The 44,906-nt window shown below is 48.1% G+C and carries 46 protein-coding genes; 5 read left to right on the top strand and 41 right to left on the bottom strand.

All coding sequences use genetic code 11. From position 1 onward, the window contains the following. Positions 1–92: 92 nt before the first annotated feature. The 21 genes from JUF13_RS11945 to JUF13_RS11845 all read right to left on the bottom strand — a co-directional run bounded on the left by JUF13_RS11945 (position 93) and on the right by JUF13_RS11845 (position 19,505). Positions 93–395 carry a glycine cleavage system H family protein gene (locus JUF13_RS11945; protein WP_203639857.1) on the bottom strand — a complete coding sequence of 101 codons (303 nt, stop codon included), beginning with the start codon at positions 393–395 and terminating at the stop codon, positions 93–95. Between the two features lie 15 nt (positions 396–410). Next, positions 411–1,616 carry an FtsW/RodA/SpoVE family cell cycle protein gene (locus JUF13_RS11940; protein WP_203639856.1) on the bottom strand — a complete coding sequence of 402 codons (1,206 nt, stop codon included), beginning with the start codon at positions 1,614–1,616 and terminating at the stop codon, positions 411–413. A gap of 96 nt (positions 1,617–1,712) precedes the next feature. Continuing rightward, complete coding sequence (locus JUF13_RS11935) at positions 1,713–1,937, bottom strand: DUF2969 domain-containing protein (RefSeq protein WP_125766032.1); 225 nt, start codon at positions 1,935–1,937, stop codon at positions 1,713–1,715. Positions 1,938–1,949: 12 nt separating this feature from the next. Beyond that, positions 1,950–2,252 carry a membrane protein insertion efficiency factor YidD gene (gene yidD, locus JUF13_RS11930; protein ID WP_203639855.1) on the bottom strand — a complete coding sequence of 101 codons (303 nt, stop codon included), beginning with the start codon at positions 2,250–2,252 and terminating at the stop codon, positions 1,950–1,952. A gap of 28 nt (positions 2,253–2,280) precedes the next feature. Next, entirely contained in the window at positions 2,281–3,285 is a 1,005-nt protein-coding gene (locus JUF13_RS11925; RefSeq protein ID WP_203639854.1) for a rod shape-determining protein, read from the bottom strand. Between the two features lie 182 nt (positions 3,286–3,467). Continuing rightward, positions 3,468–4,775 carry a UDP-N-acetylglucosamine 1-carboxyvinyltransferase gene (murA, locus tag JUF13_RS11920; RefSeq protein ID WP_125766035.1) on the bottom strand — a complete coding sequence of 436 codons (1,308 nt, stop codon included), beginning with the start codon at positions 4,773–4,775 and terminating at the stop codon, positions 3,468–3,470. Between the two features lie 27 nt (positions 4,776–4,802). Then, positions 4,803–5,033, bottom strand: coding sequence for a DUF1146 family protein (locus tag JUF13_RS11915; RefSeq protein ID WP_125766036.1), 231 nt, complete (start codon positions 5,031–5,033; stop codon positions 4,803–4,805). Between the two features lie 1,094 nt (positions 5,034–6,127). Next, complete coding sequence (locus JUF13_RS11910) at positions 6,128–6,547, bottom strand: F0F1 ATP synthase subunit epsilon (RefSeq protein ID WP_125766037.1); 420 nt, start codon at positions 6,545–6,547, stop codon at positions 6,128–6,130. Positions 6,548–6,560: 13 nt separating this feature from the next. Further along, a complete protein-coding gene (atpD, locus tag JUF13_RS11905) occupies positions 6,561–7,976 on the bottom strand; it encodes a F0F1 ATP synthase subunit beta (RefSeq protein ID WP_125766038.1) in 1,416 nt (471 codons plus the stop codon). 22 nt (positions 7,977–7,998) lie between these two features. Continuing rightward, positions 7,999–8,898: a F0F1 ATP synthase subunit gamma gene (locus JUF13_RS11900; protein ID WP_203639853.1), complete on the bottom strand. Its 900-nt coding sequence runs from the start codon at positions 8,896–8,898 to the stop codon at positions 7,999–8,001. 29 nt (positions 8,899–8,927) lie between these two features. Next, positions 8,928–10,457, bottom strand: a complete 1,530-nt coding sequence (atpA, locus tag JUF13_RS11895; protein WP_203639852.1) for a F0F1 ATP synthase subunit alpha — start codon at positions 10,455–10,457, stop codon at positions 8,928–8,930. A gap of 30 nt (positions 10,458–10,487) precedes the next feature. Then, positions 10,488–11,030, bottom strand: coding sequence for an ATP synthase F1 subunit delta (gene atpH, locus JUF13_RS11890; protein ID WP_203639851.1), 543 nt, complete (start codon positions 11,028–11,030; stop codon positions 10,488–10,490). Continuing rightward, a complete protein-coding gene (atpF, locus tag JUF13_RS11885; protein ID WP_125766042.1) occupies positions 11,020–11,535 on the bottom strand; it encodes a F0F1 ATP synthase subunit B in 516 nt (171 codons plus the stop codon). The genes atpH and atpF overlap by 11 nt, the downstream gene beginning before the upstream one ends. Before the next feature lie 65 nt (positions 11,536–11,600). Further along, positions 11,601–11,813 carry a F0F1 ATP synthase subunit C gene (gene atpE / locus JUF13_RS11880; protein ID WP_125575374.1) on the bottom strand — a complete coding sequence of 71 codons (213 nt, stop codon included), beginning with the start codon at positions 11,811–11,813 and terminating at the stop codon, positions 11,601–11,603. 32 nt (positions 11,814–11,845) lie between these two features. After that, positions 11,846–12,565: a F0F1 ATP synthase subunit A gene (gene atpB, locus JUF13_RS11875; RefSeq protein WP_125766043.1), complete on the bottom strand. Its 720-nt coding sequence runs from the start codon at positions 12,563–12,565 to the stop codon at positions 11,846–11,848. Between the two features lie 902 nt (positions 12,566–13,467). Continuing rightward, positions 13,468–14,103, bottom strand: a complete 636-nt coding sequence (gene upp / locus JUF13_RS11870) for a uracil phosphoribosyltransferase (protein WP_203639850.1) — start codon at positions 14,101–14,103, stop codon at positions 13,468–13,470. Between the two features lie 96 nt (positions 14,104–14,199). Continuing rightward, positions 14,200–15,441, bottom strand: a complete 1,242-nt coding sequence (gene glyA / locus JUF13_RS11865; RefSeq protein ID WP_203639849.1) for a serine hydroxymethyltransferase — start codon at positions 15,439–15,441, stop codon at positions 14,200–14,202. 289 nt (positions 15,442–15,730) lie between these two features. Further along, the gene (locus JUF13_RS11860) at positions 15,731–16,747 is read right to left on the bottom strand and encodes an L-threonylcarbamoyladenylate synthase (RefSeq protein ID WP_203639848.1); all 1,017 of its coding nucleotides are present in this window, start codon (positions 16,745–16,747) and stop codon (positions 15,731–15,733) included. A 27-nt stretch (positions 16,748–16,774) separates the two neighbouring features. Continuing rightward, a complete protein-coding gene (gene prmC / locus JUF13_RS11855) occupies positions 16,775–17,614 on the bottom strand; it encodes a peptide chain release factor N(5)-glutamine methyltransferase (RefSeq protein WP_203639847.1) in 840 nt (279 codons plus the stop codon). Continuing rightward, positions 17,607–18,692: a peptide chain release factor 1 gene (gene prfA / locus JUF13_RS11850; protein WP_203639846.1), complete on the bottom strand. Its 1,086-nt coding sequence runs from the start codon at positions 18,690–18,692 to the stop codon at positions 17,607–17,609. The genes prmC and prfA overlap by 8 nt, the downstream gene beginning before the upstream one ends. A gap of 216 nt (positions 18,693–18,908) precedes the next feature. Continuing rightward, positions 18,909–19,505: a thymidine kinase gene (locus tag JUF13_RS11845; protein WP_125766049.1), complete on the bottom strand. Its 597-nt coding sequence runs from the start codon at positions 19,503–19,505 to the stop codon at positions 18,909–18,911. Positions 19,506–20,540: 1,035 nt separating this feature from the next. Between JUF13_RS11845 and JUF13_RS11840 the strand changes: the two genes are divergently transcribed. Both JUF13_RS11840 and JUF13_RS11835 read left to right on the top strand, forming a co-directional pair. Further along, complete coding sequence (locus JUF13_RS11840) at positions 20,541–21,890, top strand: Mur ligase family protein (protein ID WP_203639845.1); 1,350 nt, start codon at positions 20,541–20,543, stop codon at positions 21,888–21,890. Next, positions 21,887–22,591: a type 1 glutamine amidotransferase gene (locus JUF13_RS11835; RefSeq protein WP_203639844.1), complete on the top strand. Its 705-nt coding sequence runs from the start codon at positions 21,887–21,889 to the stop codon at positions 22,589–22,591. Before JUF13_RS11840 ends, JUF13_RS11835 begins: the two co-directional genes overlap by 4 nt. A 367-nt stretch (positions 22,592–22,958) precedes the next feature. Here JUF13_RS11835 and JUF13_RS11830 read toward each other — a convergent pair whose 3' ends face one another. The 3 genes from JUF13_RS11830 to JUF13_RS11820 all read right to left on the bottom strand — a co-directional run bounded on the left by JUF13_RS11830 (position 22,959) and on the right by JUF13_RS11820 (position 28,234). After that, positions 22,959–23,999, bottom strand: coding sequence for a serine hydrolase domain-containing protein (locus JUF13_RS11830; RefSeq protein ID WP_203639843.1), 1,041 nt, complete (start codon positions 23,997–23,999; stop codon positions 22,959–22,961). Between the two features lie 667 nt (positions 24,000–24,666). Continuing rightward, positions 24,667–26,508, bottom strand: a complete 1,842-nt coding sequence (locus JUF13_RS11825) for an ABC transporter ATP-binding protein (RefSeq protein WP_203639842.1) — start codon at positions 26,506–26,508, stop codon at positions 24,667–24,669. After that, positions 26,501–28,234 carry an ABC transporter ATP-binding protein gene (locus tag JUF13_RS11820; RefSeq protein WP_203639841.1) on the bottom strand — a complete coding sequence of 578 codons (1,734 nt, stop codon included), beginning with the start codon at positions 28,232–28,234 and terminating at the stop codon, positions 26,501–26,503. Before JUF13_RS11820 ends, JUF13_RS11825 begins: the two co-directional genes overlap by 8 nt. Positions 28,235–28,652: 418 nt before the next feature. Between JUF13_RS11820 and JUF13_RS11815 the strand changes: the two genes are divergently transcribed. Continuing rightward, positions 28,653–28,982 (top strand): hypothetical protein, encoded by a 330-nt coding sequence (locus JUF13_RS11815; protein ID WP_125766197.1) that lies wholly within the window; start codon positions 28,653–28,655, stop codon positions 28,980–28,982. A 742-nt stretch (positions 28,983–29,724) separates the two neighbouring features. Here JUF13_RS11815 and JUF13_RS11810 read toward each other — a convergent pair. After that, positions 29,725–29,931 (bottom strand): hypothetical protein, encoded by a 207-nt coding sequence (locus tag JUF13_RS11810; protein ID WP_125766198.1) that lies wholly within the window; start codon positions 29,929–29,931, stop codon positions 29,725–29,727. Positions 29,932–30,096: 165 nt separating this feature from the next. Continuing rightward, entirely contained in the window at positions 30,097–31,221 is a 1,125-nt protein-coding gene (locus JUF13_RS11805) for a GGDEF domain-containing protein (RefSeq protein WP_203639840.1), read from the bottom strand. 288 nt (positions 31,222–31,509) lie between these two features. On the opposite strand from JUF13_RS11805, the gene JUF13_RS11800 reads away from it, so the two are divergent. Both JUF13_RS11800 and JUF13_RS11795 read left to right on the top strand, forming a co-directional pair. Next, on the top strand, positions 31,510–32,172 hold the full coding sequence (locus tag JUF13_RS11800; RefSeq protein ID WP_203639839.1) for an EAL domain-containing protein: 663 nt from the start codon (positions 31,510–31,512) through the stop codon (positions 32,170–32,172). Between the two features lie 210 nt (positions 32,173–32,382). Further along, entirely contained in the window at positions 32,383–32,706 is a 324-nt protein-coding gene (locus JUF13_RS11795) for a hypothetical protein (RefSeq protein ID WP_203639838.1), read from the top strand. A gap of 761 nt (positions 32,707–33,467) precedes the next feature. Here the strand turns inward: JUF13_RS11795 and JUF13_RS11790 are convergent. The 15 genes from JUF13_RS11790 to JUF13_RS11720 all read right to left on the bottom strand — a co-directional run bounded on the left by JUF13_RS11790 (position 33,468) and on the right by JUF13_RS11720 (position 44,612). Beyond that, positions 33,468–33,668 carry a cold-shock protein gene (locus tag JUF13_RS11790; protein WP_042522391.1) on the bottom strand — a complete coding sequence of 67 codons (201 nt, stop codon included), beginning with the start codon at positions 33,666–33,668 and terminating at the stop codon, positions 33,468–33,470. A gap of 118 nt (positions 33,669–33,786) precedes the next feature. Next, entirely contained in the window at positions 33,787–34,158 is a 372-nt protein-coding gene (locus tag JUF13_RS11785) for a hypothetical protein (RefSeq protein WP_180932585.1), read from the bottom strand. Between the two features lie 172 nt (positions 34,159–34,330). Further along, positions 34,331–34,600 (bottom strand): head-tail connector protein, encoded by a 270-nt coding sequence (locus JUF13_RS11780; RefSeq protein WP_203639837.1) that lies wholly within the window; start codon positions 34,598–34,600, stop codon positions 34,331–34,333. Between the two features lie 14 nt (positions 34,601–34,614). Then, entirely contained in the window at positions 34,615–34,989 is a 375-nt protein-coding gene (locus JUF13_RS11775; RefSeq protein ID WP_203639836.1) for a DUF1304 domain-containing protein, read from the bottom strand. A 99-nt stretch (positions 34,990–35,088) separates the two neighbouring features. Then, a complete protein-coding gene (locus JUF13_RS11770) occupies positions 35,089–36,624 on the bottom strand; it encodes a phage major capsid protein (RefSeq protein ID WP_203639835.1) in 1,536 nt (511 codons plus the stop codon). Continuing rightward, the gene (locus JUF13_RS11765; protein ID WP_203639834.1) at positions 36,621–37,721 is read right to left on the bottom strand and encodes a phage portal protein; all 1,101 of its coding nucleotides are present in this window, start codon (positions 37,719–37,721) and stop codon (positions 36,621–36,623) included. Before JUF13_RS11765 ends, JUF13_RS11770 begins: the two co-directional genes overlap by 4 nt. After that, the gene (locus JUF13_RS11760; RefSeq protein WP_060463192.1) at positions 37,718–37,915 is read right to left on the bottom strand and encodes a hypothetical protein; all 198 of its coding nucleotides are present in this window, start codon (positions 37,913–37,915) and stop codon (positions 37,718–37,720) included. The genes JUF13_RS11765 and JUF13_RS11760 overlap by 4 nt, the downstream gene beginning before the upstream one ends. Next, a complete protein-coding gene (locus JUF13_RS11755) occupies positions 37,875–39,572 on the bottom strand; it encodes a terminase large subunit (RefSeq protein ID WP_203639832.1) in 1,698 nt (565 codons plus the stop codon). Before JUF13_RS11755 ends, JUF13_RS11760 begins: the two co-directional genes overlap by 41 nt. Continuing rightward, entirely contained in the window at positions 39,569–40,042 is a 474-nt protein-coding gene (locus JUF13_RS11750; protein ID WP_182150549.1) for a phage terminase small subunit P27 family, read from the bottom strand. Before JUF13_RS11750 ends, JUF13_RS11755 begins: the two co-directional genes overlap by 4 nt. A 751-nt stretch (positions 40,043–40,793) precedes the next feature. Next, positions 40,794–41,183 (bottom strand): HNH endonuclease signature motif containing protein, encoded by a 390-nt coding sequence (locus JUF13_RS11745; protein WP_203639831.1) that lies wholly within the window; start codon positions 41,181–41,183, stop codon positions 40,794–40,796. Positions 41,184–41,241: 58 nt separating this feature from the next. Then, positions 41,242–41,559 carry a phage head closure protein gene (locus tag JUF13_RS11740; RefSeq protein ID WP_268890203.1) on the bottom strand — a complete coding sequence of 106 codons (318 nt, stop codon included), beginning with the start codon at positions 41,557–41,559 and terminating at the stop codon, positions 41,242–41,244. Between the two features lie 10 nt (positions 41,560–41,569). Beyond that, positions 41,570–41,761 carry a hypothetical protein gene (locus JUF13_RS11735; RefSeq protein WP_203639829.1) on the bottom strand — a complete coding sequence of 64 codons (192 nt, stop codon included), beginning with the start codon at positions 41,759–41,761 and terminating at the stop codon, positions 41,570–41,572. A gap of 15 nt (positions 41,762–41,776) precedes the next feature. Continuing rightward, positions 41,777–42,256 (bottom strand): hypothetical protein, encoded by a 480-nt coding sequence (locus tag JUF13_RS11730; RefSeq protein ID WP_203639828.1) that lies wholly within the window; start codon positions 42,254–42,256, stop codon positions 41,777–41,779. 161 nt (positions 42,257–42,417) lie between these two features. Continuing rightward, a complete protein-coding gene (locus JUF13_RS11725; protein WP_203639827.1) occupies positions 42,418–43,812 on the bottom strand; it encodes a virulence-associated E family protein in 1,395 nt (464 codons plus the stop codon). Next, a complete protein-coding gene (locus JUF13_RS11720; RefSeq protein WP_203639826.1) occupies positions 43,812–44,612 on the bottom strand; it encodes a bifunctional DNA primase/polymerase in 801 nt (266 codons plus the stop codon). The genes JUF13_RS11725 and JUF13_RS11720 overlap by 1 nt, the downstream gene beginning before the upstream one ends. Between the last annotated feature and the right edge of the window lie 294 nt (positions 44,613–44,906).

Here is a 44,906-nt window from a genome sequence, read left to right as displayed (position 1 = left end):
GGAAATAAGGCACGAAACCAAAGTTCGGTTTCGTGCCTTATTTTTGTTCTACAGAGGCTAGTTATGTCACAGCCTCTGGTATTCAGCGAGGATTAGTCTTCTTGAACGTCGACAAACCAAGCTGCATCAGTATCGCTACCGTTTAAAGCATCGAAATCGTTGGCCAAAGCATCGTTAACGGCCGTCACCTTACCGGAAACGGGACTAGGAATGTCAGAAACCGCCTTGTCAGCTTCAACGCTCAACAGGTTTTCACCCTTCTTAACGTCGTCGCCAACATCTGGTAACTTGGCAAACTTGATCGTGCCTAATTCGTCTTGACCCTCGGTGGTTAAACCGATCCGAGTGCCGTCGTTAACTGCTTTCGTCCAGAAGTACTTTACCATTTCACTCATGAAAATAATCTCCTTCTACTTAAACGATTCGTTACGACTAAACATGTAACTCTTATAATGATAACGCATTGACATGATTAAGCCAATACCTATGAGGTTCCCGATCAACGCGGATCCCCCTTGGCTGACGAATGGCAATGGAATACCGGTCAGTGGTAACAGCCCGATGCTCATCCCAATGTTTTCAAACACGTGGAACAGGATCATCATGATGACCCCGGTCGAGATGTAAGCGTAGAACACGTTTTTGGTATCGAACGTGACCCGAATCATTTGGTAGATCAACAGGAAGTAGAGGAAAATTAAGATACAACCGCCGATGAACCCGAAGTTTTCCCCAATCACTGAGAAAATCATATCGGATTCACGCACGGGCACGTACACGTGTGACACGTTGAAGCCCGTCCCGGTAAGGCCCCCGGAACCGATGGCCTTCATACTCTGCCACAACTGATACCCGTTATTGGAGGTATCTTGTGAGGGATGCAACCAGGTGTCGACCCGAGAGAATTGGTAGGCCTGGAAACCGACCTTTTCCAAAATCTTCCGCCCACCATCGGTTGTGACCAGCGCTAACGCGGTCCCCCCGACAACGGCAATCGCGCCAAAGGCTGGAGCAATGATTTTCCAAGTGATTCCGGAAACCAGGATGACCCCACCCACAATGGCGAAGAACACCAGCATGGTCCCAAAGTCATTTTGCAATTTCAACAGTAAGGCCACTGGCAATGTCCAGAGAATCAGCTTGCCAATCAGGACCCAGTCGGTACGCACCGTGTGAATCGGGTTGGCATTGTTGTGCTCCGTCACGACCCGTGCCAGCATCAAAATGAACGCTGGCTTCATGACTTCGGAGGGCTGGAAGGTCAGCGACCCAATCGCAAACCAACTCCGGGCACCCGTGTTGATGTAGTAAGCCCGACTGTAGAAGACCAACACCGCCAGCAGCAGGAAAATTCCCAAGCCGTATAAGAGAGGCGCTACTTTCCACAGTTGCTCCGAATCAAATTGCATGATGATAATGATGGCGACCGACCCAATCACGTACCAAGCCAATTGGGACACCACCGCAGAGGTAATACTGGTGGCGCTACTATCGTGGGTCGCCGCTACGTAGATCGAAGCGACACCGATCAACGCCAACATGAGGACACAGAAGATAATGCCCCAGTCGATACGTGATTCCGTCTCGCCCCGTTTTTCTGTCGCATTCTTTGCCACAATGATTGCTCCTTAATTCAAACTAGGTTTTGATTTCAATTATAAAGGCCGAAGTGAAATTCGACGTTTCACTCCGGCCAACTTTACCAAAATTTATTAACCGCGGTGCAGGTGGTAGTCCTTTAATAGCAACTCGACACCCTCATCGACGGATTTAACGCGGTAAACGTCCCCGTCGTTCAGTTGGGCTTCTAGCCGGTCTTCCACTGGGGTTACCGTGCCGATAGTCTCGTCGCCAATCTTCAGCACGGACATGGTGCCACCGTCTGGGAGCTTTTGCTCATCAATGGTTACCTGTACAGATTTTTCTCGTTTGCTCATGCCAACTCTCCTTTATTTGCTGAGGGATTCTGGGTGTTCCTCATCTAACTTCATGGCTTGGCGGTAGGCTTTTTCAGCCGCCACATTGCGTTTCAGCGTGAAATGGTCCGGCACCGGATCGACGCCACCCCGTACGAACGGATGACAGCGTAAAATTCGGGCAATGCCCATCAGACCGCCCTTCAGCGCGCCGTGTTTGGCCAAGGCCTGCAACATATAATTCGAACACGTCGGGTAATACCGACAGCTCGGCGGAAACAGCGGTGAAATCCACCGTTGGTAACCGCGCACGAGCCAAGTTAGAATGTGGCGCAACGCCAGGCCCCCTTTGCTTTAAGCGTAATTAGTTATTTTCTTTAGCCGTCTTGGTGTCCATGTGTTCCAGGAGCACACCAGCACCCTTGGCCACGTTATCCAGTGGGTCTTCGGAAATGATGACGGGAACCGTCAATCGTTCGGAGAAGAGCTTGTCGATGCCGTCTAACAAGGCACCCCCACCAGTCAACATGATACCGCGGTCGATGATGTCAGCAGCCAATTCTGGGGGTGTCGTTTCCAACACGGCCATGGCAGCGGACACGATTTGTTCGATTGAATCATGAATCGCGATTTCCACTTCGGCGGCGTTAATGGTCGTCGTGGTTGGCATCCCACTCACGGAGTCTCGGCCACGAACTTCCATGGTCTTTTCTTCGTTACCGGGTTCTGGATAAGCTGTCCCAATCTTGATCTTGATGGTTTCAGCGGTCCGCTCCCCAATAATCAGGTTGTGGTTATGCTTCAGGTAGTTCACGATTTCCGTGTTCATCCGGTCACCAGCGACCCGAATGGAGCGGCTAGCTACGATGTCACCCAGGGAAAGGATGGCAATATCACTGGTCCCACCACCCATGTCGATCACCATGTTACCGCTAGGCTTGAAGATATCCATGCCGGCACCCAAGGCCGCCACTTTAGGTTCTTCTTCCAAATAAACCTTGGCACCACCGGATTTTTCGGCAGCCTGAATGATGGCCTTCCGTTCAATCTCGGTAATGTTGGTTGGGGCACAGATCATGATGTTAGGCTTGGATAAGAAGCCCTTTACACTTAATTTATTGATGAAATAGGAGAGCATGGCTTCGGTAATGTCGAAATCAGAAATGACCCCATCCTTCAACGGACGAATCGCCCGGATATTACCAGGTGTCCGACCCACCATCCGGTAGGCTTCGGAGCCCACTGCTAATACCTTGTCAGTCTTCGTGTCGATTGCTACGACTGATGGTTCATTTAATACGATTCCTTTGCCGACCACGTAGATTAAAACGTTCGCCGTACCTAGGTCAATGCCAATGTCTTTCGCCATACTTATGCGTCCTCCTGAATTTTAATGCCAATTTTCAACATTTCATTATACCATAAACCGCGTGAACTCTAAACGGTTTCTCAAAATATCACGGGTGTTCCCCGTCCCCTGGCCGTTAAAAAACTGACGACCTAGCTTCAAGGATAACAAAAGGGTGGCATCACTGCCACCCCTGATAATTGCTAGTTATTCACGTGCGAGTTCTTTAAGACCACCGCGTCAGTGTCATCGACAGTGACCCGCTTGACCTCAGCACCCAACGCCGTCAACTTCTTGTGGAAGTCGTAGTAACCCCGGTCCAGGTACTTCAGGTTCGTGACCTGCGTGTACCCGTCGGCAACTAAACCGGCCAGGACTAAGGCTGCGGCCGCCCGTAAATCAGTGGCCGCCACTTCGGCGCCGTTGAAATCGGTTGGCCCGTGCATCACAACGGTCCGCCCATTCACTTGGTAATTAGCGTTCATCCGCCGTAACTCTTCCAGGTGCATAAAACGGTTTTCAAAGACCGTTTCAGTCATCGTACTCGTGCCTTCAGCGGCCAACTGCAAGATGGTCATCTGCGGTTGCATATCCGTTGGAAAGCCCGGGTAAGGCAAGGTCTTGACGTCCGTTGGTTGGAGCTTATCTGGCCCAATAACCCGAATACCAGCGGGTTCTTCAGTCACTTGCACACCCATTTCTTGTAATTTAGAAATCAAAGGCTTGTTATGTTCCACGATACCGTCTTGAATCAAGACGTTCCCGTGTGTTAACGCAGCACCCACCATGAACGTGCCGGCTTCGATGCGGTCCTGAACCACACTGTGTTCGGTCCCATGCATCTTCTTAACGCCGTCGATCCGTAACGTTTCGGTCCCGGCACCACGGACGTGCGCACCCATCTTGTTCAGGATGTTAGCAAGGTCCACGATTTCCGGTTCACGGGCAACGTTATCGATCACAGTCGTGCCTTCAGCCAAGCAGGCCGCCATCAGAATGTTCTGCGTGGCACCTACACTTGGGAAATCTAAGTAGATATGCGTTCCCTTGAGGTGGTCGGCAAAGGCTTCAACGTACCCATCGTGTTGTTCGATGCGGGCACCCAGCGCCTCCATGCCTTTCAAATGCAGATCGATTGGTCGGGTCCCAATGGCACAGCCACCAGGCAGCGCCACTTTGGCATGACCCAAGCGGGCCAACAGTGGCCCCATCACAACGATTGATGCCCGCATCTTGGAGACGTATTCAAACGGCGCCTCACTAGAAACTTGCTTCGTTGCATCAATCGTGACTTCTCGTTTGGCTTCATCAAAATCGACGCCTAAATTCAAGAAGCGTAAGACTTTATTCATCGTATAGACATCAGACAAAACCGGAACATTTGCTAAATGAGTGCGTCCATCTTCGGCCAGAATAGATGCTGCCAGGATTGGCAATACAGCATTCTTGGCCCCTTCAATGTGGACCACACCAGTTAAGCGGTTCCCACCATGAACGATAATTTTTTCCATGGGATACCTCCAGAGATTTTTATGGGTCTACCGTAACAGATAGCCCAGGTTACGAACGTTATCGATGAAGTCCAAAAAGAATGAGCTACACCCGAAGCCAATGGCAACGGACAGCATCACGATCAAGACCCGTGACTGCCGAGGATAGAACGTCATTAATCGTTCAATGTGTAACGCAGAGATTGCCCAAAATGCAATCCCAATAAAAAACAAATGACTAATGATCGTTAAGATTCCCTGTAACCCAATGAGTGACATTCCCTCAATCCCTTCTAAACATTCTCACTAACTATAGCATAAATTTTCGGACTTGTCCCCGAGATTCCTATAAAATCGGCGTTTGTAATATTACAATTTTTTTATTTGACCAATTAAACTGAACAAACTATTGGTTAAATCATCGGATAAACCGTTAAACCGCCAATTTACTTTGCCAACTGAAAACGCGTCTAGCCACGCCGTACATACCTTAAACCACTTGTGATTTGCACAACCTTTCACAACAAAATCAATCCCGAAATAACTTGGTGAAGGCCCACAGCTAAAACCGAAAAAGTGTCGACCAAAAAGCTGCCTGCAATTTTCATTGGCTAGTCGTTGAAAATTGACGCTCATGCCCAAAATAAGACCAATTAGCACAGGTATCACCCATTTTTTCTTGTGCTACCAATTTTACTTCGCGACTGAAAACGAATTTTCAGGTAAACACAGAATCCCGCCAGAAAGTCCCCGCCTTTCTCGGCTATGGCGTCTCACCCCTACTAATCATCAGGCAATCAAAGATTAATTATTCTCCACGCAGACAAAATATAAAATCATCATGGGAGGAAAATTGACAACCATCCAGCACCAGCAAATCTGAAATCACCCACTCAGTGTTAGTAAACCCAGCACACAAAAGACTAATCCAACGACCATTTTCTTTGACGGACTATGCACAATCAAACCAACATTAGGAACACTAAACAACAGTCGTAACTTTCTCTCCCACGACGACAACTAAACCATGAACTAACCGTGACGATTTTTCCTACACCATGTGAGCGACCAGAGGCGGCTCAAGGTACTCAGCTGTGTCGATGGCATTAGCCGAGGTTTCTCACTCAGCTTAGGGCATGGGACGACCTGGGGAACTTGCGCCCTTTGCGAGGTTTCCAGGCGAGATGGAAGACCGCCCCTCAGGCTGGAATCGTGCCCCACAGCAGAGCACCTTGAAGCTGCCGCCGGGAGCGCAGTCGTGCCCCACAGCAGCGGTAGCGAAGATTGCCGCCGGGAGCGCAAACCAAAGCGCAAAAAAAAAACGGCCATCGCCAAGGGCGATGGACCGTTCAAACAAGAATTTGTTTAAGAGTTTAGTGCTTAGCGACGTTGATCCGGTTAACAGCTCGACGCAATGCTACTTCAGCCCGTGCAAGGGAGTCAGCATCATGCGCGGCGTGGGCCTTTTCAATCGTTGCTTGAGCACGTTTACGAGCACTTTCAGCCCGATTGACGTCAATATCGTCTTGACGTTCCGCACTGTCTGCAACAATGGTCGCCACGTTGTCAGAGAATTCCAAGAAACCACCGTTAACGGCAATTTTATCTTCGTTTTCACCTAACTTGATCCGCGTCTCATCGACTTCCAAAGAAGCGATGAGCGGCACGTGGTTATACATAATCCCAAGTTCACCAATCGTGGTCTTCACAACTAATAAGTCGCTCTTACCTTCGTAAACTTGGCCATCAGGGGTAACGATACTAACAGATAACACTGATTGATTATCAGCCAATTAGAATCCCTCCCTAATTGTTGGCAACGGCGTCATTCATTTGCTTAGCCTTGGCCACAGCATCTTCGATAGGACCACAGTTCCGGAAAGCATCTTCTGGAAGGTCGTCGTACTTACCATCGAGGATATCCTTGAAACTCCGGATCGTGTCATCGAGCTTGACGTACTTCCCTTCCATACCCGTAAACTGTGAAGCCACGGAGAATGGTTGTGACAGGAAGAATTGAATCCGCCGAGCACGGTTAACAATCGTTTGTTCTTCATCGGATAATTCATCCATCCCTAAGATAGAGATGATATCTTGCAATTCATGGTACCGTTGCAAGACATGTTGAACTTCCGTCGCCACGTCGTAGTGCGCTTGGCCGATGATTTCAGGGGCCAAAGCAGTTGACGTTGAAGCCAATGGGTCCACGGCTGGGTAAATCCCTTGTTGGGTCAAAGACCGTTCCAAGTTGGTCGTAGCATCCAAATGGGCGAAAGTCGTGGCAGGAGCAGGGTCGGTATAGTCATCGGCAGGCACGTAAACGGCTTGGATAGAGGTGATAGACCCCTTCTTCGTCGACGTGATCCGTTCCTGTAACTGACCCATTTCAGTAGCCAACGTTGGTTGGTAACCAACGGCTGAAGGAATCCGACCCAAGAGGGCAGAAACTTCAGAACCGGCTTGCGTGAACCGGAAAATGTTATCGATGAACAACAGAACGTCTTGGCCCTTAACATCACGGAAGTATTCCGCAATCGTTAAACCAGTCAAGGCAACCCGCATCCGGGCACCAGGAGGTTCGTTCATTTGACCATAGACCATGGCCGTTTGCTTCAGAACCCCGGAGCCTTTCATTTCCCAGTACATATCGTTACCTTCACGGGTCCGTTCACCAACACCGGTGAAGACGGAAATCCCGTTATGGCCTTGGGCAATGTTATGAATTAATTCTTGAATTAAAACGGTCTTACCAACACCGGCACCACCGAACAACCCAATCTTCCCACCACGAACGTAAGGTTCGAGCAAGTCGATAACTTTGATACCCGTTTCCAGGATTTCAGTTGAAGGGTTTAATTCGTCATACTTAGGTGCATCACGGTGAATTGGCATCCGTTCTGCGTCTGGTCCAAATTCGGCACCGCCGTCAATTGGATTTCCGAGAACGTTGAACACCCGACCCAGTGTGTCGTCACCGACAGGAACAGAAATAGAAGCACCAGTGTTTTCTACTTCCAGTCCCCGACGAAGACCATCGGTACCGTCCATGGCAATGGTCCGCATAACCCCGTCACCTAATTCCAAGGCAACTTCGGTTACAAGGACACTACCATCATCTTTTTTGATGTTTAGGGCAGTGTTGATGTCAGGTAATTCATCATTCAACGGGAATTCAACGTCGACAACAGGTCCGATAACTTGAACAATTTTACCAGCACTCATTATTCGTTAATTCCTCCCGTCATTAATTATTTAAGGCTTCCTGACCACCGGTAATTTCGGTGATTTCAGTCGTGATCTGTGCTTGACGTGCACGGTTGTAGTGCAGTTGCAGCGTCGCGATTAAATCATCGGCATTATCAGTAGCAGACTGCATCGCATTGGTACTTGATGCATGTTCGGCCGTCTTTGCGTCCAAGATCGCACCATAAACCAAGCTTTCCGCGTATTGCGGTAACACAACTTGGAGCACAGCTTCATCAGAAGGCTCCGTGTCGTATTCAGCCGTTAAGGGCGATGCTTGCGTATCGTTTGCCGCATCAGTCGTCATTGTTTCCTTGTCGACTGGCAACATCTTCTCAGCCCGGAAACGAGATGAGATTCGGTTAACAAAATGGTTGTAGCACACGAAGAGTTCATCGAACACTTCGTTGTTAAACATCGTGGTTACGGTCTTCACAATTTCCCGAACTTCATTGAATTCAGGCACATCGCTGACCCCACGATATTCATAGGCCACGTTAACGCCCCGGTGCCGATAGAAATCAGCACCCGTACCGCCGACGGCTAAAATCATGTAGTCGTCTTGATTAGGCGTCCGTTCTTTAATGAACGCATTGGCATCCCGTAAGACGCTGCTATTGTAGCTTCCCACCATACCACGATCGGAGGTGATCACCAAATATGCGGTTTTCTTTACTGGACGGTTCGACTGTAGGCTACTTGAGGAATTATCCAACAGATGAGACTGCGAAAGATGCATGACGACAGCCTTAACCTTAGAAACATAGTCTTGGTAGCCGACTGCTTGTTTCTGAATCTTATTTAACTTCGCCGTCGAAACCATGTGCATCGCCGCCGTAATTTGACGGGTCGCTTTCGTGGAATTAATTCGACGTTGAACGTCATGAATTGATTCAGCCATTATTTCTCACCATCCTTCCTTCAAGTATCTTAATTAGCCGAGTCGTCGGCCTTGGCAGTTGGTTGGAAAGTCGTATCGAATTCAGCAATGGCCTTTTCCAGGGAGTCGCCTTCTGGCAAGTTCCCAGTCGTGGTAATTGTGTCTTCGAGATCTTGATGGCTGGCGTCCATGTAATCAAACAACTCGTTTTGGTAACGTAAAACGTCCTCAACTTCGAGCTTGTCCAAATGACCATGTGTCAAAGCAAACAAGATAATAACTTCCTTAGCAACAGGAACGGATTCGTGTAAGCCTTGCTTTAAGACTTCAACGGTCCGGGCCCCACGTGCTAACCGCGCTTGGGTAGCGGCATCCAAATCAGAACCGAATTGTGCGAAGGATTCCAGTTCACGGTAGGCAGATAAGTCCAACCGTAAAGTCCCGGCAACCTTCTTCATCGCTTTGATTTGAGCGTCCCCACCAACCCGGGAAACAGAAGTCCCGGCATCCATGGCTGGCCGAACACCTGAATAGAAGGAATCACTGTTCAGGAAGATTTGACCATCGGTGATGGAAATAACGTTGGTTGGAATGTAAGCAGAAACGTCACCGGCCTTGGTTTCAATGACAGGTAAGGCCGTCATTGAACCGCCACCAAGTTTATCGTTTAACTTAGCTGCCCGTTCCAATAAACGAGAGTGGGTGTAGAAAATGTCACCAGGGTAAGCTTCACGACCTGGCGCACGCCGCAGAATCAGAGAAAGTTCACGGTAAGCATCGGCTTGCTTGGTTAAATCATCATAGACGATCAACACATGCTTGCCGTTGTTCATGAACTCTTCACCCATAGCTGCACCGGCATATGGTGCCACGTACAGCATTGGGGCTGGTTCAGATGGTGCAGCGGTTACGACGATGGTGTAGTCCATGGCGCCAAATTTCTCCAGCGTAGCCACTTGTGCACGAACCGTCGAAGCCTTCTGACCAATAGCGACATAAATACAAATCATGTCTTGGCCCTTTTGGTTAATGATCGTGTCGATAGCGATGGAGGACTTCCCAGTCTTCCGGTCACCAATGATCAATTCCCGTTGGCCACGTCCAATTGGAACTAAGGCATCAATGGCCTTGATCCCGGTTTGCAGAGGTTCGCTAACCCCTTGCCGGTCCATAACCCCTGGTGCTTTATGTTCAATTGGTCGGGTCTTATCCGTGGAAATGTCCCCTTTACCGTCAATTGGTTGACCTAATGGGTTAACAACCCGGCCAATCAGTTGATCGCCAACGGGAACTTCCATGATTCGGCCAGTCCGCTTAACCGTATCGCCTTCAGTGATTCCAGTGAAATCACCCAAGATAACAATACCAACGTCACTGGCTTCGAGGTTTTGGACCATTCCATAAACCCCGTTGTCAAACAACAGTAACTCACCTTGCAAAGCGTTGTTCAGACCGTGGGCCCGAGCGACACCATCACCAACGTAAGTAACCGTACCAGTTTCTTCAACTGAGATTTCATCCTTATAGCTTTCTAATTGTTGTTTAATTAGAGCACTGATTTCCTCAGCTTTAATGCTCATGAAAGTTTCACCTCTTTATCACCGAATTCGTTATGCTAGCAGTTGCTGCCGTAAACGATTAATTTTAGTTCGTAAGCTACCGTCAAGAACCGTATCAGCAGATTTAATCACGACGCCACCAATAACGGCGGGATCAATCTTACTGCTCAAGATCACCTTGTCAGCCCCTACGCGCTTGGCGTAGACGGATTGAATCTGTGACTTCTGATCAGCCGTTAATTCGACTGCCGTCGTCACTTCAGCATAGACCGTGTTGTGGGCCTCATCATACAGCTTTTGGAAAGCGTCGATGATATCGACTAAGTTTTCCATCCGACCATAGTCGTAAGCCATCTGAATCAGGTTCTTGATGTACGGTGAAGCCTGGTCCAACAATGGTTGAATCAAGGCTTGACGTTCAGCAACCTGCAGGCTAGCGTCTGAGAGCATCGTGCTCAACTGTGGGTTGTCCTGGAAGATACGCCGAAGTTCTTCGATCTCTGTGTAGCCTGACTCCAGTTGGTCTTTTTCGGACAACAATTCAAATAATGCTTTGGAGTAGCGCTTTGCTACCGTTGCCCTATTAAGACTCATGTTGCTTCCCCAACCCTTCGATATAAGAATCAATTAATGCCTTTTGGTCGTCACCTTTTAATTCTCGTTGAATGATCTTGGAAGCAATCTCAATAGATAAATCCGCCACATCGTTCCGGGCATTGGACAAAGCGTCTTGACGCTCTTGTTCGATATCCTTTTGGGCATTTTGCTTCATTGTTTGAACATCCGCTTGCGCAGCCGTGACAATTTGTTCGCGTTGTTGTTGACCATTGGTCTTCGCATCGTTTACAATCGTTTGCGCCTCTGAACGAGAATTTGCTAAGGCTGCTTGGCGTTGTTGTACCAAGTCAGCGGCATCGTTACGGGATTGTTCAGCTGAGTCAATATCATTACTGATCTTGTCAGCCCGATCCTGCATCATCTTCGTCACTGGACCCCAAGCAAAAATCTTAATGATCCACATCAAAAGTAAGAACGTAACAATGTAGAAAAGTGAATCTCCAAAATAAAGCGCCTGACCAATCACTAAATGTGAGAGCATCTATTGACACCTCCTTTTGCTATCAGATAATTACAATTTTTACCGGTTGTTCGTTGTGATTGTGACTACTTGTTCATAACCATCAAAGCAACAACGAAGGAAATGATAGGCATGGCTTCAACCAGCCCAACACCAATAAACATGTTCGTCCGTAATTGACCTGATAATTCTGGTTGACGAACCATACCTTCAAGCATCTTTGAAATAACGATACCGTCACCGATACCACCACCAACGGCGGCACCAAACATAGCAATACCAGCTGCAATAGCTCCCATAATCTGTGTTTCCTCCTTAAATTAGATAAAACTTATTCCTCGACTTCAAGCTTTTGAGAAATATAAACTGATGACAACGTAACGAAGACGAACGCTTGGATAGCCCCTAAGAAAGCAGAGAACCCTTGCCAAGCCATTTCAATTGGTACCGCAACCACCATCGTTGCAATACCGTGTGAAGCTGCCAGATCCCAGATTACCCCTAATAGCATTTCACCAGAGAAGATAACCCCGAAAATACGGAGACCCAACGTCAGGAAGTTCGTGAATTCCTCAAAAATACTGATAGGAAGCCAGAACACGAAAGGTTTCAGGTAGTTTGTGAAGTGTCGCTTGTATCCTAATTTCCAAACACCTGCGAATTGCGCAACCATCATGGTCATCAACGAGAACGTCAATGTCGCAATTGGGTCAGACGTTGGACTACGAACGATTGTCGCACCCCCACGCGTTGCCACTTGGATGAATAATCCCAATTCGTTAGACAGGAAGAGGAAGAAGAATAACGTGAATCCCCACAAGCCAAACTTACCGACATCGTCGGCTGGAATGGACCCCTTCAAAATTCCATTGGTAAAATCAATCAACCATTCCAAGAAGTTTTGCCCTTTGGATGGCTTCATGGCCAATTTTCTAGAACAGAAAAAAACAACTGCAACGATCAGCGCAAAAACAATAAGGCCGGATACAACGTTGGCAGTGCTAAATGTCAGCCCCAAAAATTGGAAGGTCGAAACTGGATCACCATTCACCGAATATCACCTCTTTTCCACACTATATGAACGCATTTCCTCAGCTAAATCCCTCGACAAAGCCGGGTATCTCGCAAGAAACGCGGAATAGTGAACGAAGCGAGCGCTCCATTCAAATACACTGGAAATGATACCACCAATTCAGATAAAAGACAAAACAATTTTTCATACTCTGAACATTCATGTGAAATGAGCTGGAGTTCAGACTATAAAAGGATTGATATCGGTTTCACCGTGTAGTTGCGTGCGCACTCGCCAAGATAAAAAAATTTCTGGTTAGACCATTTTTCGCCCACAACTATTTACCAATCAGTCGCTTCAGCGGACCGACTGGATCTAGTCGTTAAATGACTCACCAAATAAACAATTTTATCACCGTTCTACTATATATGAAGGCTCAACTTGTCGCTGAGCCTTCACAAACTGATGGACATCGTGTTCAGAGCAGTTGTGGGGCTTAACTGACGCTTTTAACCAGTTTCTTCCATAATGGTAGGTGTTACGGGTGAAATCGCTTAGTGACGTTCTAAGGGCTATTGGCGTGTGGGCTGTTGACGCTTATTTTAGACTGCTTATTTTCTGAGATGGACCCGTCTTGCTGTAGCCAGTGAAACGTGGCCTACATGCTGGGGACTTACCCTAGCTAAAAAATAGTTCAAGATAGTTCACTTACGACTGCTTTAGAGCGTTAATCTAGTTCTCCACGCTTACTATCCTCGACCCTGGCCTCTTCCGAAACGTGCTACACGAGCCAGACGCCTGCGCTTAACCCAGCTAAGAAAATAACCCAAGCCCAGGGTTATTCTCTTAGCTACGTTAATGCTCAGCGTCTAAGCGGCTCGTTCCGCACTCTTTTCAAACAAATAAGAGACTCAGCCCAAAAGGCCGAATCTCTTTGACGTTTACTTCGTTCCAAACAGGCGGTCACCGGCATCGCCGAGACCTGGGACAATATAGCCATCTTCGTTCAGGTGATCATCCAACGCTGCAGCATAGATATCAACGTCTGGGTGAGCTTCACGTAAGGCTTTGACCCCTTCTGGTGCGGAAACTAAGCACACGAACTTCATGTTCTTAGGATCGGCGCCACGCTTTTCCAATGCTTCAATTGCCATCATGGCTGAGCCACCAGTTGCTAACATCGGATCAACGATGAAGATTTGCCGTTGATTGATGTCAGAAGGCATCTTGAAGAAGTATTCATGAGGCTGCAGGGTGTCTTCGTCACGGTACATCCCGATGTGACCAACCTTAGCAGCTGGAATCAATTCCAAAATTCCATCAACCATACCGATACCGGCACGTAAGATTGGAACAATGGCAACTTTCTTTCCTGAAAGTTCCTTGGCAGTCATCTTGCCCATTGGTGTCTCGATTTCTTTATCCTTCAATGGCATGTCGCGTGACACTTCGTACGCCATTAAGGTCGAGATCTCGTTGACAACCTCCCGAAAGCTGCGGGTACCGCAGTCCTTGTTCCGGATAATTGTCAGTTTGTGTTGAATCAACGGGTGGTCAAGTACTTGAAACTTTCCCATGAATGAGCGCTCCTTTATGATTTCTTACAATTGTACCATGGATTTCCGCTACCAAAACGCCTAATTTGTAATGAAAACGTTTTTATTGCAATTTTTTTAGTCTAAAACTGATAACGGGTGGGCACTGGTCAATGCGTGAACTTTTTCGCGCACATCCTGCAGGCTGGCTTCATCGTCTGGATGTAAAACCGTCTGGACAATCAAACGGGCCACCTCGCGGCATTCGTCGGCGTTAAACCCACGGGTCGTCACGGCTGGCGTCCCTAACCGAATGCCAGAAGTCTTGAACGGACTGAGTTTTTCGTTAGGAATGGCTTCCTTGTTGGTGGTGATCATGACACTATCCAACAATTCTTGGGCCTGCTTCCCATTCAGCGTGGTTGCTGAGAGGTCCAGGGTCATCAAATGGTTGTCCGTCCCCCCAGAAACAACGCGCACGGTTGGAGCCTTGCTGAACTCATCGGCCATGGCATGGGCATTTTCGATGATTTGCTTGCCGTAATCGGTAAAGTCTGGTTGGAGGTCTTCAAAGAACGCCGCGGCCTTCCCGGCAATCACGTGTTCCAGTGGACCACCCTGAGTTCCAGGGAAAACGGCGGAATTGATGCGCTTGGCATTTTCGGCTTGAGACAAGATCAGTCCCCCACGAGGGCCACGTAAGGTCTTGTGCGTCGTGGTCGTCACCACATCGGCAATCCCCACGGGACTTGGGTGCAGGCCAGCGGCGACTAACCCGGCAATGTGGGCCATATCAACTATCAGGTAAGCGCCGACTTCATCCGCAATTTCACGGAAGGCGTTCCAGTCAATGATGCGGGAATAAGCTGAGGCCCCGGCCACAATCATCTGTGGCTTGACCTCCTTGGCTAGGTCACGAATCATATCGTAGTCCAGGAGTTCGGTCTCTGGATTGAGGGCATAACTATAGGCGTTGTAAATCTTTCCAGAGAAGTTGACCTTGGCGCCGTGCGTCAAGTGGCCCCCGGCATCCAGGCCCATCCCCAGAATGGTGTCGCCAGGCTTTAGGAAGGCCGCATAGACGGCTTGGTTGGCCTGGGAACCAGAATGTGGCTGCACGTTAGCGTATTCGGCATTAAACAACTTCTTCGCACGGTCAATGGCTAATTGTTCGACAACATCGATGTACTGCGTGCCACCGTAGTAACGCTTGCCCGGATAACCTTCGGCGTACTTGTTGGTCAACACGGAACCTTGCGCCGTCCGGACGGCCTCACTCACGATGTTTTCGGAAGCAATCAACTCAATGGTATCTTCTTGACGTTCTTCTTCCTTCGCAATGGCGCCCCATAATTCTGGATCTTTTTCTTTAAAATTCAATGGCGTTCCCTCCTGAACTGTGATTATTTTTATTCTACCAAACTTTGACCGCCAGCGGGACTACTTCGCACTATTTATTATTTTATAACGCGTCGTTCTGCCCACTGGCAAGCGTGACCTGACTAACGACCTCATTTGCCCGCAACGCCCCACTCATCAGCGTAAGCTCTCCCCGCTCAGGAAACAACTACGCGCTCCTGGTTTTGATAGCCGCCCAACTAACTTAGAAAAGTGCACAAAAAAGGCTCGAAACGTTTACCGCGTCTCGAGCCAAGCTATTAATCAAAATTTATTTTTCAAAGTGTTGTTGCCCGGCCGACTTGTTCAACCGGTTCATGTAGGCCGCACCCAATCCTTCGGCCGCGAAGCCTTGGGCCAAGATGCCGGTCACGGGTGATTCCAAATCGTAGTGCCGCAGTCCCGCAAACAAGCGGTGGCTGGCACTGGCCATGTCGGCGCCCAACGAAAAGGCCTCGGTGTTGGCTGGTAACGTTTCGTTGGCCAACGTGTGGTCAAGGGCCATAACGCCAATCGTCCCTGTCTGTTGTGCGGCCCAGGCCAAAGCAGCTGGCCAATCGGCTTCGTCATCCACGATGGTGACCTGTGCGTTTGGCGCGTAATGCTTGTACTTCATCCCTGGGGCCTTGGGAATCTCACCCTTGCCGACCTTGTGATGGTTGGATTGCACCGTCCCGATGACGGCTTCCAACTGTTCCTCGGTCACACCACCCGGCCGCAAAATGGTTGGAATGTCCGTAGACATGTCCAGCACGGTCGATTCAACCCCGACCTTGGTTGGGCCGTCGTCGAGGATGCCGGCAATCTTACCATTCAAGTCGTGGTAGACGTGCTTGGCTAAGGTTGGACTGGGCTTGCCTGACGTGTTGGCAGAGGGTCCCACCAACGGCACGCCGGCGGACTTGATCAGGTCTAGCGTGACCTGGTTCGCAGGATTCCGAAAGGCGGCCGTATTCAAGCCACCCGTAACGGCCTTGGACAAGGCCCCGGGTTGGAGCTTAAAGATCAACGTCAGTGGACCGGGCCAAAAGGCTTTGATCAAGGCCTCAGCCTTATCTGACAGTGGTTCGGCGTATTTTTTGACCGTGTCTTCACCGGTCACGTGCACGATCAGGGGGTTGTCACTCGGACGTCCCTTGGCGATGTAAACCTGCTTAACCGCTGCCTCATTGGTGGCATCGGCTCCTAGACCATAGACGGTTTCCGTGGGGAAGGCCACTAGTTGTCCTGCCCGAATTGCGGCCGCGGCCTCATCAATTTCGTTTGGTTGAAAAATCTTTGTTTCCATACTGATTTCTACGCTCCCATCCTAAATTCACAATTGCACGCGCACCATCCGGTCATGACCGTTGATATCCGCCTTAATGGTTACCGTGGCTTGCGGGTAGGCCGCCGTGAAGATTGCCTTGACGGCCGGTCCCTGTTGATAGCCAATCTCTGCGAACAACTGGCCGTGAGGCACCAAAAAGTCCCCGATACTAGCCGCAAATCGCCGGTAAAAGGCCAAGCCGTGGTCCGCCGCAAATAACGCCCCTTGGGGTTCAAAGCGTTTCACGGACTCATCCATTTCTGGTAATTCCGTGTGGTCGATGTAGGGCGGGTTTGACACGATGACGTCAAACCGTTGCCCACTGACCGGCGCTAACAGGTCGCCCACCGCAAACGTTACGGGGGTGGCCAGCGCCTGCGCATTGGCCCGGGCAACTTCGACCGCCGCGGCGGAAATGTCCGTCGCCGTCACGGTCCAGTCGGGCTGCTCGGCCTTTAGTGACACTGCAATGGCGCCGCTGCCGGTGCCCACATCTAACAGACTAATGGGTGTCGTCACGGATGCTAAAATCCATTCGACCAGCTCCTCCGTCTCCTGGCGGGGAATCAGTGTGGCCGCAGTCACCTGAAACTCCCGGCCAAAGAACGGTGCGTGGCCTAACACGTACTGGGCTGGTTCACCCGCACACACGCGGTCCACCTGCGCCTGATACATCGCTAGGAACGCTGGAGTGGCCGATTCACGATAGTGTTGGACCAGTTCGGTAAAGGACCAGCCTTGCCCCTCTTGTAGTAAATACTGGGCAACGCTGGTCGCTTGGCCGGCCGCCGCTAACTGTTGCTCGGCAGCCCGTAACGCCATCAAAATGGTGGTCGTTTTAGCCATTATTCTTTAAATTTTCAAGCTTGGCAGCCTGATCGGACAGAATCAGGGCATCAATGATGTCATCCAATTCCCCGTTCATCACGCGGTCTAACTTGTTTAACGTCAAGCCAATCCGGTGATCAGTTACCCGGTTTTGGGGGTAATTGTAGGTCCGGATCCGTTCGGAACGATCCCCGGTCCCCACGGCTGACTTCCGTTCGGCGTTGTAGGCGTCTTCTTCTTGGGTCTTGTAGTAATCGTAGACCCGAGCCCGTAAGATGGTCATGGCCTTGGCTCGGTTTTGTTGTTGTGACCGTTCGTCTTGCATGGCAACCACGATACCAGTTGGCAAGTGGGTCATCCGCACGGCGGAAGAGGTCTTGTTAATGTGTTGGCCACCGGCACCAGATGACCGGTACACGTCGGTCCGAATATCCTTCGGGTCGATATCGATGTCCACGTCTTCTTCTTCAGGCATGACCCCGACCGTGGCGGTACTGGTGTGGACCCGACCAGCAGATTCCGTGGCGGGTACCCGTTGAACTCGGTGCGCACCGTTTTCATACTTCAGCTTGGAATAAACCTTGTCACCGGTGATCATCAAAACGATTTCCTTGAACCCACCAACTTCAGTGGCGTTCTCGTCAACGATTTCAATCTTCCAGCCCTGGCGTTCGGCGTACTTGGAGTACATGCTGAAAAGGTCGGCCGCAAATAAACTGGCTTCGTCCCCACCAGCGGCCCCGTGGATTTCCATGATGATGTTCTTGTCATCGTTAGGGTCCTTAGGCAACAGTAAGACTTTGATGTCGTCTTCCAGTTGTTCCTTTTGCGTGGTCAGGTCCTTCAATTCTTCCTTGACCATGGCATCCATGTCATCGTCGAGCTTTTCGCGTAACATTTCATCGTCATCGGCGATTTGTTGGGTCACGTCTTGGTATTGGTGGTACTTGTCCACCGTTTCCCGCAGTTCCCCTTCTTCTTTGGAAAGCTTCATAAATTTTTGCGTATCGGCAATGACTTCAGGGTCACTGATCAATTCGTTCAGCTCGTCGTAGCGGTCGGCCACGGCTTGGAGCTTGTCAAACATTTCATCCATTCGATATTAACCTCGTTTCAAATTAGCGTGCGCGTTTAATTGGTGCTGTTGACAGGTTGTTTTAAAAGGCTATTGTTGCCTTACCAATGTCATGTGAGAAACTCACATCGACCAACACCATTTCATTTTAAATTAATTTACCGGTCACTTCTCGACCAGAACTTACAGTGTACCATAGCTAGCGGTCACTGTAACGGGTTAGTGCCGACCAGGCCGCTACTTTGGCCGAGACTTCCCAATCTGATCCAATGGCGGATTAAAGTAGTGGCGCCGGCAAACGGGGTAATAGGCCTCGTTGCCACCGATTTGGACCTGTTCGCCCTCGTAGACCGGCTTGTTGTCGTGGAATCGCAAGTTCATGATGGCCTTCTTGGTACAGAACCAGCAGATGGTCTTCATTTCCTCAATCTTGTCCGCGTACAGCAAGAGGTACTTAGAGCCCTCAAACAGTTCGTTGCGGAAATCATTTTTCAGTCCAAACGTCATCACGGGAATGTGCAGCTCATCCACGACCTTGGCCAATTGGAACACGTGGTCCTTGGTCATGAACTGAGCCTCGTCGATCAGCACGCAGTCCGCCTGAGCATCCAAGCGTTGGATTTCATCGTACAGGTTCATGTCTTTATAAATTGGGTGCGCCGTGCGCTTTAACCCAATGCGGCTAGCAACTTGGCCCACCCCGTCACGCGTGTCCAAACCGCTGGTCATAATGATGACCCGCTTGCCTTGTTCCTCATAGTTATGGGCGACCTTCAAGATTTCAATGGTCTTCCCGCTATTCATTGCGCCGTACCGAAAAAATAGCTGCGCCACGTTACTCCCACCTTTTTGACAGTTTCTATCTATTATAGCCGATTCCTCTAGAAAATTAAACAGTCGTTGTCAACGCCTCCGGGATGATGAAAATGGGACCGGAACGCGGTGGGCGGACACCCAGAGCCAAAGAACGGTCTCTGGGATGCTTTGAGCCGGAGCCCACGTCTCAAAGACACCAATCCCCTAACCGGTAAAGCCCACCGCTAAGGGGATTCCCACGGCTGGGCCCATTTTCCTCATCCCTCCGGCTAACGTTAGTTTATTTTCTAGGGGACGTCCCACCCTTTGTCATTCACCGTTCCCGACGGCGGATTCAAAGCACCCTGCTGTGAAGCCGGTTCCAGCCTGTGAAGCGGTCTTCCAGCTCGACTTTGAGCCCCCAGACCGGTCTCAAAGGTCGTCCCGTGCTCTAGGTTGGGAAAGCCCCCCCAACCAAGACCACCGACACAGCTGTCCGCTTTGATCCGCCTCTGGTCACTAAGACTGACCACGAATTAAACCATCCACTCGGGGCGACACGCTGTTTAAATTTACGTAAGGTTACTCCCTCACATTCTAGTGTCACACGCAAGTAACAAGTCCTACCAGAATGTGACCAGCACACCCAGCACTCGAGTTGACCGCTCTCAACTAACTTAGTGTCGACCCACAACCTAGAGCCGGAGGAAGCCAGGGCGGAGACGGCTGTGTCGGTGGCGTTAGACCGAGTGGGCTTTCTCGGCCTTACACCACGGGTCGACTTTGAAACCTCGCGACCCTCAGCGAGGTTTCAAAGCGAGGTGGAGGACCGCTCCTCAGGCCGGAACCGTGCCCCACAGCAGGCGCAGCCCTGGAAGCCGCAGGCGGCAAATCACCAGCAACCCCAATCACTAAACCAACAAAAACTGAGCGGCTAACCTCAAGTGTTCCTTGCGTTTTGGGAAAGATGGGGCGTTGGACTCCCCTAAACGCCTAAAAAATGCTAAAATTAAGGCTTGAATATTCAGGAAACCGACATTAAAAAAATCTTGTCGCGATTAAGGAGCGAATTGCATGTCATTCAGAAGCGGCGTTGCCACCTTCGCGGGGAAATCCTCTTACTGGTTTCTCCACACGTTTCTACACGGGGGAAGTTCCCTCCCCGGAAAAATTACGTTAAAGCTCGACCCCAACATTTTACGCACGTTAGGCGCCAAGTATGACGTTATTGTCATCACGGGAACTAACGGGAAGACGTTAACGACGGCGTTGACCGTCTCCGTTTTGCACGAAAAGTATCCGTCTATTCTGACGAACCCCACCGGGTCCAACATGGAACAAGGAATCGTCACGACCTTCTTAAACGCCAAGAACCCCAAGACTGGCCGGCCTTTAGCCGTGCTGGAAGTCGACGAGGCGAACGTCATCAAGGTCACGCAATATATTGAGCCTAAAGCCTTTGTCTTCACCAATATTTTCCGGGACCAAATGGACCGCTACGGTGAAATTTACACCACCTACCAAAAGATTTTGGATGGCGTGGCGCTGGCACCGAACGCAACCATTATTGCCAACGGCGATTCTCCCATTTTTCATTCCAAGGAGTTACCGAACCCGATTGAATATTACGGTTTCGATGACCAGCCCGACACCGACATGAAGGCCAAGCCCAACACGGATGGCGTGCTGTGCCCCAATTGTGAGCACATCTTGCACTACCACTCCCTGACCTACAGTAACCAAGGCAAGTATTTCTGCCCGAACTGTGGATTCTCCCGGCCAGAGCTGACCTACCGCCTGACCAAGTTGGGGGAACAAACGCCGACCTCTTCTAAATTTGAAATCGACGGTCACCCCTTCAAGATTCAAGTCGGTGGGACCTATAACATCTACAACGCGCTGGCCGCCTACGCTGTGGGCCGCTTCATGGGCGTCACCCCCATTCAAATCAGCAATGCGTTCAACGCCAACCAACAGGTCTTCGGCCGCCAAGAGGTCATCGACGTCGATGGCAAGCGGGTCACGATTATCCTGGTTAAAAACCCCGTGGGGCTGGACCAAGTGCTCCACATGATTGGCACCGACACGCATCCGTTTTCCCTAGTTGGCTTGTTAAATGCCAACTACGCCGATGGCATCGACACCAGTTGGATCTGGGACGGCGACTTTGAACAGCTGGCCGACCGCGACATTCCGACGGTGATTACCGGTGGTGAGCGCTACAAGGACATCACGTTCCGGCTGAAGGTCGCGGGTATTCCTGACGACCGGCACATTGTGGAACCGAATTTGGAAAAAGTGGTCGATGAGATTAAGAAGGTCTCGACCGACCGTGTCTACGTGTTGGCGACCTACACCGCCATGCTGCAAATGCGCAAGATTTTGGCCGATAAAGGCTACGTCAAGGAGGGACTCGGACTATGAGCTACGAACTAAACGTCGCCCACCTGTACGGCGACCTGATGAACACTTACGGTGACGTCGGGAACATTCTGGCGTTGAACTACTATGCCAAGCAAATGGACGTTAGCTTAAACGTTAAGGTCGTCAGCCTGGAAGAAGACTTCAAGTCGGCCGACTACGACCTCGCCTTCTTCGGCGGTGGCCAAGACTTTGAGCAGACCATCGTTTCGCAAGATATCCAAACGAAAAAGGCTGAGCTGACGAAATTTATCGAATCAGACGGTCCCCTGTTGGCCATCTGTGGCGGGTTCCAGCTGCTCGGCCACTACTACATCGGCGCTGACGGCGAAAAGCTGCCCGGTATCGGGGCGCTGGACCACTACACGTTGGCTCAGGACCACAACCGGTTCATTGGCAACATCGTCATCAAGAACCAGGAAACTGGCGAGACCTACCACGGCTTCGAAAACCACCAAGGGTTAACCTATCTGGGGAAGGACGAGCGCCCACTGGGTAACGTCGTCTCCGGTAAGGGAAACAACGGTGAGGACGGCACGGAAGGCGCGATTTACAAGAACGTTTATTGCTCCTACTTCCATGGCCCGATTCTGACCCGGAACGGCGACATTGCTAAGCACCTGCTGGTCGCAGCGTTGCAACGGAAATATCCGGACGCTGACTTCAGTCAACAGGAAGCCTTACCAATTCCCGCAACTTTCTAACTGACTAAATAAAGCGTCCCACTAACATCTATGCAATCTGGATGTTGGTGGGACGCTATTTTTGTGGTTTAGTTCCGGACTCTATCTTGCAGAGTAGTCTCGGCTAATCCAGTTAAAACTGCCAACCACAATCAACGATACGACTAGCCTGAGTGACCAGAGGTGGATCAAGGTTTCCTGCTGTGTCGATGTTCTTGACTGAATTGCCCTTCCTCAGCCTAGAACATGGGCCGACCTGAGAGCCTTGCGTTCTTAAGCAAGGCTCCCAGGCGAGGTGGAAGACCGCCTCTCAGGCTGGAACCGTGCCCCACAGCAGGGAACCTTGAATCCACCGCCGGGAACGGATAAATCCTTCCGACATTTTCATTTAACGGCTAAAATCATGGGCGTTGTAACGGCTCTTCTCCGCCAAATACGTGCCAATTACCGCGTTGCGTTGGTCCAGGTACGGTTCGTTGGGCGCCACCGGATGGACCCGATTCGTCAGGAAAACCATGGCTTGTTTGGCCGCCTGGTCGATGACCAAATACGTTCCCGTGAAACCCGAATGCCAAATCACGCGGTGCGGTGTCGGCCATTGCGCTGCGGTCAGCGCCCAGCCTAAGGAACGACCGGCACGACCGTTGGGTGTCAGGTCATGGGCTAAATGGTTAACCAGTAGTGGTGGCAAGACCGCGGCGACCTTTTCCGGCTGAAAATAGGCCTGACAGAACCGGGCCAAATCATCCACCGTACTGAATAAGCCCGCCGACCCGCATCGCCGCTGCAACACGTAACCCTTGGGGTCGTGAACCTCACCGCGCACGAGTCCCCGTCCAACCGTTTGGGCCGTGGGAATGCAGGCCAACGGGTTGGCCGGTGTGAACGTGCTGTGGACCATGCCTAAAGGCGTCAGCACCCGACGTTGCGCGACCACCTGAATCGGGTCGCCGAGAATTTTTTCAACGATCCAGCCCAGAAAAATATAGTTCACGTCCGCGTACACCATCTTCCGATTAAAGGTGGGCCCAACGTGCAGCCCCAACAATCCGACCGTCAATTCTGGTGCGGCCAACTGATTTCGGTTAGGAATGTAGCCGGTGATACCCGAGGTGTGCGTCAACAGGTGTTGAATCGTGACCCGCGTATCCTGCCACTCGGGGAGATAGTCACTGACCCGGTCCACCAAACGTAGCCGGCCCTCCGCCAACAGTTGTAAAACCACGCTCAGGGTGCCAACCACTTTGGTCAACGAAGCCACGTCGTACAGCATGCCCGGCCGCAGTGGCTCGGGAGCGGGCACCAGCGCGGCTTGCCCGTACTGCCCCGTTTCCACCCGGTCGCCGTCAATCAGCGCAAAGCTGACCCCTGGCACCACTTTCTCCTGAACCAGCCGCTGTAGGGCCGCCTTCGTTTGCGTATACGTCATGGACCGCACCTCTCTCTTCTCTACTAGCCCCCATTGTACCCGTTTGGCTTTCGCCTTGGCAATCCAAGATTCGGTTAAGACTTGCGTAATCACTGAACAGGCATGGACGCTGTGCGCAACCCAAAATAAAAAGTGCCCCACCCAAATTGGACAGAGCACCGATAATTTCATTTAAAATTCAAATCGTACCTGACACCCACCAAGCAAGCAGCCAATGAACGCAACCACCCAACTTACGGGTTAGCCGTGTGTCAGCCGCAGGGCTGGAAAAACTGGGCCGGTCGTGGCAGTGACCAGAGGCGCGCCAAGGTGCCAGGAACGAACGCAACCAGGTCCTATCCTCAAAAAAGTGCCCCACCCAAATTGGGCAGAGCACTAATAATTTTATTCAGAAATCCAAAACAAACCTAACACCCACCGAGCAAGCGGCAAACGAACGCAACCACTCGGGCTTACGGGTTGAACGTGTGTTAGCCGCAGGGCTGGTGAAAATGGGCTCAGCCGTGGGAGTTGCCTTAGCGGGTTCCCCGCTTAGGCAACTGCTATCTTTGAGACGTGCACTTCGGCTCAAAGTAAGTCCGAAGACCGCCTCTCAGGCTTCGGACGTGCGCCCACAGCGTCACGGCCCAGTTTTCACCAGCCCGGAGGCGCCAACAACGGACTAGCCCTAAGCCAAGTCGTTGCCGGTGAATTGACTGTTGTAGAGGTCGGCGTAAAAACCGTCCGCCGCCAGCAAACTGTCGTGATTCCCAGTTTCCACAATGTGCCCATGGTTCATGACCACAATGTTTTCGGCATTTTGAATCGTAGACAACCGGTGAGCAACCACGAAACTGGTCCGCCCAGCCAACAACCGTTTCATCGCGTGTTGAATCAGCATTTCCGTCCGGGTGTCGACCGAACTCGTGGCTTCATCCAAGATCAAGACGTCTGGATCAGCCACAAAGGCCCGAGCAATTGTCAACAATTGCCGTTGCCCCTGAGAAATGTTGGTGGCGGCTTCGTTCAGAATCGTGTCGTAACCGTCAGGCAGTTGCCGAATGAAGGTGTCCGCGTGCGCCGCCTTAGCAGCCGAGTAGACGTCTTCTTCGGTCGCATCTTCCCGACCGTATTTGATATTATCAAAAATCGTTCCGGTAAACAGCCAGGTATCCTGGAGCACCATCGCAAAGTGCCGGCGTAAGTCCGTCCGCCCAACGGCGTGCGTGTCTTGCCCACGGTACTTGATTTGACCAGCGTCGACGTCGTAGAAGCGTTCCAACAAATTAATGATGGTCGTCTTCCCGGCACCGGTTGGTCCAACGATGGCAACCATTTCGCCCGCTTTGACCTTCAGATTGAAGTCTTCAATCAGGGGATTGTCTGGCACGTACTTGAAAGCGACGTTATCAAATTCAATGACGTTGCCTTCACTAGCCGTCTGCGCTGGCAATTTAGCCGTGGCGGTGTCGGTCATGTCGTCTTCATCCAGCACGGAGAAAATCCGTTCGGCGGAGGCAATCGTGGCCTGAATCGTGTTGGTCAGGTTGGCCATCTGCGTGATGGGTTGGGAGAATTGGTTGGTGTATTGCAGGAAGGCCTGCACGTTCCCCAAACTAACCGTCCCATTGGCCACCTGAATCCCACCGATAACGGCGACAGCCAGGTAGTCCAGGTTCTTCACGAAGTTCATCAATGGGAAGATCAGACTGGAAACAAATTGTGCCTTCCAAGCTGATTGGTAATACTTCCGGTTGTGTTCTTCGAATTCTTCTTGGGTGGCCCCTTCACGGTTAAACGTCTTGACCACGGTATGGCCGGCGTACGTTTCTTCAACCGTGTTGTTCAGGAGTCCCAAGTTCTTCTGTTGACTAGCAAAGAAGCGTTGTGACTTGGGGGCCACGATACCGACCACCAAGATACTCAGTGGCACGGATACCAGGGCAACCAACGTCAACCAACCACTGATGGTCAACATCATGTAGAGTACCCCGAAGAACGTCAGAAAACTCGTCACCATTTGGGAAAGCGTCTGTTGCAACGTCCCACCGATGTTATCCATATCGTTGGCCATCCGGGACATTAAGTCCCCGTTGCTATGGGTATCGTAGTAACTGATTGGCAGGCGTTGCATCTTTTCCTTGAGGTCGCGCCGTAAGCGGTAAACGACCTTTTGGGAAATCCAGCTCATGATCAGTTGTTGCACGATGCCAAATAGAGCGGCACCGGCGTACATGATCCCCACGACCAACAGAATGTGGCCGATTTTACCAAAGTCAACGGGTAAGTTGTGAATCGGAATTCCGGCCTTCAGTTCGGCCGTCCCCTTCATCACACCTTTAAATAATTCCGTCGTGGCTTCACCTAAAATCTTGGGTGTCTTGATTTGCAAGACTACCGAAACGATGGCAAAGACCAAGACGACGAGGATACCGGGGATCCAGGCTTTCATGTAGCGGAACAACCGAATCGTCGTTCCCCAGAATTTTTGTGGCCGCTGTTTGGTTGCGGCACCACGTCCATTACGCATCGACGGTATCCCCCTTCCGCAGTTGTGAATCGAGAATTTCTTGGTAAGTCTCGTTACTTTCTTTCAGCTCGTCGTGGGTCCCTTGACCAACGATTTTCCCACCGTCGATAACCAAAATCAAATCGGCATCGGCAACCGTGGAGACCCGTTGGGCAACGATAACGGTTACCCCATTTTGAACCTGTTCATCCTTCCGCAAGTCCTGCCGTAACAGGGAATCCGTCTTGAAGTCCAAGGCGGAGAAGGAATCATCAAAGATGTAGACACTGGCGCGCTTCAAAATAGTCCGCGCAATTACCAGCCGTTGCCGTTGTCCACCGGAGAAGTTATCCCCGTTTTGTTCAACGACACCGTCCAAGCCACCCTCTTCTTTAATGAAGTCGCTGGCTTGGGCCACGTCTAACGCGTGCCAAATCTGGTCATCCGTCGCATCCGGCATCCCAAAGAGCATGTTGCTCCGCACGGTTCCAGAGAACAGGACAGCTTTTTGTTGCGTGATCGAAATGGCATCGTGTAAGGCTTTTTGGCTCATCGCCGTCAGCGCGGTCCCATTCAGCTTAATTTGACCACTTTCGGGATCAAACAACCGTGGGATCAGGTTGACCAGCGTGGATTTACCCGAACCAGTCCCCCCGATAATGGCCACCGTCTGGCCGGCCGTTGCCGTGAAGTTCACGTCCGTCAACGCTAATTTTTCAGCGCCGGTGTACCGGAAGTTCACGTGATCAAAGGTCAAGCTGGCTGCATCGGTGTGCAACTCAAGGGGTTGATCCGCATCGTTGATCTTACTCTTGAGGTCCATGACTTCGTTGATCCGTGCCGCAGAGGCTTGTGCCCGAGGCAGGAAAACGAAGACCATGGAAACCATCATAAAGCTAATTAAAAGTTGGGTCGCATATGTCATGAAAGCAACTAAGTTACCCACTTCCATGGCTTGGTGGCCAATTAATTGACCCCCATACCAAACGATTCCAATATTGGTTCCACTGACAATCAAAGTGATGACCGGGAACATTAAGGAAACAATCATGAAGACCTTAATCCCAGTCTTGGTGTAGTCCTGGTTGGCCCCTTCAAAACGGTCCTGTTCAAATTGGTCCTGGTTAAAGGCCCGAATGACCCGCACCCCGGTTAATCCCTCACGGAAAACTAAGTTGATGCGGTCAATCTTCTTTTGCAGGCTCTTGAACAGCGGCACCGCAAAGTACATGATCAGGCCGGTAAAAAACGCCAAGATTGGCAGCGCCACGAGGAAGACCATGGTCAGCCGGGGACTCTTGACGTACGCCAGTACACCCGCACCGACCAACATGATTGGCGCCATTAGCATCATCCGCAACATTTGGACCATGACGTTTTGAATCTGCACCACGTCGTTGGTCGTCCGGGTAATTAAGGAAGCGTTCCCCACCGTTTCAAACTCTTCGGTGGAAGAAAACGTGACTTTCTTAAATAAATCGGTCCGGATTCGTTGACCCATTCTTTGTGACTGGGTCGACGCATAGTAGACGTTCCCGGCAGCACCTAACACCCCAATGAAACTCAAGAGGAGCATTTGCCCACCAGTCCGCCAGATGTAGCCGATATCGTTGTTGGCGATCCCTTTATCGATGATGTCCGAAGTCAACGTCGGTAAGGAAAGGTCACAGGCAACTTGTATAATCATAAACCCAACAGCAAGGGCTACTGCCCACCAGTCCAAGTGTTTTCGGGCAAGTCGCATCATAGGAAATTTGGCCTTCTTTCTTCTAAGGTTACTCTATAAAACATCAAAATTGCATATGCGATAATTATACTCGCCTGAAATAGGTTTGCAATAAAGGATTCTTGCAAATTTTAACTGGCCAGAAACCACTGGCGTTCCCTGACTGACGGTGGTTAAGCTCCCCAGCAGCGCCACCTTTTACCAAGTTCCCGCTTCCCATTTCCAACCATGGAAAGGTCAGTATGGAAAATTAAGAATTTTATTGTCGCGCCACCGACATTTTTAGCGAAAATTCGTATCCGCTTTCATTCACGGTCTAGCAAACTTTTGCCCGGTCGTCGCTGCCAGGACTGCCGGGAAAAGCCCCTTCTGACAAGCGTTTGAGACTGGCAAACGCGCCAGAATTTGTTACAATGGGGTCACCGAAGGGAGAAAGATAATGGCGAGCAACTCAGATTCAATCTATAACGTCCTAACCTTTATCCATCGCCACCAAGATCGGGTGCGCTTTATCCAGCAGCGCAACAGCAACGTCATCGCGATTGGCGTGCCAGACACGGTTTCCGTGGCCAATCCAGAGCTCTACTTCCCCGTTGGCCACCTGCTGGTCAACCGGATGGACGATGACTTCTTGGCAATGAACGGCGACCTCCTCAATGATTTCTTCGAGCGGACCCGCAGTTCTAAACTAGACTATCGGGAAGTCTGGATCACGACCAGTCACATTCCGGCCGAGCAGACGTATTTGGTGGAGATGTCATTTGAATAACGCGTGAATTGAAAAACGGACGACCAGCTGGCCATCCGTTTTTGTTTTGTCTTCATTTATGGGTTTACGGGTTAAACGCGTGTAGTCCGCGCCTCCGGGCTGGTGAAAACTGGGCCGTGACGCTGTGGGCGAACGCCTGGAGTCTGAAAGGCGGTCTCCAGGCTTACTTTGAGCCGAAGGTCACGTCTCAAAGATATCAGTTGCCTAAGCGGTAAACCGCTAAGGCAACTCCCACGGCTGAGCCCATTTTCACCAGCCCTGCGGCTTACACGGGTTTAGCCCATAGCCCATAATGCCAGTCGTCATTTTCTGTTCTCGTTATAACACTGTCTGTTGATTAGTTGTGACTTAGTCAGTCTGAATGTGGCTGACACGCGTTTAGCCTGTAATGCCATTAGTCATTTTCTGTCATCGTCATAACACTGTTTGTTAATTAGTTGTGACGCTCTAATCACCTTTTACTGTGACTATCCGCAATTAAACTGAATGATTCGATATTCAGCCATCACAGGGTGAATGCACTCAGCTAATATGAGTGTAGCCGGAGGCAGTCAGAAAGTCCCACCTGTGTCGGTGCTGTTGGTCGGGAGTTTTGCCCGGCCTTACAGCACGGGACGTGGGTGAGACTTGTGTTTTTCAAGGCTCACCCACGAGGTTGAAGACCGCTCTTTGGCTTCAACCGTTCCCCACAGGTGGGCCTTCCTGAACTGCCGCAGGCGCAACGTACACACACACCAAAATACTAGCTGAATAGCGCGTGAGAGGCCCAGAGGCCGCCACCGATGACCAGGACCGCGACGATGAAGAAGCGGAACAGGGCCGCGAAGGCTACCAGGACGATGGCCCCGATAATGAACGTTCCCACGATGCCTAATAACCAGCCGGCTAGGCCAAAAACCAGTCGCAAGATGGGGAACAGTAATAACAATAGTAATAGTAAAAAGATCACGATGATCGCTCCATTCTGCCCGGGAAATCCCGGTTAAGTCGTATTCTACACGATTTTATTTGGATTCGCATGGATTTGATATTTAAACATTTATAAAGCATCCGAACGACTAGCAAACAAAAACGCCCCTACCTATTGTAGAGACGCTCACTTATCTGAAATTCGTTAGCCAATGGTAATCTGTTGCCGACCATTCTTCTTGGAGTGGTACAGGTTGGCATCGACCCGCTTGTAAAAGTCCAACGGGTTGTGGTCACCCTCGTGTAGCACGGAAACCCCAACGGAAATGGTTACCTGTAAAATTTCTTCGTTGTACGGAATTTTAAGCTCCTTGACCGCGTCAAACGCTGCCTCAGCCACCGGCCGACTCCGATTGATGTCGTACCCGGGCAAGAGAATATTAAACTCCTCGCCCCCGGTCCGATAAAGCACAATTTCCGGATTGATGGCCTTAATCGTGCTGGCCACGGTGCTGGCCACCTGCTTCAAGACTTCGTCACCGGCTAAATGCCCGTAGGTATCATTCACCCGTTTGAAATGATCGATATCAAACATGACCATTGCCAAATTTTTCTTGTGGGCGACACTTTGATGGAAGTAATAACCGATTGCGTGGTCATATGCCGCATAGTTCTGAACGTGCGTTAGTGCATCCCAATTGGCGGACTGGAACAGCCGATCCTTGATACGACGGTCCTTGTCCTGAATCCGGAAGTACCCGTACATTAATGACGCTAGCACGGCGTAATCCGCAATTTCAATCCAATACGTGCCCCATGGAAGATGGAACCGGAATTTAACAAATAACCATAACGCCATCCCGAAGCCCAACGCTACCGTGATGTAGCGGGTGTATGGTGCGCGCCAGAGGTGGGTACTTTGCTGGTAGGAAATCATATAGAAAAACACAAACAGGAACGTGTATCCCCAAGAAAGGACGGCGGTCACGTTACCATTCATTAGCATGAACCCGACCCCGGCCAACAGAATCAACCAGTTAGGTATTTTCAACTGTAGGAAGTACGCCACGAAGATTAGCAGTAGAAGTTGGAAATTGGTGAACGTCCACGACAGGTGGGTATCCCGCACTATCAGCTGTAGGGCGAAGACGGAGACCACCGCACAGGTCGTCCCCAACAGCACCTGAACCCGTTTTAAGTTATGGGGCTTACTGCTCGACTCCACCTTGGCAGTCACCCAGGTGAAGATGGACCAGTAGAGAGTGATGATTCCCAAGACAAAGAAAATACTAGTAATGATCGGCGGCACTAGCCACATAGTCCATGACATGGAATCAGTCTCCTTGTTTTTTCAATGAATTAACTGGTAAAAACCAGTCGCTGTTAGTAAATTAACTTACGCTTAAGTATAACGCAATAATTAATTCATAGCACCCACTATAGAACATTTTATATAATAAATCCATAGGGCTTTATATAAATTAATATGTCAGGGGTTGAACGATTAGCCGTTTTTGTAGTCAGCCCCTATCGACATTTTTTGTCTTTGCCCCCTATCCCATTTCGTCAAAATAAAGTATGATAGGAGCAGACACTTTGGAAGGAGGACCTGATTACCATGTACCGTTATTTTCTTCAGCCACAGCTAGATGTTTCCAACAATTCGTTGATTGGTTACGAATTATTGATCCGCCAACAGGTCGATGACAAATGGGTCCTACCCAAAGACTTCGAATCCATTCCCATCGACATTCAGGCCGACTTGATGAAGCGGACCGCGCAAAAATTGCGGCTTAAGATTGGCTCCGTTTCATTTAACGTCAATCAGCATCAATTCATCGACTGCACGATTGCTAAAGCAATCGTCGCCGCGCAACAACAGATTTATCCCGTAAATTTAGTCTTGGAAGTTACTGAAGAAGAAACCGACAAGGCCGTCACCAACGAACAACTCATCGAACAGGTCCACTTCTTCGATGATCACGGCATTCAACTGAGCCTGGACGACATCAGCACCGGGGTCAACTCGTATGACCACCTGAAGCCGGTCCTCCCCTACGCCAGTGAGATCAAATTTGCTATGCAAAACTTCCGGGCAGAGGGCCGTGCCGATGAAATTCCAGAACACTTAAAATTTTGGAAGAAGATTGCCCAAGAATACAAGCTTCGGCTCATTCTTGAAGGCGTGGAAAACGCCGAGGAAGACGAAATGGCTAACGACCTAGAATTGGACCTGCGACAAGGCTGGTACTACGGCAAGCCCCATTTATTCAAGCTATAATTTTTACGTTACAATATTATTTATTTTACAGGCGATTGAAGGCTGCTGCTGTTTAGGGCCTTTGATGGTCTTTTTATTTGGTTTTTTAACTATCAGAAGCCACTATTCCAGTGATTTCTGTGATCTGGGGTATACTCTTTTTAATGTTAGTGGCGTTTGTTTTGTTGGCTAGAAATGGCATTCTGCTCATCCTGATGAGGAGGACTTTATATGTTAAATGTTATAGTTGAGTACGCAATTTTAGTATTTTCAATTTTGATGGGGATTGCAACATTAGCAAACTTTAAGGCGTATGTCAGTGGTAATGGTTTGCTGAAAGTGTCCGGAGCTTTTAATTTACTTAGCCCATTACTTATTGCTGTATTTCTTTTTCTAGGCACTTCAACGGAAATTAAGATTGCTGTCACTTGTGCCGCTATTATTCTTATCGGTGCTGCCATTATGCATGGAATTGCGATTAATAATTTTCATTTAAAACATCACATCGTTAGAATAATTGTTTTCTGCTTAATGTTGTTTTTGGTTTGGGTATAGGGAAAAATTTTTCGCAAACTAAGAAGAACAATTTAGCTACCCATTGCCGCCCTGTATAGTTCTAGCCTCTTGTCCACGAAAGTGTGATTCAAAACGGTGTAAGCAGGAAAGTTGCCCGGCGTTTCGGTTGTCTGAAATGAGGTGCAAAAAGTGGCTCCGGTTTGACTACGTTTTCGTGGTTATCCACAGAAACCAATGCGAGGCCCAATGTACTAAAAAAGCCGCTATATCAACCCCCGTGAGGTCTAATAGCGACTAATGCAAAACTACTATTGGGTATACTGGGAATGACCCCCACTTCTTTATAAATGCCTACACACCAATGATAGCAATGGTTTTAACGCTTAGTAAATAATGGTTGGCTTACCATTTGGCTTACTTTACAAAAAAACCACCGTTTCCGGTGGCTTCATACTTGCGCGGGGCAGTGACTGTTAACTTCATCGGTTAACAGTTTTTTTATTTATCAATATAAAAATAATCTTTCGGTGCTTCAGATGGCCGGCCACGTTTCCAATGACTATTTACTGAGCCATATTTACTAGGTACAGGATCAGGACTCATAGCTACAAATCTTCGCCCAACTGAATCCATGAATATGTTGATTCGACTGTACTCTCTAGTTGGTGTAACAAGCGTACAATTTTCGTGATTAATGCCATAAACATCTATAAAATCCATATTATCACATTGCTTTCCTGTATGCCTTTAATAAAAAAGAACTGCTCCATCAAAAGCAGTTCTTCATAATATTAGACAAATTATTGTGGAACAACATTAGTCGCTTGAGGTCCTCGATCGCCTTGTTCAACATCGTAACTAACTTTTTGCCCATCGTCAAGACTCTTAAAACCGTCAGTTTGAATTGCTGAAAAGTGTACGAATACATCTTTATCATCTGAACCAGTGATAAACCCAAAGCCCTTATCAGCATTAAACCATTTTACAGTACCATTTTGCATATATATATCCTCCTAGGAATCAAACCAAAGTAACCAAATTGAATTAACATCTAAGAAAATAATAGATAGCAAAGATGAATGATACTTATAACTTCCGAACATGTCAATTTAACTAACTTTAACACTTTAATTCGATGTATGCAACCCTAAATAATTCAAGTGCACAATTCTTCATGTAGTTAAACTTGCTAACACTAACGGACAATCGCTCGCAAGCCTCGCTTCGGGTAAAACGTTTCTCAATGATGTAATCATGCAGGATAAATTGATACTGCGGATCATGGATCGCATTTAACGCGTCCTCGACCTCTTTTAACTGATAAGATAGGTCAACATAGTTAATGAGGCTAGTTTCAACGCCATTGCCGCCACTGTGACTAGGAGCCACACTTAAAACCGGGCTAGATACCTGATTAAACGTCCGAATTTCCTGTTTTAGTTTGGCATACTCTTTTAATAAATTACGTATCTTCTTAATATCTTGACGCATTGGAACCACGCTTTCTGATTCCAAATATATGTATAAGGAGAGGGAGTCGCAATTTGCGGCTCCCTTACTAACAATGAATTAAATGAATTACTAAGGACACCTATATTATAACATTTTGTTCAATTAATTTCACCTATTGTATTTTTAAATGAAATTAATTCATCAACACTTTTTATTCGCTTGTCAGCCCACGGAGTTGCTGGATCATGCTAACCACTTGGTAAGGGGTCTGTTTCATATCCACCACCCGGTTTTGATACCAGAATTGCGTTAGCAACGACACCGCAAAATCATATTGCTTATATTGGGCTAAGACAGCCGTAGTGCTAACAGCGGTCTGAATATATTCCTTAGCAGAATCTAAGTAGCCTTGAATTAAGGCATCATCTTCGGTCAAATCCAAGCGTAAGCTGGTTTTAATATCATCAACCGTCACTGCCATAAAAAAACTCCTTTCTAACTATTAGACAAAATCAATGCTACAAGCGCAAGTATAGCTGGTAGTCCTTGAGAAAAAATAATCTTTTTATTCGCTGTAAAGGCCCCGTATATAGCGGCAACCACGACAAAACCAACAAAGAGATATAAGTTCCATATTCTAAGTTCATTAGGAAATACAAGCATGGACAATAGTATTCCAACACCAATAAAACCATTATATAATCCCTGATTAGCCATACTTACTTGCACCTTTTCTTGTGATAAATACTCTTTTGGCAAATCAAAAGCATTTCTAGCAATCTTTGTTTGTGTCAAAAACATTTCTAGCACCATGATAAAAAGTGCCTCTAATGCCACTGCAAAAACTAATACGTCACTAATCATTTTCAATTTTTATCATTCCTCTATTTTTTGTTTAAGTCAATAATAGCATACAACGTCCATCATTATGTAACAGGGGTGTCCAAAATGGCTCCCCCTTATGTTCTTCTATTTACCGCTGGTTGCTGTTCCTAGTGCCACATTAACCGCGGCAGACTTATCAATCACTTCATAATCGTTTCGCACGATCACTGATAATCCTTGGCTGAATTGGTCGAACTTATCCCATTGGGCGGTTACTTGGTTGCGCCGGAAGACCGCCACCGCTTGTGACAAATCACCCGCGATCATTGGGAATGTGCCGTCAGCATTGTTGGCCAATAACTTATCACTGATCATGACGACCGGAGCCCCTAACAAGGTAAAGCCGCTTGGCGCCGTTGGATTAGGTTGCAATAGGTAACGACCCTCACTATCTTTCAAAGTATCAAGATAATTAAACCCGGATTGGTTCACTAGCCACATCTTGGTCAAGGCGGGATCTAACGTCACGTTGAAAATCTTTTTGAGATCATCAATACTGGTGGCCGTTGCTTTAGCAAAGCTACTACCCGTTAACAGTCCCATGATCTGCGTGTTGTCCGTGTTATCAACCAATTGTTGTAATTGGGTTTTAACTTCGCTGACAATATCAACTTCGGCGTCTTCCACCACTTCATTAGATAAAGCAATCTTACCCGCCCGGGTCTTCACATCAAATGGCACTTCCGTAAACATATTCGCGTCAACGTCCGCAATGTCCGCTAGTTCTTCCTTGGTGGCCAGTACGGCTGCTTGTCGACTAGTCGAGATAGGATAAGTTCCAGAACCACTAGAAACTTGCTTAACCGTCGCATATTGGGCGAGATTGTAGGTGGATTGCTTTAATTGGAAAACGGGGGTAATGAGTTCCTTGGGAATAACAGCACTGGCACCACTCGTATTCAAACCATCTCGGGTTTCACCGTGGCTTCGTACATAAGCTTCAAAGGCAGGAACACCGGTCTTGTTGTCATCTTCATTCGTGTTTGGATCAATAATTGTTTGCTTTGCCATATCATCAGGCTCCTTTTCTTGATTGATAAATTTTTCATAGCTACGGGTATCAACTTGTACATTCGTATCGTCGTAAGCAGGAACAGCCACCACTGACACATCGAACAAGCTCTTAACTTGATTAATGGTGCGCGTGATATTACCGCCATCATCTTTAGTCCATTCGTCGGTATCATCATCACTATCAAAGCCAAACGAGCAGGAATCAACGTTCCCGCTTTGAACTTCTTCATAGACATCATTAGCAAACGACGTATTCGGTAACTGGGCGATGAAATGTAGCCCCTTGTCGTCTGTTTCTAGCGTCAGCGTGCCCGCCTTGACGCTGGCTAACACTTGAGTGTAGTCGTGGTTGTTGAGCATAAGAACGTTTGATAAATCGACACCATCAAGCGCCTTGGGGGTTACAATCTCGGTAAAACCACCTAAATCTTTACTTGGTGAGTTCCACACAATGGCATAACCACTAATCGTTTTCCCCTTGCTTGTTTGGGAATCTTTAGGTTGCGGGTCTGCTGAATTTTCAGCTGGCCCGTCTTCGGGTGTTTCTGACTGCGGCGTTTGTGCTCGCAATTCGGCGTCAATCGTTAACCGTCGGTCTTGTTTCATGAATTAGTCACTCCATTCTTTTGTAAATTTAAGAAAATATCACCATCATCAGTTGGTGGCAGGCCAATCTTGGCCCGGGCTTCATTGCGGCTCATAACGCCGCCCGTAAATCCAGCCACCGCTTGGGCTTGCTGGGTCTGCGGATCAAGGCTCAATAATTTGTCCGTATTGAACGTGAAGTCATGACCAAGCTTGAACGACAGCTCGCTGGTGAAGCTATCGAAGTAATGCTGTAACGTCCCTTGTAGATACTGCACGCCACTTTGCTCTTGGTTAGAATGATCGTTTTCTACCCCTAAGCGCTCTGGTGGCAAGCCAAAGGCTTTAGCAATTTGCCGGGTCGTCCAGTCATTCGAGTTCACAAGTTTTAACACATCGGTATTTAAGGGCAGATTACTAATATCCATACCATCATCAGTGACAATCGTATTGACCGCATTTTCTCCGGTGGTCGTTTCATCAAACTGTTTTCGGACGTTTTCTTTGGCTTCTTTGCCTAAGTCCGTTTGGTGTAATTTAACAATGGTGGTGCCGTGCACGCCGGCAGTAAAAAAGCCGGTTAGCAATTTATTGCCGGCCGACTGAATCTGGCGCTCATCTTTCAAGGCATATAGTGGACTGATCCCCGATACCCCGTCTTTGGTGAAATATTTGAAATGCAAGATATTATCAGGCGCGATCTGACGACACGTTCCACTGGTTGGCGTATAAGTATAGGTCAGCTTGCCGCTCACATCGTCTTGCTCAACCACCAATTGATTGTTGGGAATCAGTTTCAGGGTGTGATTAGGTAAAATCTCCGCGAAACTATTGCCATTGAGAAGCAGATTGGCCGCCAAGGCGTATTTAAAATGGTAACCATCCATATTGCTATTCGGGTTCTGATTAATCATGGTATTAAAAATGGCCGTATCACAAACGATCGGGTTGCTGGCAATATCACTGGCGATAATATTAATGGCCGCATAAATATCGCTATTCCGTAAAACCGCCGCGCTTACAAACGTATAGGGGTCATTACTAGACAGACTAACCAAGGCGTCAGCCACTGGATCATGAGTGCCACTGGTGGTGCTTGCTTTAACAAAAATGCTCATGGGTTCACCTCCTTTTCTTCATAATTAATCAGTAGTGCCAAAACGATCAGGCTAACTCCGGCCAGCATGATGGCTGCATACCACCCTAGCCAACCGCCGACACCAACGACTAGCAGGATCAGACCCATAATCAGCAGGATTGCCGATAGGTAATTAGAACAGATCCGTTGCAGTCGCATAATATTCGTTCGCATGTTGGCTCGCCTCACTTTCTTGGTAATAGTCCATACCGGCAACATAGGCATTAATTAACGCCGCTATCGGATCAATCCGGTTGCTATTGCGTGCCTTATCCAATTGCCAACCATTATTTAACACTTTCAAGATGGCGTTATTGACCGCATAAGCGAGAATCTGATTGCCATTGTGTTTAATGTGACCCGCATACAGCTGATCACGAAAATTTCGGGTGGGAATATTCAAAGTTAACGTCCCTTGACGCACTTCAAACAGTGGATAATTTAATTTTTCAAACTTAGTAATTAACGTTTGCGCGTTATACGGGTCATAAGCGATTGCTTTCACTTTCCAGTTGTATTTCCCGACTAGTTTTTGAACAAAATCAAATAGATCGTCATAATCAATAATGCCGCTATCTAATCGGGTAATACTACACTCACCCGCCCGCTCCATTGACCGGTAATCAATCCCATCACGTTTAATCTTAGAATCCAGTCCGTACTTCGTGCCAACAAACGAATGACTATCGCAATAAAATTGACCGTTGCCAATTGGCACGAGCCAACTAACCGCGGTCAAATCATTACTTTTTGATAAATCAATGCCAATATACACATCGCGCCCCCGCAAATTGGGGAGTTCATCTAATTTACCAGCGGCCCAATCGTCCGCAGAAATATAACTATCCTCACTGGCTTGCAACCACATATTGAAGTTCTTCACCAGCACCGGAATGAGGTTATTTTGCTTAATGGCAAGATCAACATCGGCCTGAATTTTCTCCGTCATGCGTTGTTTAACGTGTGGTTCACTGAATAACGGGTTTGCCTTGATCCAATTGGCTTGATCGTAAACTTCTTCGCGGTCGTCCAGTTCCCAAATTGCCACAAAGTAGCGATCAGCTTCAATCTTTCTCTTTAAAACGTCCGTTAGCATTTCGTATTCGGCGTGCATGGGGACGTTGAGATCAAGCCCAGAAGTGGAAATCACCGCGAGCAATGAATTATCTTCTTGCGCCTGACCTGACTTTAAGACGTTGTATATTTTGCGGTCTTTGGCCGTTGCCCATTCATCTAAAATAACCGTCGTGCCAGCATAACCATCGAGTGTATTTGTGTCACTAGCAAGGGCTAAGGCTTGCGAATCGGTTTCTAAGTCGGTAATGGCTTGTTTTTGTACCTTAATGCGTTGCCGCATATACTTAGATTGCTTGCGAATTTGTCGTAGGCCACTTGATAGCATGTTATATCCCAATTTAGCCTGTTTACTGCTGTTGCTGACGAATAATACTTGTCGGTTGCGGGCGGGCTGACGTTCTCTTAAAAGGCCATTAGCGGCCATACCAGAAGCTAGAAATGTCTTCCCGCCTTTTCTAGCCATGCTAATAAACGCACGATCATAACGCCGGTTGCCAGTTGCTTTCTCCCGCCAGCCATATAACTCACTGATGATCCATTCTTGAAAGGGCTGCATGGTTAGTTGGCTACCGTCAGTCTTAGGCATTAATTCGATAAATTTAACCGCCTGTGCCGCTTCGTCTTCGTCATAGTAGAATGGGAAGCTAGTTTCTTTAGAACGGCTTAAATCGCGTTTAAATCGCTCGCACGCCCATTTAATCTTTTGACCAGCCAACACTTGGCCCGATAAAACTTGATCAACGTATTCAATCATGACAACATCGCCTCGAAAGTGTCTTCGGGTTTATCATCTTTTTGCTTGTTTAATTCCATACGCGCCCGGCTAGATAGCGACATGCCTAAATCATTAGCTAGGGACTTTAGGTCTCTCATTGCTTGCGATTGTAAGGCCACGTAAGGGTTCGGCTTACGGGCGCCAGTCTCTTGATTAGTTTGTACGAGCCCATTTTTACGAATATCGTTCTCGCAAGTCTGTACCGTTGCATAAGCGCGGCAATAACTGGCTAACATTGCTCGATCAAGTTCACTAATTGGGGTATTGGCCTTTAAATAAGGCGCTACCCGTTGCCATTCGGTCAAAGCACGGTCATGCAACCAATCAGGGGGCGTTAAATCAAGTGACGGGTAATCAAACAAGGCAGTCTCGGCGTCCTTACGCTGGTCGCGTTCTTCGTTCGTTAGATGTTTCTTTAGAGTTGATAGTTGCTTAATCTTTTGACCCATTTTCGGGCTCCTTTCGCTAAATTTATATGCAAAAAAGCCACCACAGCATGGCTGAGGTAGCTCAAATGCACATATATTCGGAATTCGTTTATTATACATAAATAGTAACACTTTCGAGGGAAAAGTACAATATATAGTATGCTGTTATTGACTGGCATACTACATATAGTTATGCTTCACCCCTTGGATTTTTATTTATGCAAATTTTGCATAAAGTAGTAGACATTTTTTGATTTCTGTCAATATTGGCAAAAATTCAAATTTTTAAAGGGAAATTTACGCACAGAAAGGAGTGTGACCGCTCTTATCGGTTCATTCATAGCCCCCCATATCATTGATATACCAAGTTTTACAATCACTTTAGAATACTCGCGGTCGAATTGTCGGCTGCCAAATCCAACTCGGCCTAGTTTTCGGCTTAGCTCCCCAAAATTGGGGGCTCAAAATTGAGCTACGAAAACAACCTATCCCGTCATCTTAACGGGTCAGCTAATGCACCAAGTTAGTATGTTTGGTCGTAACTTGCGACCTCAGATAGTACAGCGGAAAATTCCGCTCAATAACTCGGCTGAAAGATGTCCCCAATTTTGGGGAGATATTGGGTATGCTTATTTTTAAGCAGACCCCCAATAAAGATGTGCGCAATTTTGCGCAGATATTACCTAAGTTTAACTTAGCCATCCATTTTTAATTCAGCTGAAAATTTAGCTCTACTAAAAAGCGCCGCACCTTTCAGCACGACACTCATTGATTATTTAGTTTGTTGTTCTCGTACTTCTCTAGCCTGCTTAGTCTTTTGGTTATGGTGTCGGTAGCATAATGGTTGCAAGTTACTTTCATCTAGTCGTCGTGACCAATCATCACGTAACTCTATAACATGATCGACCACATCGGCTTTACGGATCACACCATCTTGATAACACTGAACGCAAATAGGGTTATTCTCTAGGAATAGACGGGATAACTTACGCCATTGAGATGACTTATAGAACTGTTGATAACGTCCTTCATGTTCGCCATACATGCGCTTGTGGTACGTTTCGGCGTTAGCTTTATGCTGGTGCTTACTACAGTAACGGACATCATAGGGCACCAACTGACGGCACCCGGCATGGTTGCATTGCTTCATAATTTTTGCCATTATAATAGATCTCCTTACGTACACAAAAAGGCCGCCTGTGAAGACGACCTCTCGTTTATTACCCGTGCTTCTGGTAGCGAACCAATGTGATCACATCGAATGAGTTAATCTCATCGTCACCGGCTACGTTGTTGACCCGATAAAGGGTGTCACCGATCTTAACCAGTTGTTGCTGATTGACCTGCTCATTATGCCGTACCACAATCATCTTCGTATCTGTCATATTATCTCCAGTTAGAGTAATCTGCTGGTTAATGGTCTGGCTATACTCACCGAACCATAGTGAGAATTGCGGTACAAATTGCGAAACGAAAGCACCTGTATTCGGGTTCATCTCACCATTACCATATACCCCGAATTCGCAGCGGTGCTTCATACGCGATACATCATAGGTCTTCATCGTCATCACCAACCTTGTAAACCAATGCTTCGCAATAAATCATTTTCGAATCGCTCACCTTAATAAAATCAAATTCTACATCTAACAGTTCGTCATCAATATCTTGTGCTTTGTCGACTTCCGAAACTTGCGCAAATAACTCCTCCATATTGTCAGCATGTACCATCTTAATTTTCATTATTTTATACCCCTTTTATTCTCTAAAATATTTCTTCTTAACTACATCAACAACATGGTGATTTGCCAACAGGTCATAGTAATAGTAGTTATATGTTTCCTTGCTCATAATCATTACTAGTGAAGACTGGCCGGGATAATACCAATCTACTTTGCTATCAAAGATAACGCCCACTAAATCAAGCGGCAAGACTTGCTCCGCTATTTTGCTATGAACGCTATCGGCCGGCCCATAATCATGAGCAATTGCAACAATTCGTGTAGTTCCACTTACCTTTTGTAATTCGGCATGATCTAACCATTCCCCAAGGTAAGGTGGTGTATCATACTTATTGCCCGCATTGTATGAACGATCACCTGCTAGTAGTTTTTCAAGACTATGTGGGCGTTCATACACGGCACATTTGTCAAACTTAAATACGTCTTCAAATTTTTTGAGGTTTTCTGAACTGCTATATTTTGAATTTCTCAATAACTGCATTTCTTGCCATTTCATACGTGTTTCCTCCTAGAACTGGAAATGTTTTTTTTAACGTGGCACACGTGGCCCGGTGGCCCAATCATTGATATAACAGTGTTTCAAAGTGTCCTGACGTGGCCCGTTTAGTGGCACAACGTGGCACGCTTACTTTTGGGTGACGTTGTTCTAAACTTTATCTATAATTCTCTAACATATCCGTGTGGTTGCTTGCCGTTAGTTCTAATTCGTTGACTTTTCCAACCGTCCATATTGTCCATTAACAGCTTGATTCGCTTAGCTTCCGAGTTTGTTCGCCCGGTTAAATAACGATCAACTGTTTTATGAAAGACAACTTCCATAATTTCCCGAGTTGTTGTTTGATTGAGTAGTTTCCGTTCATTACTAACTTGATCTTGTAGCCACTTAGATTGATGGCCGTAGTCACTGACATAGCTTTGTTTTAAGCCGGCACTCATGTTTTCCCAATCTGCGGGAACTTCCATTGCTAAAAAATCTTCGATAGCATCTCGCATAGGGTCGACAGCTTCCGCAGCCATCTGATACGCCTTAGCCTCTTTCACGGTGGCCTGATCCAGATATAGCAGTTCACCATTCCTAAACCAGTACGCGGCCTCCGCCAATACTTGAAGCATGTAATTCTCGTCCGGGTGCCATACATCTAGCTTAGCCTTGTTGACCCCACATTTAATTGGATAGAAGCGCCGTTCACCGGTCGCGTCCTTTAAATAGTCGGTTTGGTTAGTCGTACCAATAAATACGCATTTACGCGGGTGTGGCAACGCATAGCGGCCGTAACTATTCCGATATGTGTCGGATTGTGCACTAATAAAATTTTTAATTCCCTCAACGTCCGTTTTTTTCATGGCGGAAAGCTCGGCAACTTCAATAATCCAACTACCTTGTAACTGTTGATAATCGTCTTTCTGCTTCCCCATTCCTTTCAACGAATCATTGAATTTATCTGGGTATAGATTCTTACCAGCCGTACTCTTGCCAAGTCCTTGGCTTCCCTCTAAGATAGGGACAATTTCAAACTTAACTCCGGGAACATAGGCCCGGGCAATAAGACCAGTTAGCCATTTCTTAGTGATGGTGCGGGTGTAGTGATTATCTTCGGCACCTAAGTAATCAATGAAATAACGTTCAGCACGTGGCTGGCCGTCCCATTCTACCGCTTCAATACGAGCCTTAACCGGATTGATTGTCTTGCGGCGTGCTTCTGTAACCACCGCGTCGGTAATGTTTTCCTTGCTGAATAACAAGTTGTAATGATCTTCAATATAACTTCTCAATAACGTGTCATCACTATCATTCCAAAAACCTTTGTTGAACAGTGAATTGTCTGCTTGTGGTGTTTTGACAATTTGTTCCGAGAACTCGTCAAAGACAACTAGTCCTTTCAACATTTCGTCATGTTCCATAATTAAACGGATATTGTAAAGAGACTGTGTTTTGATCCCATCGTCCGAATTTTTTTTGAAATCATTCTGCCAATCAGCGTCACGTTGCATTTTGATAACATTATTGGCCGCTTCTCGGGTCTCTGCTGGTAAATCCATTGCTTTGCCCATTAATGAACCCCCTTACTCTCTCGTTTTAAAATGGATTGAAAAATCACATTTATCTCTCTACTTGGTAGCGATGGATCTACAAAAGAATCATTTATCACCGATAGCATGTTATAAACGGTTTTTGGATCAGCACCAACGCTAAACATTCGGCCAGCCATTTTAGTAAGCCAAACGTTCCTATCACCCGTATTGGCCCCTTGCACCATCTCATCAAGCAAACGCCCAGTATATTTCTTTAACCGTGTTGTATAGGCGTGTTCTGGCGCACCGTTCAAACCATTGGTGCTTAATTCATCAACTAGCCAATTAGGTGCCGGTTTAATATCAGCCAGTGTTCGACCAGATAAGGGTGCATAAGCCATGCCACCAATCTCACTTGGCGCAATTACAGTAAAGTCAGTTAGCAGATCAATGCCGGGCCAATTATCGACCTTGCGCACCTTGTCTCCGGTATACTTAAAGAAGTAGTGGAGACCACCGCCGGCTGTCTTTTCAATGTACGTATCTGGTGAAAGTGACTTGCCTTGGCGCTGTAATTTCATCAGGCTATCTTTTCCATTCTTAGTAGAATCATGAATATCAACATCAACCACCAATAAATGGGACGTGTCTAATCGCAATCCTAAGTTGTAATACGGGTTGCTTTGAAACCAGTCTACAATGGTGTTCTGGTCTCTAGTGGCTTCTAAATATCCGTGATGGCCCTTAGGTGGTGTCTTAGTGTTGGCTGATAAAGGATAAATTTCATACCCGCTTTCAACTAAATCAAGTGCCGCATATAACGAAGAAAATTCTTCCATCACGTCACCACCTATTCTCCAGGGCAAATAGCGTTTGACACAGCAAACATGGTTTTAGAAATGTTTAATAGGTTATCTTCCAAGTTATCTGCTAGATGACTCTCAAAATAATATTTCCCCCAAGCCTTATCATCTCTCGTAAGTGCGATAATCATACTTAGACTGTCAACACTAACTTTCATTGACTCCCACGCTTTTGCTAACGTTTCAGATTGCTGCCCGATTTAAAATTGAAGTGCAACACCCCTTAAGACATTAAGGGTAAACAAATAGGCCATGGAGACCTATACTTTT

The organism is Levilactobacillus wangkuiensis, from assembly GCF_016861605.1.
Taxonomy (GTDB): domain Bacteria; phylum Bacillota; class Bacilli; order Lactobacillales; family Lactobacillaceae; genus Levilactobacillus; species Levilactobacillus wangkuiensis.
The sequence above is the reverse complement of the archived record's forward strand: the minus strand, read 5'-3'. Positions and strand labels throughout refer to the sequence as shown.

Coding starts and splice junctions, on each gene's coding strand:
- prfA (WP_203639846.1), bottom strand. CDS start 18,692: ATGGATGAAATGTTTGACAAGCTCCAAGCCGTGGCCGACCGCTACGAC.
- atpA (WP_203639852.1), bottom strand. CDS start 10,457: ATGAGCATTAAAGCTGAGGAAATCAGTGCTCTAATTAAACAACAATTA.
- JUF13_RS11765 (WP_203639834.1), bottom strand. CDS start 37,721: ATGAGCATTTTTGTTAAAGCAAGCACCACCAGTGGCACTCATGATCCA.
- JUF13_RS11805 (WP_203639840.1), bottom strand. CDS start 31,221: ATGTCATGGACTATGTGGCTAGTGCCGCCGATCATTACTAGTATTTTC.
- atpF (WP_125766042.1), bottom strand. CDS start 11,535: ATGCTCTCACATTTAGTGATTGGTCAGGCGCTTTATTTTGGAGATTCA.
- JUF13_RS11900 (WP_203639853.1), bottom strand. CDS start 8,898: ATGGCTGAATCAATTCATGACGTTCAACGTCGAATTAATTCCACGAAA.
- JUF13_RS11800 (WP_203639839.1), top strand. CDS start 31,510: ATGTACCGTTATTTTCTTCAGCCACAGCTAGATGTTTCCAACAATTCG.
- JUF13_RS11830 (WP_203639843.1), bottom strand. CDS start 23,999: ATGACGTATACGCAAACGAAGGCGGCCCTACAGCGGCTGGTTCAGGAG.
- JUF13_RS11925 (WP_203639854.1), bottom strand. CDS start 3,285: ATGGCGAAAGACATTGGCATTGACCTAGGTACGGCGAACGTTTTAATC.
- JUF13_RS11755 (WP_203639832.1), bottom strand. CDS start 39,572: ATGATTGAATACGTTGATCAAGTTTTATCGGGCCAAGTGTTGGCTGGT.
- JUF13_RS11745 (WP_203639831.1), bottom strand. CDS start 41,183: ATGGCAAAAATTATGAAGCAATGCAACCATGCCGGGTGCCGTCAGTTG.
- JUF13_RS11730 (WP_203639828.1), bottom strand. CDS start 42,256: ATGAAATGGCAAGAAATGCAGTTATTGAGAAATTCAAAATATAGCAGT.
- atpE (WP_125575374.1), bottom strand. CDS start 11,813: ATGGGAGCTATTGCAGCTGGTATTGCTATGTTTGGTGCCGCCGTTGGT.
- JUF13_RS11780 (WP_203639837.1), bottom strand. CDS start 34,600: ATGGCAGTGACGGTTGATGATATTAAAACCAGCTTACGCTTGGATTTG.
- JUF13_RS11945 (WP_203639857.1), bottom strand. CDS start 395: ATGAGTGAAATGGTAAAGTACTTCTGGACGAAAGCAGTTAACGACGGC.
- JUF13_RS11840 (WP_203639845.1), top strand. CDS start 20,541: ATGTCATTCAGAAGCGGCGTTGCCACCTTCGCGGGGAAATCCTCTTAC.
- JUF13_RS11935 (WP_125766032.1), bottom strand. CDS start 1,937: ATGAGCAAACGAGAAAAATCTGTACAGGTAACCATTGATGAGCAAAAG.
- JUF13_RS11750 (WP_182150549.1), bottom strand. CDS start 40,042: ATGGGTCAAAAGATTAAGCAACTATCAACTCTAAAGAAACATCTAACG.
- JUF13_RS11815 (WP_125766197.1), top strand. CDS start 28,653: ATGGCGAGCAACTCAGATTCAATCTATAACGTCCTAACCTTTATCCAT.
- JUF13_RS11820 (WP_203639841.1), bottom strand. CDS start 28,234: ATGATGCGACTTGCCCGAAAACACTTGGACTGGTGGGCAGTAGCCCTT.
- atpH (WP_203639851.1), bottom strand. CDS start 11,030: ATGAGTCTTAATAGGGCAACGGTAGCAAAGCGCTACTCCAAAGCATTA.
- JUF13_RS11770 (WP_203639835.1), bottom strand. CDS start 36,624: ATGAAACAAGACCGACGGTTAACGATTGACGCCGAATTGCGAGCACAA.
- prmC (WP_203639847.1), bottom strand. CDS start 17,614: ATGGCTAAAACGACCACCATTTTGATGGCGTTACGGGCTGCCGAGCAA.
- upp (WP_203639850.1), bottom strand. CDS start 14,103: ATGGGAAAGTTTCAAGTACTTGACCACCCGTTGATTCAACACAAACTG.
- JUF13_RS11790 (WP_042522391.1), bottom strand. CDS start 33,668: ATGCAAAATGGTACTGTAAAATGGTTTAATGCTGATAAGGGCTTTGGG.
- JUF13_RS11860 (WP_203639848.1), bottom strand. CDS start 16,747: ATGGAAACAAAGATTTTTCAACCAAACGAAATTGATGAGGCCGCGGCC.
- JUF13_RS11725 (WP_203639827.1), bottom strand. CDS start 43,812: ATGGGCAAAGCAATGGATTTACCAGCAGAGACCCGAGAAGCGGCCAAT.
- murA (WP_125766035.1), bottom strand. CDS start 4,775: ATGGAAAAAATTATCGTTCATGGTGGGAACCGCTTAACTGGTGTGGTC.
- JUF13_RS11835 (WP_203639844.1), top strand. CDS start 21,887: ATGAGCTACGAACTAAACGTCGCCCACCTGTACGGCGACCTGATGAAC.
- JUF13_RS11760 (WP_060463192.1), bottom strand. CDS start 37,915: ATGCGAACGAATATTATGCGACTGCAACGGATCTGTTCTAATTACCTA.
- JUF13_RS11720 (WP_203639826.1), bottom strand. CDS start 44,612: ATGGAAGAATTTTCTTCGTTATATGCGGCACTTGATTTAGTTGAAAGC.
- JUF13_RS11825 (WP_203639842.1), bottom strand. CDS start 26,508: ATGCGTAATGGACGTGGTGCCGCAACCAAACAGCGGCCACAAAAATTC.
- JUF13_RS11740 (WP_268890203.1), bottom strand. CDS start 41,559: ATGAAGCACCGCTGCGAATTCGGGGTATATGGTAATGGTGAGATGAAC.
- JUF13_RS11735 (WP_203639829.1), bottom strand. CDS start 41,761: ATGAAAATTAAGATGGTACATGCTGACAATATGGAGGAGTTATTTGCG.
- JUF13_RS11795 (WP_203639838.1), top strand. CDS start 32,383: ATGTTAAATGTTATAGTTGAGTACGCAATTTTAGTATTTTCAATTTTG.
- JUF13_RS11915 (WP_125766036.1), bottom strand. CDS start 5,033: ATGTCACTCATTGGGTTACAGGGAATCTTAACGATCATTAGTCATTTG.
- atpD (WP_125766038.1), bottom strand. CDS start 7,976: ATGAGTGCTGGTAAAATTGTTCAAGTTATCGGACCTGTTGTCGACGTT.
- JUF13_RS11785 (WP_180932585.1), bottom strand. CDS start 34,158: ATGCGTCAAGATATTAAGAAGATACGTAATTTATTAAAAGAGTATGCC.